Consider the following 51608-nt stretch of genomic DNA (forward strand, 5'->3'; position numbering starts at 1 on the left):
GGTTATAAGCTCATTGCAGCGGTAGACTCCCTGATAGTACATTTTCCAGTCCTGTGCATACATCTGGAGATCGGCGGGCGATTCGCTCTGGTCAAAACGGTCGATGACCTGATAGTTGCGGGCATCGGAGTTGCCTGTGCCTCCGTAGCATTCATCGCCCATGACGGTGGAGGCTACGTAGAAGCCTATGCCGGGAGCGGTTGAAGTCTGACGCCAGCCGTTGTAGCAGCCGATCAGCGCGCGCCATGCATCGGCTTCGGTCTTATAGAAATTGTTGGTGTTGGAATTTGTCATCGAATTTACATCGAGGAAGCTTTCTGAGCATGAGCTCATGCCGAGCAGCCCGACAACACCGAGTGCGAGTATGTTGACTTTAAATTTATTCATTTGTATAGATCTAAACTTTATAAGAAAGTGAATTTAGAACGCGAGGTTCACACCGAAGAGGAATGTGCGCGGACGCGGATAGTAGCCGAGGTCTACGCCTGATACCCATGCCTGGGTGCCATAACCGATTTCCGGGTCCATTCCGTCATATTTGGTGAATGTGTAGAGGTTCTGTACCTGGAAGTAGAGGCGGGCGTTGCTGCACCATTTCTGCTTCATGAGGGGAGCGAAGTTGTAGCCGAAGGTGAGGTTCGAGAGACGGAGGAAATCGCCATCCTGCACATAGAGGTCGGAGAACTGCCAGTTGATGTTCTGGTTGGTCACACGCGGAATTTTATTGGATGTTCCTTCGCCTGTCCAGCGGCCGAGGATACGGGTGGTGTAGTTGGCCTGCTGACTGTCCCAGCTGCGGTAGCTCTGCACGATCTTCTGACCGGCGGCACCTGTGGCGACAAGGCCGAGATCGAAGTTCTTGTAGTAGAGATTGATGTTGAAGCCGTAGGTGAACTTGGGCATGCCATTGCCGAGGTTGACTTTGTCATTGTCATTGATGACACCGTCGCGGTTGATGTCGACAAAGATCACGTCGCCGGGCTGCACATTGTCCTGTAGCACACCGTTGCCGGCCTGAAGCCACTGGTTGATCTGTTCCTGGTTCTGGAAGATGCCTGCGGTCTTGAAGCCCCAGAAGTATCCTATTGGATTGCCGTTTTCAGCACGGTAGAATTCAGGGGTATTGTTGTAGAGTTCATTGACATTGCCGTGAATGATACCGTCCTGGTTGGGGATCGAGCCGACTTTGTTTTTGTTGAACGCGCCGTTGACACCTACACTGTAGGAGAAGTCGCGGCCGATTACGTCGGTCCAGGTGAGATTGAATTCGACACCGGTGTTTTTCACGTTACCACCGTTGATGAATGGAGCGTCAGTACCTGCGGTGGCAAGAATCGGAGCCACAACGAGCCAGTCTTTTGTGTTTTTGAGGTAGAAGTCAAATGCTACGGCAAGACGGCTGTTAAAGAGGCGGGCGTCAAAACCGAAGTCGGTCTGCTCGGAAGTTTCCCAGGTGATGTCGAGGTTGCCGAGACGTTCGGGGTATGCGCCCCAGTTGTCAGCCCAGGTGGAGTTGTATTCACCGTTGTAGACACCGTTTGGTCCCATGTACTGTCCGAAGAAGTAGTTGGCGTAGAGGTTTTTGATCGGTGAGAGATACTGGTAGTTGTCGATATTCTGATTACCTACGCGGCCCCAGCTTGCACGGATTTTGAGGAAGTCGAGCCATGAGCGGGTAGATTCCATGAATTTTTCGTTGGAGATGTTCCAGCCTGCCGAAACAGAGGGGAAGGTGCCGAAGCGGTGGCCACGGGCAAACTTCGAAGAGCCGTCGCGGCGCACGGTGGCGTTGATCATGTATTTTTCTTTCCAGTTCCAGCCAATACGTCCGAAGTAGCTGACCGAACGAGACTCGTCATGAGGATAGCCTGCGGCGTTGAGGCCGTCGGCAGTAGAGGCAGCTGTGCCGTTGCTGATCCATGCGTGGCTCCAGTCATCGAAGCCTTCTTTGAGATGGCTCTGCTTGGCTTCAAGATAAGAACCTGAGTAACGGTAGCTTTCCATACCGATGAGAGCGTTGAAATGGTGGTCTTTGATGTCCCAGTCGTAGGTAGCGGTGTTGGTCCAGGTCATGCCGAGAGAGTTGGTCTTGTTCTGGGCTACTTTGGTGTAGGAGTGGGAGGTGTCAGTCGAGGTGAACTGGAAGACCGGCTCGAAGCTGCGGTATTCGGAAGCACCGTAGACAGCGCCGAACACGGTGCGCACCTTGAGATTCTTGATCGGTTCGATCTGGGCGTAGACATTTCCTGAGAAAGTGGCGCTCTTGTTGTCGTTCTTAAGCAGCATCATGTTGCCATAGGGGTTGCCGTCGCCCTTGTTCCAGTCGGAATTGACGGTTGAGTTGAAATCGCCGTCGGCATTATATATAGGTGCGAGCGGAGATGTGTAGAACGCGCCGCGGAGGGTGTTGTTATACTGGTTGCCCACGCCGATGCCGATTGAGTTGACGTAAACGAAGCTTGCCTGTTCGCCGACAGTGATGATGCCGTCAAAGAGTTTATGGTCTGAATTGATACGGAAGTTGTAGCGGGAGTAGTCCGAAGCATCTTTGCCACCTACGATACCTTCCTGATTGATATAGCCGAGAGACATGGCATAGGTTGAATTTACCGAGCCGCCTGTCACACCGAGAGTGTAGCTCTGAGTCTTGGCGTTGTCCTTGAACATTGCATCCATCCAGTCGGTGTCATAGACCGAAACAGGGTTGCCATCGGCATCACGGCGCCAGATGCTGCTGATCGACGACCAGTCATAGGGAGCGAGACCGCTGTTGATCTGCTGTTCGTCCATGATAGTCATATATTCCTGAGCGTTGAGCATCTTGGCTTTGCGGGGAGCCGACTGCCAGCCGTAGTAGCCGTCGAAAGTGACTTTGGCTTTGCCTTCACGGCCCTGGCGGGTGGTGATGAGCACAACGCCGTTGGCTGCCTGCGCGCCATAGATGGCTGCCGAGGCAGCGTCTTTCAGCACGTCGATGCTTTCGATGTCGGCAGGGTTCAGAGTAGAGATGTCACCGCCGATACCGTCAATGAGGTAAAGAGGCTGAGCATTGCCTGTTGTTCCAAGACCGCGGATTGTCACTTTCATGGCTGCTCCGGGCTGTCCTGACTCACTGGCGATGTTTACGCCTGGGAGCTGGCCCTGCATAGCCTGCAGTGGAGAAGTGGTGTTCATCTTGGCGATGTCATCACCCTTGATCTGTGCGGTAGCTCCGGTGACAAGTTTCTTTTTCTGGACGCCGTAGCCCACGACTACGACTTCGTCAAGTACTTCGGAGTCTTCTACGAGAGCAACATCCATGCGTTCTGACGTCACTTTGATTTCGCGGGTTGTGAAACCTACATAGGAGAATACGAGAGTGGCGCCTTCGTCGGCCTTAAGGGTATAGTTGCCGTCAATGTCCGTCGATGTGCCTTGCGACGAGCCCTTGATGAGGACACTGACTCCGACAAGCGGTTCACCGTCGGAAGCCTGGGTGACTGTACCTGATACAGTCAGAGGAGCGGCCGATGCGGTCATTCCGGCCAGAAGGCAGAATGCCAGCAGGGCAGTCCGGAAGAGACGCAGAGACTTGCATCGTTCCAAATTGTTTTTTCCCATTAGATGAATAGATTTAGTTTTACTGGTTAGTCTTGCTGATTTTGTTATTCTCTCTTTGTGTGCGGCCGCGCTCGGCCTATAAATATATTGTATGTCAGGCAAAGTGCTGTATGCAGGTTTGAAGCAATTGCAGAACTTTGTTTTTAAGGTAAGAAGATAGTGCGATAGTCTAATAAAAGTAAGCAAATGTAAAGATTGCTTTCGTAATCACCAATTTTTTACCCTCATTATATGGGATAAAAACTGTTCTATCCGGGAGTTATTTGTTAACTTTATTAGCTTAAAATGTTTTAACCGATAATATTCACGACTAACATTCAACACTTTACATCATTGACGCAAATGTTACTCCACCACCCGCAATCGCAGTGGATTTGGATATTTCATGAAAATCATTTTACTTTGTGAATGTAAATACTCCTTAAATGTTAACGCCATGCGTTTACCCTTACTCATAAGCCTGACTCTTTGTTTCCTCTTCGGCTCCGCCCAGGAGTTCATGCTGAAACATCTTGACACATCCAACGGTCTTGCAAACAACAAAATAAATGCCTTTTACCGTGACTCAGACGGCTTTCTATGGGTCGGGACATCTTCAGGGCTCTGCCGTTACAACGGCTATGGCTTCAAGATCTACCTTCCTGCCGTCGAAGACTCCGTCATGATTTCCTATGACGAAGACATCACCGACATACAGGAAGACAGAAAAGGACGTCTGTGGGTCCGCTCCGGGAAAACATATCTCATCTATGATCCGGTTTCAGACTGCCTGTCGACCGACCTCTCGCCTATTCTTAAGGAATACAATATGCAGTCTGCACCTTCACAGATCCATTTCGACAGCGGCAAAAATGCATGGATTCACATCAACAATGAAGGACTCTACCGGATCAAATCCGGATCAGGCAAAGCCGAGCTGCTGAAAGACAAAAGCTTTGCCGGAGACGAGATCACAGACATTGTCTCCATCCCTGACGAAGTCATGACCATCGACAACCACGGCGTCATAAAATTCATCTCCCCTCAATCAATGCTTGTAACCCGCACCGACTCTCTCATAGCGGTGAACACCGACCCAAGCACTACTTTTGTCTACACCATCGTGCCTGACAACGATGGCCTGGCCTGGATCTTCAGCAATGAAAAATTGTGGCTCTACGACACCCGCAGCCACACCTGGGCCAATCACCTTCTCCCCGATGACAGAAATCAAAAAGTTGTCAAGACGTTTATGCACGACAGCTCCGGAATCCGCTGGATAGCACGCGACCATAACGGCCTCGAAAAAGTGGTGCGCGAAAACGACCGCTTCCGCTTCATTCCGGTAACCACATCGGTAAGCTCAGGCATACGCAACACCGTCACCGCTCTTTATGACGACAACGCCGGATCACTATGGATCGGAACATATAAAAAAGGTATATATTATCACAATGAAAGCGCAAACAAATTCAAACTGATACCATTCCCTGATGTCAACTGCCTGTATCCATCGCTGATCGACGGCTCGGTATGGATCGGCACCGATGCCGCTGGTATTATAAAATGGAATCCGCAGACCAACAGCCGCACCCCGATCCCCTACCTTACTGACAACGGCTCGCACCCGGCAATCACCACCATGCTAGAACTGCCCGACGGCACACTCTATTTCGGATCCTTTGCACGCGGCCTGCGCCGATGCCGCAACGGAAAAATAGAGACTCTGAGCACAGGAACAACCCTTGACAACGCCTACACCTGGGCGCTGGCCAAAGCCCCTGACGGCAAAATCTGGATCGGAACCCTCGGTCACGGACTCTACAGATTCGATCCGAAATCGCTCGAAGTGAAATCATACAACATGTCCAATTCCGATCTGTTTTCGGACTATATCCTTGATATCGCGCGCGATGGCGAAGGTGAGAGGCGCATCTACATCGCCACCTCCTCAGGTGTCGCCGTATTCGACCCCATAAAAGAAAAATTCTCCAGCATCCCCCTCCTTGACGGACTTAAGATCAACGACCTGCTCCACGACACCCGCGATCTGCTATGGGTAGCCTCAACCCGCGGACTGCACATCTATGACCCTCATAGAGAACGGATAATCCCGCTAAAAACTTCTCCAGACAAGGCCACTCCGGATTTCATTCTCGGCCTGCAGATCGACAACAACGGAAACGTCTGGGCCAGCGAAGGCGGCAATCTCGTAAAATTCAATGTCAGATACAATGACAAAACCGGAGAATTCTCATACACCACACACCGCTATGACTCAGCTGACGGCCTGCAGAACTGCGACTTCAACCAGCGCTCCTTCGGCCGTCTCCCTTCGGGACAGATATTCATAGGCAGCCTTTACGGTCTCAATGAATTCAACCCTGACAGCATCCGTCACAACCGCGCACTTCCAAACGTAATGTTCTCAGACATCAGTGTCGGATCAAAAACCATCAGAGTCGGAGAGAATGTCAAAGGTCATGTATTGCTGAAATCATCGCCGAATCATGGCGGCACACTTGAACTCTGGCCTGACAACTCATCATTTTCAGTAACATTTGCGACTGACAACTACATATTCCCAGAAAAAACCACCTATCAGCACAAGCTTGAAGGCCTTGATGACGAATGGATGACCACACCACCCGGAGTCCACATGGCAAGCTACACCAATCTGGCTCCCGGCACCTACAGGCTGCTTGTAAAAGCCGTCAACAATGACGGTTACGAAAGTGTAAGCGCCGCAGAACTGACCATCATAATGCACCCGCCATTCTGGCTGTCGGTATGGGCCAAACTACTGTATGCCCTTATACTGTGCCTGCTTGTCTACGCATTTATACGCCACATCAAACTGCGCGAACGCCGCCGCTTCAACGAGAAGCGTAAAGAAGACGCTCTCGTCAAGCAAGAGGAAATCAACCAGCTGAAATTCAAGTTCTACACAAACGTCAGCCACGAACTCCGCACTCCGCTGACACTGATAGTCTCCCCTCTCGAAAGCATGATCAAGGAAGCAACAGACGAAAAACAGCTCAAACGTCTGACCCTCATGCGTAACAACGCCATGCGTCTGCTCCTGCTTGTAAACCAGCTTCTTGATTTCAGGAAAAATGAAGTCACAGGCCTGTCGCTACAGCTGTCTGAGGGCGAAATCGTAGGCTTTGTGCGCGGAGTCTGCCATTCTTTCGCCAACCTCTCCGAACGTAAAAACATACGCCTCACATTCACCTCCTCCACTCCCGAACTGAATGCCATGTTTGATGAAGACAAACTCTATAAATCAATCATGAACCTCCTGTCCAACGCATTCAAATTTACCCCGGAAGGAGGAGAGGTAAAAACCGAACTGTCAACCACCCCGACTTCAGTCATCATCAAAGTCTCAGACACAGGCATAGGCATCAGCGACAGCGACAAGCCTCATGTGTTTGACCGTTTCTTCCAGGCTGACAATGCCAAAAACGACAGTTCAATGACCGGAAACGGCATCGGACTAAGCATGGTAAACGAGTATATCAAGCTCCACAACGGCACCATCGAGATCTCTGACAATCCGGGAGGAGGAACAATATTCACAATCAGCATTCCACTCATAAAGCAGACCCCGCTCGCTGAAACAACCCCGCCTGTCAGCGAAACCGTCTCTCTCCCTGACACCGAAATCCTTGAGGCACAGACAGAACAGCCATCTGTTGAAAAACAAGATGATCCGGCAGCATCTGACAAACCGACAGCCTTAGTGGTCGATGACAGCCACGACATGATCGAATTCCTGCGCGATGGCCTCGGCCATGACTTCCACGTCATGACAGCACCTGACGGAGCCACCGCACTCCGGCTACTCGAATCAATCAGACCGGCAATCGTACTGACTGACCTTATGATGCCCGGAATCGACGGCCTCGAACTCTGCCGCAAGCTCAAGTCCAACCAGGATCTAGCCTCAACACCGGTCATCATCCTGACAGCCAAACACGACATCGGCGCCAAAGTCGAAGGTCTGACCACCGGAGCCGACGATTACATAACCAAGCCCTTCAACATCGATCTGCTACTGCTGAAGATGAAAAAACTCATCTCGCTCTCCCATCGCGGAAACGGGCGCTCGCTCATCAACCCCGAACCTGACACCATCAAAATCACACCTCTTGATGAAAAAATGGTGGAAAAAGCCATCAAATATGTCGTGACAAACATCAAACGACCCGATCTGTCGGTTGAAGAACTCAGCAGCCACCTCGGCATGAGCCGCGTGCACCTATATAAAAAGCTAAAGGCCACTACCGGCAAGACTCCGGTTGAATTCATCCGCCTGATCCGCCTGAAACGAGGGGCACAGATGCTGCGCGAGAGCCAGTTGAACGTCTCGGAAATTGCCTTCCAGCTCGGCTATAACAATCCAAAATACTTCAGCAAATATTTCAAGGAAGAATTTGGCGTTCTGCCTTCTGTTTATCAGGATAAAGAGGGCAAAGCAACAAATTATCACGTATAAGTTAACATTTTCACCCCGTCTAAAATCATTCCGACCACAGAGGGTCAACATAGATTTCGGTTTATACCGATTGTTATTTATAATTTTGCATAGTCACGGATCGGAGAACCGTACCTCCATCTGCGGCTATGCTTATTTATTTATTCATTACTCCATCTTCTTCCCTTAAAACTGAAAATATCTAATTCATACATGAAATCAAGAACTATAACCGCTTCATTATTAACGGCCATGCTGCTCGCCTCGTGCGCGGCCGGCAGATATGAAAAATCAGAGCGTGGGATCACAGTCAACATCGCTGCCGAGACAGAAAATTCAGTCCGCAAGGTAAGGCTGCAGGTGATTGACGACAAGATCATCCGCGTATCGGCGACTCCCGACAAAAAATTTTCATCAGACACAAGCCTTGTGGTCATTCCTCCCAGGGCCAATGTCGAATACACCATCGCGGAAACAGACTCGACCGTATCGCTTTCAACCTCTCAGTTGACCGCTACAGTATCTTTTTCAACCGGCGATGTCAAATTCTATAACAAAGACGGCCGCCTGATCGTTGCCGAAGCCGACGGCGGGCGTGAATTCTCCCCAATCGAAGTCGAAGGCACCAAAGGCTACACCGTACGCCAGGTATTCGAATCTCTTGACAAGGAAGAAGGCATCTACGGCCTCGGACAACACCAGAGCGACGAGTTCAACTATAAAGGTAAAAACGAAGAACTTTTCCAGTATAATACCAAAGTCTCAGTGCCATTCATTGTCTCCACTGACAACTACGGCATTCTCTGGGATAGCTATTCGCTCTGCCGCTTCGGAAATCCGGAACCATACAAACAACTCGGCCAGGTTTTCAAACTCTACGATAAAGACGGCAAGGAAGGCGCTCTGACAGGAACCTATGTACCCGCCAAAGCCGAAGAACCGACCATCGTGCAGCGCGAAGACTCAATCTACTTCGAACACCTCATCCGCAAAGAACTCAAACATGTAGTGAATCTGCCTCAGGATTTCAACTATCAGGGCTCTCACGTGACCTATGAAGGAGAAATCGAACCCTCAGAAAGCGGTGAATTCAAATTCATCCTCTACTATTCAGGCTACATGTCAGTATTCATTGACGGCAAAGAAGTTGTCCCCGAACGCTGGCGCACCGCCTGGAACCCCAACTCCTACAAATTCTCCGTCAACCTCGAAGCCGGCAAACGTGTTCCCGTAAAAATCCAGTGGGAACCCAACGGCGCCGTAGCCTATTGCGGCCTCAGAGTCTACTCTCCCGTTGATGACAAAGAACAGATGCAGATGAGCTGGTGGGGCGAAATGCAAAGCCAGATAGACTACTACTTCATCTATGGCGAAGACATGGACGATGTGATCCACGGCTACCGCACCCTCACAGGCAAAGCTCCCATGATGGCCAAATGGGTCATGGGCTACTGGCAGAGCCGCGAGAAATACAACACATCAGATGAAGTGCTCTCGACTTTCGCAGAATTCCGCCGCCGCGGCATTCCCATCGACAACATAGTTATCGACTGGCTCCACTGGAAGCAGGATTCATGGGGTAGCCACGAATTTGATCCCGAACGCTTCCCCGATCCCAAAGGCATGGTCGACTCGATCCACAACATGAACGGACGTGTGATGATCTCCGTATGGCCAAAATTCTATGTAACTACCGAACACTACAAGGAATTCGACAAAAACGGATGGATGTATCAGCTCCCAGTCAAAGACAGCATCCGCGACTGGGTAGGTCCCGGCTATCTCAGCTCATTCTATGATGCCTACAGCCCCGATGCCCGCAAACTCTTCTGGAAGCAGATCGAAGACCACTATGTGCCCGTCGGAATGGATGCCTGGTGGATGGACGCATCCGAACCCAACATACGAGACTGTACCGACCTTCAGTATCGCAAGGACCTTATCACCCCGACCGCACTCGGCCCCTCTACAAAATACTTCAACGCTTACGGTCTGATGAACGCCGACGCCATCTATAACGGACAGCGTGGCATCAACGACAACCGCGTCTTCCTTCTCACCCGCTCCGGTTTCGCCGGACAGCAGCGCTATTCAACAGCAACCTGGAGCGGTGACATCGCCACCCGCTGGGAAGACATGAAAGCCCAGATCTCAGCAGGCCTTAACTTTGCCGCCTCCGGCATACCCTGGTGGAGCATGGACATCGGCGGATTCTGCGTTGAAGACCGCTTTGTGGCCGCCGCTGCCGAATTCGACAAAACCGGCCGTGAAACACCCGACATGAAAGAATGGCGTGAGCTCAACACCCGCTGGTATCAGTTCGGAGCATTCGCACCCATGTTCCGCGCCCACGGCCAGTGGCCCTACCGCGAAATCTTCAACATCGCTCCTGAAAACCATCCCGCCTACAAGTCTGTGGTCTACTACACCAACCTGCGTTACGACCTGATGCCCTACATCTATTCACTCGCAGCCAAGACCCATTTCGATGACTACACCATCATGCGCCCGATGGTAATGGACTTCACCGCCGACAAGGCAACCCGCAACATCGGCGACCAGTACATGTTCGGTCCCTCGCTGCTCGTAGCTCCCGTCTACACCTACGGCGCCACTTCGCGCGAAGTCTACTTCCCCGAAGGAGCTGACTGGTATGACTTCTACACCGGCAAGGAGATCAACGGCGGCCAGACTCTCAAAGTCGCAGCCCCCTACGAACGCATCCCCCTCTTTGTGCGCTCAGGCTCTATCATCCCCTTCGGTCCGGCCATGCAGTGGTCTGCTGAAAAACCGGCTGACATGATCAATCTCTACGTCTATGCCGGAGAAGACGGCAAATTCGTCCTTTATGAAGACGAAAACACCAACTACAACTACGAGAAGGGCCAGTATGCCATGATCCCATTCTCCTGGAACGACGAAACCTCAACCCTCACTATCGGCAAGCGCGCAGGCCAGTATCCCGGCATGCTCCGCAACCGCAAGTTCAACATCATCAAGGTGTCTGAGAAAACACCCGTCGGCTATGGCCGTGACAAGAAAGGTGTGGTTGTGGCCTACAACGGAGAGGCTAAAAATGTAAAACTTTAAAGTACCACTATAAGTGCTCTACAAGCCCAACACACAATAGATCATGTTATCTAAGGTAAATTTGATTGTATTGGCATGCCTCGCCCTCTTCGGCGGGGCGGCCATTTTTTCGGCTTCAGCAGCCGATCCACGGGCTGAAAGCTTCAACGATGGCTGGAAATTCAGTCTCGGCGATGCTCTTGAAATGGCATCGCCGGACTACGATGATTCCAACTGGCGGAATCTCTCGCTCCCGCACGACTGGGCCATCGAAGGCGACTTCAACATTGACAACCCGTCCGGAACCGGCGGTGGCGCTCTGCCCGGCGGCATCGGATGGTATCGCAAATCATTCACCATCTCTCCTGCTCAGCAAGGCAAAAAGACGTTCATCGACTTTGACGGAGCCTACATGAACTCCACCGTCTTCATCAACGGACATGAACTCGGCACACGTCCTTACGGCTACGCATCGTTCAGCTATGATCTCACCCCTTATCTCAAAACTGACGGCGAAAACGTGATAGCTGTGCGTGTCGACAACGCCGAACAACCAAACTCGCGCTGGTATAGCGGTTGCGGCATCTACCGCAACGTCTGGCTCCGCTCGCTCAATGAAATACACATTCCGCTCTGGGGACAGCAGATAAGCGCCGACGTGACAGACAGTATCGCGGCGGTGACAATCCGCACCGACATTGTCAGCAATGCCCGGAAAACCAGAAATATCAGCATCTATACCGCTCTGATTGATGCCGCCGGAAAAATGATCGGCAAAACCGAGCCGCGGACTGTGCGTCTCAGCCGGAAAAACGCATCTGCGGAGGTCACAGCAAAACTCGATCTGAGAACCCCCCATCTCTGGTCAACAGAAGATCCATATCTCTACACCCTCGCCACTTTCATCTCCGATGCCAAGACCGGCGAACTGCTTGACACATATCTTCAGACCACCGGGTTCAGATATTTTAACTTCGACCCCAAGACAGGCTTCTCTCTCAACGGAAAAGCTATGAAGATCAATGGAGTCTGTATGCACCACGACCTCGGAGCTCTCGGAGCGGCCGTCAATACCCGCGCCATAGAGCGCCAGTTCGAAATTCTTAAAGAGATGGGAGTCAACGCCTACAGAGCCTCACACAATCCTCCCGCCCCGGAAGTGCTTGATCTGTGCGACCGCATGGGTATCCTTGTCATGGACGAGACCTTTGACATGTGGCGCAAGAAAAAGACATCTCATGACTATGCGCGTTACTTCCCTGACTGGCATGAGAGAGATCTGACCGATCTTATAGTCCGCGACAGAAACCACCCGTCTGTCATAATCTACAGCATCGGAAACGAAGTGCTCGAACAGTGGAGTTCCGCCAAAGCCGACACCCTCACTCTCGAACAGGCCAACCTCATCCTCAACTTCGGCCACGGAAAAGAAAACCTCGCCAAAGAGGGTGAAAACCTCAGCGTCAACTCACTTCTCACAAAGAAACTTGCCGGAATGGTCAAGGATCTCGATCCGTCACGTCCGGTCACCGCCGGCTGCAACGAACCTGATCCCGGCAACCACCTGTTCCGCTCAGGTGCGCTTGACATCATCGGCTACAACTACCATGACAACTGGTTTGACTCCGTCCCCGGCTGGTTCCCTGACAAACCATTCATCATCAGCGAAAGCGTCTCCGCACTGATGACTCGCGGCTACTACCGAATGCCCTCAGACAGTATGTACATCTGGCCCAAGCGGTGGGATATCGAATTCCGCGACAGCACATTCTCCTGTTCTTCATATGACAACTGCCACGCGCCCTGGGGCAATACCCATGAAGGCACACTCGGCCATGTGGACTCAAAAGACTTCATCGCCGGTCAGTTCATCTGGACCGGATTCGACTACCTCGGAGAGCCGACACCCTTCGGCTGGCCGGCCCGCAGTTCCTACTTCGGCATTGTAGACCTTGCCGGCATCCCGAAGGACATATATTATATGTATCAGTCGCAGTGGCGCCCAGACAAGACTGTGCTTCACCTCTTCCCTCACTGGAACTGGCAGCCGGGACAGGAAATTGACATGTGGGCCTACTACAACAATGCCGATGAAGTCGAACTCTTCATCAACGGTGAGTCGCAAGGCATCCGCAAACCCGAACCGGGGAAATATCACGCCTCATGGCGTGTCAGCTTCCAGCCCGGCTCAGTAAAGGCTGTCAGCCGCAAAGACGGCCGCACCGTGGCCACCCGTGAAATCCGTACCGCCGGTTCTCCTTACCGCATCCGCCTTACACCTGACCGGCAATCAATCAAAGCCGACGGCAAAGACCTCAGCTATGTCCTCGTGGAAATCCTCGACAAAGACGGCAACCTCTGCCCCTGGGCCGAAAACCAGGTGACATTCGACGTCAAAGGTGCCGGCTTCAATGCCGGAGTCGATAACGGCTCTCCCATCTCGCTCGAGCACTTCAAGGACAACAAGCGCAAGGCCTTCTATGGCAAAGCCATGCTCATAGTGCAGAACAATGGCTCCGAAGGCCCGGTAAGCGTCACCGCCACATCACCTGATCTGAAACCTTTCACCACTACCATAAATTCATTCTGAAAAACAAATGATTCTGAGAAATTCACTGTTCACTTTCGCAGTAGCCGCCTCTTTTGTCAATGCAGGGGCAGCTATTCCTGTCTATCAAGATGAAACCAGGCCTCTGGACGAACGTGTGGAAGACGCTCTTTCACGCATGACTCTTCAGGAAAAAGTAAATATGATCCACGCCCAGGGCAAATTCTCCTCTGCCGGTGTGCCGCGCCTCGGCATACCAGACCTCTGGATGAGCGACGGACCTCACGGTGTGCGCGCCGAAATAAACTGGAACGACTGGGGCTACTCAAACCGCACCAACGACTCCATAACAGCCTTCCCGGCACTCACTGCCCTGGCCGCCACATGGAATCCGGATCTTTCATTCGCCTATGGCAACGCGCTCGGCGAAGAAGCCCTGTATCGCGAAAAAGACGTGATGCTCGGCCCCGGTGTCAACATCTACCGCACTCCGCTCAACGGCCGTAACTTTGAATACATGGGAGAAGACCCCTATCTCGCTTCCGTGCTCGTGGTCCCCTACATCAAAGGCATGCAGCAGAACGGCGTTGCGGCAAGCGTCAAGCACTTCGCCCTCAACAATCAGGAACTATGGCGCGGCCACATTGATGTCAACCTCTCAGACCGTGCACTCCACGAAATCTATCTTCCGGCGTTCAAAAGCGCCGTCATCGACGGTGACAGCTGGACCATCATGGGCTCCTACAACAAAATCCGCGGCCAGCACGCCTGCCACAACGAAATGCTCCTCAACAAGATTCTCAAAGACGACTGGGGCTACAAAGGTGTGGTTGTCACAGACTGGGGCGGCGCACATGACACCCGTGAAGCAGCTCTCTACGGTCTCGACCTTGAGATGGGATCCTACACAAACGGCCTGACTTCAGAGTCAGAGTTCACAACCGATGACTACTATCTTGCCAACCCCTACATCGAGATGCTCCAGAAAGGAGAAGTGCCGATGGAGACAATCGATGACAAGGCGCGCCGTATGCTCCGCCTTAACTTCCTGACTGCCATGAAGCGTGACAAGCCCTTCGGCTCTGTAGCTACCGACGAGCACTATGCCGTAGCAGAGCAGATCGGCAACGAAGGCATCGTCCTGCTGAAAAACGCTCCTGTCGGCAAGAAAGGCCCGAAACTCCTCCCGCTCAACCCCGATGTGAAATCAATCCTTGTGGTAGGCGACAATGCCACCCGCGACCTCATGAAAGGCGGAGGCTCCAGCGAACTCAAAGTCAAAGACAACTTTACTCCGCTTGACGGCCTCCGTGCTATCTACGGCGATAAAGTCAGATATGCACAGGGCTATCGCGCAGGCCGCCCGATGTATGCTCATGTCGAAGACATTCCCCAGGCCGTGCAAGACTCTCTGCGTGCCCAGGCTGTAGCTATGGCCAAAGATGCAGATGTGGTCATATTTATCGGCGGACTCAACAAGAACCACCAGCAGGACTGCGAAGCCGGCGACCGCCAGGAATACGGTCTGCCATTCGGACAGCCTCAGCTCATAAAGGAACTCAGCGCCGCCAATCCCGACCTCGTGGTAGTGCTCCTCTCAGGCAACGCCGTTGAAATGCCGTGGGAAAAAGAAGTGCCCGCAATCATCCAGGGCTGGTATCTCGGCTCAATGGCCGGACGCTCGCTTGCCAACGTCATCAGCGGCAAGGTAAGCCCCTCAGGCAAACTCCCATTCTCATTCCCTGCACGTCTTGAAGACAACGGCGCCCACAGCTTCGGAGCCATCGCCTATCCCGGCGACTCTATCCGCGAGGAATACCTTGAAGACATCCTTGTAGGCTACCGCTGGCACGACACCAAGAAAATCCCCGCCTTCTACCCCTTCGGCCACGGTCTGAGCTACACTGATTTCAAATACGGCAAAGCATCGGCTTCAGCCAAGACAATCAGCGGCGACCAGAGCCTGACCATAACAGTTCCGGTCAGCAACACCGGCTCTGTTGAAGGCAAAGAAGTGGTCCAGCTCTACATCGGCGATGAATCAGCCTCTGTGCTCCGTCCGCTCAAGGAACTCAAAGGATTCGAAAAGATTTCTCTGAAACCGGGCGAAGAAAAAGCCGTCACCTTCACCGTCAAACCCGATGATCTGAAATTCTACGACGACAAAACCGGAAGCTGGCGCGCCGAACCCGGCAAATTCAAAGCCTATATCGGATCTTCGTCTGCTGACATCCGTGCAACAGTTCCCTTCGAACTGAAATGACCTCAGCAAAGTCAGCCATTACGCAATCACTCTTGGAAAATAGATTTAATCTAATGCTTCCTGCACCGCCGCAGGGTTAAACACTCAAGAGCTTTCCCGACACAGTTTTCAGACCGCAATCCACACCGGCGGCATCTGAAAACTGTGTCTATTTTTTGCGCCTAAACCTTGACTGCGTGAATAGCGTTTAAAACATATAGATAAGAGGTTGTTTAAAAATAAACTCTAAATATCCGGGAGGCTCTGTGAATCACAGGCCTTTCATTCACGTCAATCAACTGTTCAACAAAATGTTAGCTCTTATACCCTCAAACCAGGTGGCCGGATGGCTGCTCATCCATATCCACAGGCTGCTGGATCTCATCGGTCTGGAAAAAGACAAAACCGCTGAAGAAGTGATCTACATCATCATCGTGGCCGGAATAGCCATCTGTCTCGGCTGGATCATACGTACTCTGATACTCCTTGCCGTAAGAAAATTCGTAATGCTGCGTCACAACACACTCGGCAAGGAACTCGTGCAGCACAAAGTGCTGATACACTGCAGCCACATAATCCCTCCGCTGGTAATGCTCCCGCTGCTGCCATTCGCATTTACCGAAGACTCGCTGCTGCGCACCGTCGTGTTCAGAATTCTGCTTGTCTACACCACCATTGTGGTCTGCCGGGCCATCTGCTCGGTAACATCTTTCGTCTGGCTGCGTTTCGATGAAACCCGCAACAGCAAAAACCTGCCCATCAAAGGCATCCTCGACACCATTATCGGCATCCTATGGTTCATAGCCCTGATAATCAGTGTGGCCATAATTGTCAACAAATCGCCGGCCAACCTCCTCACTGGCCTCGGAGCTTTCGCGGCGGTACTGATGCTTGTGTTCAAAGACAGCATTCTCGGACTCGTGGCCGGACTGCAACTCTCGCAGAACGACATGCTGCGTGTAGGCGACTGGATCGTAGTGCCGTCCACAATCGCCAACGGCATTGTGACAGACGTCTCTCTGACCGCCGTCAAAGTGCAGAATTTCGACAACACCATTGTGACCCTCCCGCCCTACACACTCATATCTACCTCCTTCCAGAACTGGCGCGGAATGGCTGACAGCGGCTGCCGGCGCATAGCCCGCTCTGTGATCATCGACTCCGACACCATCACGGCCACTACACCTGAAATGGTCGATGCCATCTCGGCCAGATACCCTATCATCAAAGCCTACATCAGCCACCTCCGTGACCTCGGCCATCCCGACTACAATCCGGGCATAGCCGTTGTCAACGGCACCGACTCTACAAACCTCGGACTTTTCCGGGCCTATCTGTGCCAGTGGCTGCTCAACAACCCCGCAATTGTCAGCGACCAGCAGATACTCGTCCGCGTGATGGACCCTACAGGCGAAGGCATCCCGCTTCAGATCTACTGCTTCACCGCCACCACCAAATGGACCGCCTATGAAGCCATACAGAGCGCCGTGATCGAACACGTTGCCGTCACAGCCCAGAACTTCGGACTGCGTCTATTCAACGATCCCTCAGGCACAGACGTCACAACCGTCAATCTCGTCCGTCAGCAGCAGTCAGCAGATCCGGCACCGGCATCACAGAAGTGATCCACAGCCCATGCCACAAACAACATCGGAAGCACCTCCGTCATGGAGGTGCTTCCGATGTTGTTTTGTCACAATCCGTCACTCTTCAGCGACGGCACTGCGGTCTGTCAGACAGCCTTGCCGTCTTTGAGCACAACCGGTAGAGCCTTGGGATTGACTGCTCCGGCCGCATCGGTAGGCAGAGCTTTAAGCAGCACGAAGAATTCCGGAATCATATATGACGGCAGATATTGTGCCATACGGTTTTTCACCCATGACAGGCGGAACGAACGGCTCTTCGGAACCACATAAGCCACAAGATAGGCCGCACCCTGCTCATCTACATAGTGGACCACCACGCAGTCATCCACTTCATCGCTCTTCTTCATGGCACGTTCCACCTCGCCGGTGACAACCCTCTTTCCGAGTATGTTGACCTCACTGTCCTTGTGGCGCAGATAAGCGTAATTTCCATCGGGAAGCTGACGGCCTATATCGCCGGTGCGAAACACTCGCCTGCCATCGCTGATCACGGCAAACGGTTGAAGATCGCCGCGATGGTCACCGGTATAATAGTCGGCCAGACCGTCACCTATGAGACAGATCTCACCTTCAGCCCCCGGAGCTACCTCCCGCAGGTCATCATCGAGAATCATCACATCTGTGCCGTTCATCGGCTTGCCGATAGGGAAAGATCCGTCAGGAAGCACACTGTCCGGTGTGCAACAACAGCAAGTGACACTCACTGTGGCCTCAGCCGGCCCATAGGTATTGTAGACCGTCACCTGTTCGAGCAGATGACTGACAGAGGCGGCGTGGAGCACATCGCCTCCGCTGATGAGCAGACGCACTGTCATCGGCAAAGCCTCCAGATTGTCAAGCTCCATCATCAGATAAGGGAATCCGCTGATGACGGTGACATACTGACTGTCTATAAACCTCACAAGAGCTTCAAGATTATTGCGTGTAGAGGCCGACGGTATGGCAAGAGCGGCACCGTTGAGGAGCGCACCGAACACCTCCTGAATAAAGATGTTCATGATGCAGGCCGAGAACTGTAGCAGAATATCGTCACCGCTTATATTATATGTGCGCCTGAAAGCCTCGGCGAAATGAATGACCTGACTGTTGCCCACGGCCACTCCGAGCGGAAAACCGTCAGGTGTGGAAGTGTACATTATATATGCCGGGCGGTTGGCCTGCGAACGGTCAGGCAGCGGGTGGAGCGCCGGATCAATGAAGACCTCGCTGGTAATGATCAGACGGGTGAAGTCTCTGACAAGCCCGGCATACTTTTCCTGCGTGATCACAAAGTCCACGCCGTTCTCAATGAGAAATGTGGTCAGACGTTCGGGCGGAAAATCCGGTTCGACAGCCACAAAAGCGGCGCCTGATTTTATGACGGCAAGGATGGACCCTATCATCTCCACACTGTGATCCATCACAATCCCGACTCGCGCCGGAATGAAAGAGGGAAAACGTGAAATCAGGCTGTCGACCAAACGGTCAAGACCTGCATAATTGACACAGGAGCGTTCGTCGATGACTGCAGGATGATCCGGGTCATTTTTGACGAGCTCTTTGAAGCGTGAGTAAATCGTCGATTCCATAATATTACATCCTTTTGTTATACATATAAAAAACTGTAACCACCTTATAATATGACGGTTGATACATGAATAACGGTCTGATCCCGCAATAAGTTTATGCCGGATCTGTTAAAAGGATGTGATTATATGCAAAGGAAATCCTAAAGCGTCATTCTATCCCGAAAACGCCTCTTATGGCCTCACGGATAGTCGAAGCCGGATCTCGATTTTCTTTCAGGATCGAGAGTATGGCCCTGATATATGTGTCTTTGTCATCGCGGCGCAGACCGCATGCCCGCGCCACATGGCTCTCCGAAATCATGGTCTTGCGGTTGTAGACCTTGAGCACTGCCGCATAATCGCCCTGCGCCACATAGCGGCGGAAATCACGGCAGTATTCCTCGTAGATGCCACGCGGATTGATTGACTGGCAGAGGTCATTGATATGCTCTTCAAGCTTGCCGATGTTGGCGAAGCGCCCGTCGATACGGTGCTCCACGGTCTTTTTGACCTGATGGCGTGTGTGCATCAGCGCCTGCTGCCGCAGATCTGTTTCAAACAGGCGCATGATCGACTTTTTGACCTTCGCGAAAGCCTCGTTCTGATCACGGTGGAAATGTCTTGCCACAGCCTTGATCACGGCTTCAAGCATAAAGATATTCTCTATCTCGGCAACTTCCGGCACAAGGATTTTCTTCCCGCGCAGATAGTTGACTTCCGCCTCGTTGCGGCGATCGCGGTCCACAATGCCGAATGCGTCGAGATTATGAAAGGCCCGCAGACTGTTGAATGTTCTGGTCGACTCGATCACCCGGTCGCATCCGCCGAGCGATTTCACGGTATATTCCTCGAAAATGAGCGGATACAGCTTGGCATCTATCGAATTAACGCCATCACCTTCAATGAAAAGCACCGGCTTGCGCGCTCCAAGAATGGCAAGATACACCTCATCGTTAAGTCCGTCAGCCGATGTCATGATATCATAGTCCCACTGCTCCAGCGAGGGAGCGCAGCTCTTGACCCATACGGTCACACCGTCACCACGGGTAGAGGCAAAGGACAGATCATGGGTGATGTAGACAAACGAGCAGTCACGCCTCATCTCCTCGATGCGGTCCCACAACGAACGGATCGACGACGGATGCAGCAGCATGTCAGGCGATTCGACGAATATCGTGGCTCCCTGTGGCGCGAACATCGCGGCACCTATATAATATAGCACGGCTCTTTCGCCTGCCGAAAGTTTGGACGATGAGTAGGTGTCATCCGACCTCTCGCTGCCGAAAATCATTCTGCCGCTTTCTATCAGCACTTTGTTGCCGGGGAAAACCCGCTGCCAGAGCCTCACCATACGGTCAAGCCGCGTGACGGGCATTTTGCTCTCCCTGCCACCTTTTCCACCCTTATGCTCCGAGACTTCATTACGTCTGTAATTACTGTATTTGAACGCCACAAGATTCAGCATCTCCTCGTTGAGCATCAGAGCGAGCATGCGGTCGAACTCGCCCTTTATGTCATTGCGTATGAAAGTCGATCCGCCACCTGTAGCCTCGCGGTAGAGCGAGTCAATAGATCCGGGTGTCAGATCTTCCTCATCCTTGCCATAAAGCGCTTTGAGGGCTGACATTCTGAACGCTGCCGCACCGAGATCTGCCATCATCCGGTTGGCAAAGCGGGTTTTTCCGGATCCGTTGGCTCCGATGATGATCAACTGGCGGTTTTCTGACGTATCGACTTCAAGTGGCCGACCGGAAATGCGGGGAGGAAGAGTAAGTTTCATAACCTATGTCATAGCACGGCTTTTATGCACGCCGCTATATCAATAACAAATATACGCATTGTTTAGGTAATAATCAAAACTCCAGACTAAATATCACACCCGGAGCCACGGCAATGGCATCGCGACCCTGACCCGCACAGCCCGCAGGGACCTGCAGAGCCGCCGGACTGACGCTGAGCCGATACTTCTCACTCAGTCCGCGCCCGCCATAGATGCGGTCTGCGAGAAAATAGCCCAGCTCGGTCATAGCCACCCCTGTAAGTGCTCCTGCGGCCACATCCAACGCCGAGTGGCGTCTTACTGCTATACGTTCTATGGCTATCCCAGCCGCAAAGGCATAAGCCCCGACAGGATACCATGCCGAACGCCAGCCGAACTCCCTGGCAATTACCGTAGCCCCAGCAAAGGCCCAGGCGGAATGGCCTGACGGGAAGGAGCGGCAGTCGGAACGGTCGGGACGCCGCTTCCCTGCCATATGCTTCAGAGAGTAGACAGTTCCGGCCATCAGTATCACCGAGAAGCCTTGCGAAACCGCGAGGCGGCCCCAGCTGGAACGCGAGGGCTGTCCGCAGAGTTTCATAGCCTCCGGGAAAACCATCGGAAGATATTGCAGACAATCAATCTCTGTGTCTTTCGCTTTGCTGACCAGACGCGAACCACGGTCTGCGGCCACGGCATTGCACACGGCCAGCCACACGGATATTATGACCAATCCGATTTTCTTCAATTTATACACTATTTTTTATTATTCCACTAATTAGAAGTTGCTTGATAACAACCTCATTATCCAGCGAGATCCGAAAATGACTGCCTGACATTTCAGACCGAACGCTGGTATTCCGACGGAGAAAATCCGGTCAGATGCTTGAAATACTTCCCGAAAGAAGACTGGTTCGGAAAGTTTAGCTCATAGCTTACCTGCTGGATATTCTTCCCTGAGAAACGCAGCAGATTCTTGGCTTCAAGTATCACGTAGTCATCAATGATTTCAGCAGCCGAACGCCCAAGAGTCTCCTTGATGATCAGCGAAAGGTATTTCGGAGATATAAAAAGTTTGTCGGCATAGAAAGCTACCGTCCGCTCGCTGCGGTGATACTCATGCACCAGCTGTATGAACTCGTGCACATAAGTCATTCTCCTCGACTTAGGCCGGTCACCGGAGTCTGCCGGAATCCTGCGGCTGACAATCTGTATCAGCTGATAAGTCAGCGCCGCTATCACACACCTGGCTATTGACTTGCCGTAGGTGCTGTCTGTATCATGAATACTATGCGTGTTATGGTTCAGTATCTCGAAATAGGCTCTCAGCAGAGTGGCTTCCTCAGGCAGAATCGTTATGACCGGATTCTCCTTAAGCCCTCTCTCGCCCATAGGCGCCAAAGATCCGAGGATGTTCAGATCAAAGTTGATGTCACGGATAAAATCACTTGACACAAAGAGCATATAGCAATCCAGGCCGGACCAGTCGATATTCTTGACCTCGATAAAAGACCCCGGCCGCGTCACTCCTACTGAATTTGGGGTCAGGGAAGCCGGCGTCAGATTCACTTCAAAGTCAAGGCATCCGCCAAAACAGAGAAACCACGACATGCCGTCAAATCTGACCGGCCCGGTATCCGATATCAGCAACGGTGTGCGGTTCGACTCGGTCAGACGTGTGAACACATAGTCATCACTGAGATTCGAAAATTCAGTGACGAATTTTTCAAGCGATTTCAGCTGTGTCAGATTTACAGTCTTGCCCATATTAAATTTTCAAAAACGAGTAAACGGTGTTCTCACCGCAATTATCGGCAAAATTATCACTTTTAATCCAAATCAACCACCAAAGCACATCAAATTTGTCCGTTTAGAGCAAAAACATAGACCTTTTTACCAATAAGACATTTGCAATTTGGATAATTAAGCGAATGTTAGTACTTTTGCACAAATTTTCACATCTTACGCAACCATGATGGATCAGGATTTAAAAAAACAGTTGTCACAGGACCAGGACGGTCTCCTGACATATGAGTATATCGCCAACCACATAGGCCACTGCGATGAAATCATGGACGAGTTGGTCGACAATATGATTCTCGTCGATTCTACCGGCCAGTTTGTTGTATCAGCCGCCCGCTATCTCTATGCCATTGACGGGAAGCACTACTCCGATGTGATCTCCCGCCTCATAGCCACCGCGATAGAGAAAGACCGCGAACGCCGCTATCTGCCTGACCTGATAACCTCTATCTGGGGAGCCGACTATCAGTCACGCGCTGAAGAGCTGAACGCGACTGATGACAACTTCCGGCGCATCTACAAGCGCATCACCCCGACAGAAAATATCTGAAAGCACTCCTCAAAACAGACCTGAGGCCGCGATCTTTGAACCAGGCCGCAGGAGCAAAACCGCAGTGACAGGCGGCAATAATTCATGAAATACATTCTACCGATAGTCATAGCTCTCGTCCTGGGCATAGGCCTGAGAGCGCATAATCCGAACACTGAAATGAACGATCTCCAGACCAATCCGGGCGATGTCAAAGTACTGCTCCACACAACGATGGGCGACATCACCCTTCTGCTCTACGGCGACACGCCTCTCCACACCGCAAACTTCGTCAAACTCGTCAACGAAGGCTTCTATGACGGCCTCCTGTTCCACCGCGTCATTGACAGTTTCATGATCCAGGGGGGCGACCCGACCTCAAAAGATGCACCGAAAGGCAAACATCTCGGAGCCGGCGACCCATCATACAGAATTGACGCAGAGATCGACTTCCCCAAGCACTTCCACCACCGCGGAGCGCTTGCCGCTGCCCGCGAAGGCGATGCCACAAACCCTGAGCGCAAATCATCAGGCTCACAATTCTACATTGTCACCGGCAAGAAATTCTCGCCCGCCCAGCTTGACCAGATGGAACACAAAGCCGTGATGCGCCACAAACAGGAAGTGTTTGACAGCCTCTCGATGCAGCACCGCGACAGCATCATGGCCATGCGCCGCAACCGCGACCAGGCCGGACTGGAAGCTCTGCGCGAGCAGCTGGCAGTGGAGACCGAACGGCTCACCGCCAATGACTCGACCTACTTCACCCCCGAACAGCGCGACCTTTATATGCGTGAAGGCGGCACACCGCATCTCGACGGCGCCTACACAGTGTTCGGCCGCGTCATTTCGGGCATGGACACCGTCGACAAAATCCAAAAGGTTGAGACTGACGGCTATGACCGCCCGCTGGAAGATGTGAAGGTAATTTCTGCCAAGATACTCCCTTGACATTTTTTTACCTTTCAGACAGAACTATTCTCGCATTTAAACCCTACCTTTGCATCAGGAAGCAGCTTTCGGAAAAATAACTTTCTTAATAAAAGTTTGTTTAAATTTCAAAAACTTCGCTTCAGAATACTTCTAAGGTAAATTAATTTTAATACGGATTCAACTGTTATGGCAGAAATCAAATGTGTAGGCATTCTCACCTCCGGAGGTGACGCCCCAGGTATGAACGCCGCAATCCGCGCCGTAACCCGCTCGGCCATCTACGGAGGTCTCAAGGTCAAAGGTATATACCGTGGCTACCGCGGACTCATCACCGATGAGATCCAGGAGTTCCACACTCAGAACGTCTCAAATATCATCCAGGCAGGCGGCACCATTCTCAAAACCGCCCGCTGCAAGGAATTCACCACCCCGGAAGGCCGTCAGCTGGCCTACGACAACCTCAAGCGCCACGAAATCGACGCTCTCGTAGTGATCGGCGGTGACGGATCGCTCACCGGCGCCAGAATTTTCGCCAACGAATTCAACTTCCCCATCATCGGCCTCCCCGGAACCATCGACAACGATCTCTACGGCACAGACTCGACAATCGGTTATGACACAGCCCTGAACACCATCATGGAGTGTGTCGACAAGATCCGAGACACGGCCACAAGCCACGAACGCCTCTTCTTCATCGAAGTAATGGGCCGCGACGCCGGCTTCCTCGCCCTAAACGGCGCGATAGCCTCCGGAGCCGAAGCCGCCATCATTCCGGAAATATCCACTGAGGTCGACCAGCTTGCCGAACTCATACAGAACGGCTTCCGCAAGAGCAAAAACTCCTCGATAGTCCTCGTGGCCGAAAGCCCGGTGACAGGCGGAGCGATGGGCCTGGCCGAACGTGTGAAAAACGAATATCCGGGCTATGACGTGCGAGTCTCCATCCTCGGCCACCTCCAGCGCGGCGGATCGCCAACCGCCTGTGACCGCATCCTTGCATCGCGCATGGGCGCTGCCGCCATCGACGCTCTTCTTGAAGAACAGCGCAATGTCATGATCGGCATCCGCAACGACGAGATTGTCTATGTGCCTTTCTCCAAGGCCATCAAAAACGACAAGCCCATCAATCGCGAACTTCTCGACACTCTGCGCCGTCTCTCCATCTGATTTTCAGAGATTATTCCACACCGCATCAGCGCCCGACCCCCACACAGATGATCCAGGTCAACGACATATGCAAAAGTTTCGATAAACTGCAGGTGCTCAAAAGCGTCTCGCTGTCGATTGCCGACGGCGAGATGCTGACCATAGTGGGGCCGAGCGGAGCCGGAAAGACAACCCTGCTGCAGATAATCGGCAGTCTCGAACGCCCGGACAGCGGATCGGTCATTTTTGACGGAGAAGACATAACCCGCCTCAAAGACTCGCGTCTGGCCGCCTTCCGCAACCGCAACATGGGCTTCGTGTTCCAGTTCCATCAGCTTCTTCCTGAATTCACACTTGAAGAAAACGTCGCGCTCCCGGCACTCATAGGCGGCACAGCCCGTGGCGAGGCCATAGCCCATGCCCGCAAGCTGCTGAATGACTTCGGACTGGGCTCACGCCTGGACCACCGTCCGGCCCAGCTTTCAGGCGGCGAACGCCAGCGCGCCGCAGTGGCCCGCGCGCTCATCAACGACCCTAAAGTAATTCTTGCCGACGAACCTACCGGCAGTCTCGACAGCCATAACCGTGCCGAACTCTACCGGCTTTTCTTTGACCTGAGGCAGGCCACCGGCAAAACATTCATCATAGTCACCCATGATGACACTCTGGCTCTGAGCTCAGACCGTGTCATCAGAATGAACGACGGAAACATCATTGAGGACAGTGCCCGATAACAACAGACCCATATACAGCCTTCTCGCCTTAGCGCTCATTATGCTTGCGCTAACTTGCTCATGCTCTGACGAAACAGGATTCAAAGGCCCGGTAGAGATGCAGCTGTGGGATCTCGTCACCTATGAAGGCTGTACCGATGGAGGCGATGGCAGCCGCTTCACTTTCAGGCAGGTGGATGACAGTCCGCTGATCACGCTCATCTCCCCCACTCTGCTCCCCGCAGAAACCACGGCCGGAACCCGCATGATCATCCGCTATATTCCCGAAAGCGGCGAAGCCTACACGTCAGGCAACATCACGCTGCTCAGCGCCGCCCGCATCAACCAAAGCCCGGTGGCCACTGAGTGGAAAGAGGAGTTTGACAATTGGAACCGCGACAAAGTGTATCTCTACAGCGTATGGCGCACCGGCAACTATCTTAATTTCCACGTGCGGCTCACCTATGATCCTGAACCGCGACTATTTCAGCTCGCGGCTGATCCCGCCACCATCGGCACCGAATATCCAGACATCTATCTGGTCCACATAATGGCCTCGCCCACAGACTATCATGACCGTGCTTATTTCGCGTCTTTCGACATTGCCGGAGTCTGGAACTCGCCTCAGACCAAAGGAATCAGACTGCATGTGGCCAACACCAACCTCGACCAACAGGAATTTACATTTGTTAAAGATATTTAACTCTGCGGCTTATGATAATTCTTTATTATAAGCCGTTTTAATTCATTTGCGCAACATTTTCGCAGGTGTGCAATAGGTTAAAGTTTAATTAAAATGGATCCTATAAAAAGAATTATATGTAAATTTGTGTTGAATAAGTATGTCAACGATGAGGGTCCATTCTATACCGCACCTCACCGCCCAACTAACCGCTAAAACATCATGGCTAAAGTTATAGGAGCTGTAGAAATCAACCGCGAACGCTGCAAGGGATGCGACCTCTGTGTTGTGGCATGTCCATGTCAGGTGCTCTCGCTGCAGCAGAATGAAGTCAACGACAAAGGCTATCATTTCGCAGCCGACGTCGCACCGGAAAAATGTATAGGCTGCGCGGCCTGTGCCACCGTCTGTCCTGACGGCTGCATAACCGTCTACCGCGTGGTAGAGAAATAAGAGGTTGTTTAAAACTCACCCCATCCATTCAAAACAAAACAAAAAAACGGCACTGAAAAAAATAGTGCTCCGCAATATGGAAGATGAAGTCAGACTAATGAAAGGCAATGAGGCAGTGGCCCATGCAGCCATCCGCTACGGAGTGGACGGCTATTTCGGCTACCCTATCACCCCTCAGAGCGAAATACTTGAGACTCTCGAAGAGCTGATGCCCTGGGAAACCACCGGCATGGTGGTGCTTCAGGCTGAAAGCGAAGTAGCCGCCATCAATATGGTCTACGGAGGCGCCGCCACAGGCAAGGCCTGCATGACCTCCTCGTCGAGCCCCGGTGTCAGCCTCAAGCAGGAAGGCATTTCCTACATAGCCGCCGGCGAACTTCCGGCCCTCATCATCAACTGTATGCGCGGAGGCCCCGGCCTCGGCACAATCCAGCCCTCGCAGGCCGACTATTTCCAGGCCACAAAAGGAGGCGGCCACGGCGACTACCATCTGATAGTCCTCGCCCCGGCTTCAGTGCAGGAGATGGCTGATTTCGTAGCTCTCGGTTTCGACCTGGCTTTCAAATACAGAAATCCCGTCATGATGCTTGCCGACGGAGTAGTCGGTCAGATGATGGAGAAAGTAGTTCTTCCCCCGCAACGCCCGCGCCGCACCGATGAAGAGATAGCCTGCCAGTGTCCCTGGGCCGTGACAGGCCGAAGCGGAATGCGCAAGCCCAACGTCATGACCACCCTCGAACTCGATCCGGTGGCTATGGAGAAAAACAATCTCCGCCTGCAGGACACCTACCGCAGAATAGCACAAAATGAGGTCCGCTTCGAGGAACACGACACTGAAGACTGCGACTATCTGATAGTGGCATTCGGCTCTGTGGCCCGCATCTGCCAGAAAGCTATGGAAGACGCCCGCGCCGAAGGACTGAAAGTCGGAATCCTCCGCCCAATCACTCTCTGGCCTTTCCCCTACGACGAGGTGAAACGCCTCAGCAAAAAAGTAAAATCAATCCTTGTGGTCGAACTCAACGCCGGACAGATGATCGAAGACGTGCGTCTGAGCCTCGAAGACCGTGTCCCGGTCCACCATTTCGGCCGCATGGGCGGCATAGTCATGGACCCCTCCGAAGTTCTTGGGGCCCTTAAGAACATCATTGAAAAGTAAGAGACAGTCATGACTCCCGAAGAAATCAAACAAAGCGCCAACATAGTCGAGACCAAGCCCCGTCTGCTCAACGACAACACCATGCACTACTGCCCCGGATGCTCCCACGGAGTTGTCCACAAGCTCATCGCAGAGGTGATTGAAGAGATGGGTGCCGAAGAGATAGCCATAGGCGTTGCCCCCGTCGGCTGTGCCGTAATGGCCTACAACTATATTGATGTGGACTGGATAGAAGCGGCCCACGGACGCGCACCGGCAATCGCCACCGCCGCCAAACGCCTGAATCCGTCCAGACTGGTGTTCACCTATCAGGGCGACGGCGACCTCGCGGCCATCGGCACAGCCGAGACAATCCACGCAGCAAACCGTGGCGAGAACATAGCCATAATTTTTATCAACAACGGCATCTACGGCATGACCGGAGGCCAGATGGCACCCACCACCCTCGAAGGTCAGGTGACATCGACTACCCCCTACGGCCGTCGTGTAGAACTCAACGGCTATCCGCTGAAAATCTCCGAGATTCTCGCCATGCTTGACGGGACATGCTACGTCACCCGCCAGAGCGTCCACTCGGCTGCCGCTGTGCGCAAGGCCAAGAAAGCCATCCGCAAAGCTTTCGAGAACACCATGTCAGGCTTCGGGACATCAGTGGTTGAAATCGTATCCACCTGCAGTTCCGGATGGAAAATGTCGCCCGTCAAATCCAATCAATGGATGGAGGAACACATGTTTGCCAAATACCCCGTAGGCGATCTCAAAGACAGCACTGTCAAACCATAAGAGAGCGTTAAAGAAACGAAATAACAGACGAGATGAAAGAAGAAATAATCATAGCAGGTTTTGGCGGACAAGGAGTCCTGTCAATGGGCAAAATCCTCGCCTATGCAGGGCTGATGGACAATCTTGAGGTCACATGGATGCCAGCCTACGGACCTGAGCAGCGCGGAGGCACAGCCAATGTGACTGTAATTCTTTCCGATCAGCCGATCAGCAGCCCTGTGCTCAACACCTATGACACAGCCGTTATTCTCAACCAGCAGAGCCTCGACAAGTTCGAGTCGAAAGTAAAACCCGGCGGCACTCTGATCTATGATCCCTACAGCATACACCATGCGCCTACCCGCACAGACATCAACATCTATCCGGTCGAAGCTATGGAAGCGACATTCGAGCTTTCATCAAGCAAGGCCTACAACATGGTGCTGCTCGGCTCGCTCCTGAAAGTGCGCGGACTGCTTCCGGTAGAAGCCGTCATGAAAGGCCTCAAGAAGACTCTGCCCGAACGACACCACCACCTGCTCCCCATCAACAAGCAGGCCATACTCAAGGGCATGGAACTTGTCTGAGAGTAGAGAGATTCGTCTTCGCTCTTTCCCTCTGCCTGACAACTCAGCTCCTTCAGACCGAAAAAACATTATAAGAGAAAAAAGTCAACCTCCACATGCCGCGGATCACGGCTGTGGAGGTTGACTTTTTGGGTGATTCTTTAACGGAAAGGTCCGCTTGCTTATCTTCTTCTGCGGCTTCTTTTCTTGGCCGTTGCTTTCTTGGCCGGAATTTTCAGGCTCTGTCCGGCGCGGATGTTAGTACTTTTTCCAAGTCCGTTGGCCGACTGAATGGCTGCGACTGTAGTTCCGTGTTTGCGGGCAATTTTCTCCAGTGTGTCACCGTTGCGCACCTTATATCTGGTGGCCTTCGGAGTCGCGGCGGCTTTGGGTGCAGGCTTTGAAGCCGCAGCTTTTGAAGCAGATGCAGATTTGGCGGGAGCGGCATTCTTTGCAGCAGAAGCCGACGTGGCGGCCGGTGCTGCGGCATTGGACGAAGCGGCAGATTCCCGCAGGGTCTCGGCACTGACCTGAGCCACTTCAGGGGCGGCTACAACCTTGACGCTTTCCGGGGACACACGCTCGAACACTTCGATCTTGAGCTTATCGCCCTCCTTGACTTTGCCACGGCGCAACTGATTCCAGCGCTTGATGTCTGTAGCCGAGACGCCATACTGACGCGCGATGTCACGGATGCTTTCTCCGCGTGTCACCACATGGGTCTTCACCACCATCTTTTCCGACATCTGGGTCTGGGCAATCTCATTGTTGGTTTGGGCATTGGCTGTCTGGCGGCTTGCCTGGGCAAGATTGGCCACACCGTTGTCTCCGGCCACGATCTCCGGCTCGGAATTCTCGCCCGGCTCCACATAGCTGCGACGCGCATAGCGGTCTGCGTCATAGTCGACGATTCGCTTCTCGCTCATAACGTAGCTCAGACACTGCTGAGTGGGGAGCGTCAGAAGATAGGGGCGATAGTCTCCGGGGATGATATCCTTGCGATACTGCGGGTTTAGCATACGGATCTCGTCGACCGGTATATTAAGCACTGCAGCAATCTGGTTGAAATGAATATATTTGTTTACCTGGACGGTGTCAGTGGTCAGATGACGCTTGATGACAGTCGGAGAGATGCCATGCTTGTTGTAGTAATTCATCACATAGTTGGCGGCGATGAAGGCAGGCACATATCCACGGGTTTCGGCAGGAAGATAGCTGTAGATCTCCCAATAGTCTTTCTTGCCTTCGCCTCCGGCACGGCGCAGAGCCTTGTTGACGTTACCCGGACCGCAGTTGTAGGCCGCTATGGCAAGCGACCAGTCATTGTAGATCTCATAAAGCTGTTTAAGATAACGGGCGGCGTTACGAGAAGACAGACGGGCATCGCGGCGCTCGTCGATCAGCGAGTTGACTTCCATTCCGAGCCCTTTGGCCGTTGCGGGCATGAACTGCCACAGGCCTGCTGCTCCTGCGCGCGAAACGGCGTTGGGGTTAATGGCCGATTCAATTACCGGAAGATACTGCAGTTCGGTAGGCATACCCTCTTTCAGCAGTTCTTCCACGAAAATCGGACCGTAGTAACTGTGGAGGGCAAGCATATCAGCCACCAGCGAGCGGCGCTTGGTGAGATACATATTGATATAGTTCCCTACAATCGAGTTGTAGGGCAGCTCGATCTCGGTCGGGAGTCTCTTGAGCCTCTCCTCATATTCAGCGGGAGTGGCGGTCTGCGACGCTCCGAGGTCAATGCCCGGAACCACATAATTCTTCAGATAAAAATTCTCCTCAAGCAGACGGGTCTGCGTCTCGAAGCTTTCAGGAGCTATTATATTGTCATCGGTAATCGAGTTCTTTATCTCAAGTATGGATTGAGCGCCCATGACACTCATGGCGTTGAGTCCGACGGCAAATACTGCGACAAGGATTGACTTATTCATTATTTTTCTTTACAGATATATCTATGGGAGAGTTTTGGACTATTTTACATAAATGATCGACCGGCTGACAGCGTCAGAAATTGACCGCCCAGCAGACTCCGAGACCGGGCAGACCGTTCTTGCGAGTCTCGGTGGGGAGCAGTGCCGGAGCGATATCGACACTGAGGTCCGGACTGATGTCGAAATGGGCAAGCTGCGCATCGACATAGGCATCGACCATCGCAACAAGATATACGCCTATCATGCAGATGACACAGAGGTCACGCTGACGGCGATACATGTTCTTGCGCTGGCGCAGTATATTGGTCAGCCATTCTTTATTTAGATCAGACTCCTGCACGGTCGGCGCGAAGAAGTCCATGTAGCTCTTGGTCGAGGGGTCATTGTCCATGATATCGGAATAGGCGCGGGTGTAGTCGCGCAGCATTGTATTGTTCCAGTTCATGGCATAGCCAAGCCCCATGAATCCGCCTACTACTATGGGGAGTTTCCAGTAACGGCGGTTGTAAAGCTGCCCAAGGCCAGGAAACAGGGCTGACATCCAGACGGCTTTGGTGGGGTCAGGGACAAAGGTAAATTTCTTTTCCTCCGGAGCGCGGGCTATCGAGTCGGTCACCGCTATCAGCGGTGAGGCAACAACCGGGACAGAGTCAAGCGGAACTATGCTGACGGAATCACCTTGGGCCGAAAGGCTGTCAAGAACCACCATGACCGGAGGTGTCTGCGGATTCCCTACCGGAAAACTGTCAGGCAGATTTGAGATCGGTGATGTATGACGCCGCTCCGGCCTTACAGGCTTCCGCGAGGGAGCCGTGACAACCGGAGCTACCGAGTCGGCATCAGCCACACAGCTTTCGGACGGCATATTTTCAGAAAAAATGTTAAACGGGCATGTCAGCACGATCAACATCATGCCGACAGCAACCCTCCATATGGTTCCAGCTGTTCGTTGTTCTTTTTCCGCTTCGAATTGCATTTTGGATTTATCGTCCTGAGTTCCAGGCAAATATCAAGGTCTACCCGGTAATTTCCAGGCAATAGCTTCTGACGGCTACTGCTTTGCAGTGTCAAAGATAGCAATTAATCTTTCAAGTTCAGCCTCATCGCGGAAAGAAAATGAGATTTTTCCTTTGCCGGAAGCGTCGCAGGTGAGCTTTACAGGGGTGCTGAAGCGCTGCGAGAGGTGGTCTTTTAAAATATCATAATCATTGTTAGAAAATCTTCTGTTGTCATTCTCAGGCTTCTTGCCTTCGAGAGCCGCCTGCTGATATTTCTTTGCAAGTTCCTCCACACGGCGCACCGAAAGGCCCTGTTTTACGATCTCATTGTAGAGACGCAACTGAAATTTCGGATCATCGATGCTAAGCAGAGCGCGGGCATGACCCATGTCAATCCGGCGGTCGCGCAGACCGAGCTGCACTTCAGCCGGGAGGCGGAGCAGACGCAGGAAGTTGGCTATCGTGGTACGCTTCTTGCCTATGCGCTCGCTCAGACGCTCCTGGGTGAGATTATACTGATCGATCAGCTTTTTAAATGTAAGGGCTATTTCTATGGCGTTGAGATCTTCGCGCTGTATATTCTCTATGAGCGCCATTTCGGTCAGCTCTGTGTCATTCGCAGTGCGTATATAGGCAGGGACGGTAGTCAGTCCGGCCATCATCGCCGCGCGGTAACGTCGCTCACCGGCAATGATCTGATAAGTGTCAGGTCCGGTTTTGCGCAGCGACAGGGGCTGTATGATGCCAAGTTCGCGGATGGAGCGCGAGAGTTCCTCAAGGGCCTCTTCGTCGAAAAGGCGTCGCGGCTGATCGGGATTGGGAGAGATGCGTGAGATCTCTATGTCATTTATGGCCGAGGTGCCGCGGGCGGGCGCATCATCCATTGCGATGAGCGAGTCGAGACCGCGGCCGAGGGCAGGGCGTTTGGGCTGCATAGAATTCTGTGATTATTTAGAGGTTGTTTTTTGCTATCAGTTCGCGGGCAAGGGCCACGTGAGAGGTAGCTCCGCGTGAAATCGGATCGTAGAGCAAAGCCGGCAGACCGTGGCTCGGCGCCTCGCTCAGACGGATGTTGCGTGGAATCACCGTATCAAAGACCATAGGGCCGAAGTGGCCTTTCAGTTCTTCATAGATCTGATTGGCCAGGCGCAGACGTGCGTCATACATGGTCAGCAGAAAGCCTTCGATCTCGATCTGCGGATTGAGTTTCGATTTGATGATACGGATGGTGTTGAGAAGCTTGGTGATTCCCTCCAGTGCGAAATATTCAGCCTGCACGGGAATGATCACGGAGTCTGCCGCGGTCAGTGCGTTGACCGTTATAAGTCCGAGCGACGGAGAGCAGTCGATCAGTATGTAGTCATACTTGTCCTTGACGGGAGCGACTGCCTTTTTCAGTACATTTTCACGCGCAGGCTTGTTGATAAGCTCAATTTCAGCGCCTGCCAGGTCGATGCGCGACCCGACAAGATCAAGCCCCTCGCAGCAGGTGGCCACTTGGGATCCCTCCACCGGATAGTCATCGACCAGACATTCGTAGATCGAAGAGGTCATAGTCTTAGGGTCTATCCCGTAGCCCGATGTTGCGTTGGCCTGCGGATCGGCGTCAATTATCAGTGTCTTCTTACCCTCAGCCGCAAGTGACGCGGCCAGATTGATGGTAGTGGTGGTTTTTCCGACGCCGCCTTTCTGATTGGCGATTGCTATTATTTTACCCATAAGGCGTTTATTGGTTTTTCTGATGCAAAGTAACAAAAATTCCTCTGTCCGTTAGACCTTTCTACTATCAAATCGTGTTAAAATGTTGAAAACTGCCTCTGATTGTTAATAACCTCCCCCCTAAACCATAGGCATGGCTCATTCGTTTATCTGATAAGTAACTCTGAGAAATTAATTTATACTATTATATGAGCTACTTATGCACACATTCTATCGGTTAATTTCGAAGAGTTGCTTAAACACAATCACGCAAACTATTTATATATTATGAAACGACTGTTTACTCTGGTCATAGCTCTGACCGCCGCGGCTTTCGGGATGTGGGCCGACAGCCAGACCGAGCTCAACCGACAGCTGAAGGCTTACAACTCACAGATGGCCGCACACCAGTATCTGCCCGCCGCACGCTCGGCAGCTGCCGCGGCTGCGATATGCGCCGATGCCAAGAACTACGACGGCGCTTTCCGTCTTCTCGCCAACAACGACAAGACTCTTGCCGAACGCCATATCTCGCCCGACTCTCTGCCTGCGGTTTTCTACACGACCGAACGCGCCCGCTTCCTCATCTACCGCAATCTCTCAAACAACTCCGACGCAGGCCGCTCGCTCGCCAAAATGGCCGGCTATGCAAAAAAAGCAGGAAACAAGGAACTCACAAGCGACATGCTCTTCAACGAAGCCCAGTATTACTATGCCATCAACCAGACAGCCAAAGGCGACCTCTGCATAGCCCGCCTGATCAAGCAGTATGACCAGGCCAATGACTACAAAGCCGCCGACAAGGCCTATCAGGACCTCATCGAAAGAGCCGTAAGCGCCAACGATGCCCGCCTCGTGGAACACACCTATGAAAACTACATGCGCTGGTCAGACTCGATCGAGGCCATAACAGCCCATACCGAACTCGGCAAGGTTAAGCAGGAGTATGCCGAAAGCCAGGAGACTATCGCAGAGAAAGACCACACCATAAAGGCCCGCACGGGCTGGGTGGTAACCTTCATCACTCTCTTCGTCATCGCTCTTGCCGCCCTCGGTGTCGGTGCCATGTTCTACTGGCGCGTGGTGGCGAAAAACAGACGCATGAAAAAATCCGTTGACACCGCCAACGCCGAAAGCGCCGCCAAGAGCGCCATACTCCACAACATGTCCTCGCAGATGGAGCCTACTCTCGAACAGCTTGACCAGACAGACCCGGCTGTGCGCAACCTCCGCGGCTATGTCAGACGTGTCGGCGAACTCTCCGATGTGGAAAGTGCCGGACAGCTTGACGAGGAAGCCCTCGAAGAAGTGAATCTCCAGACATTCTGCGATGCCATTGCTGATAAAATCCGCCCGATGCTCAATCCGCGCGTGGTGCTGCATCTCGACGGCTGCAAAGGCTATGCCCGCATCGATGCTCCCGAAGTCGACAAAATCCTCACCCATCTTCTCGGAAATGCTGCAAAACACACAGCCGAGGGCGGTAAGATCACACTCGCCTACCGCAAACGCGGAGCAAAAAGCCACCAGTTCATCGTGACCGACACCAGCCCAGGCATCCCCGAAAACGAGCGCGAAAATCTGTTCAAGCCCTTCGCCACACCAACCGATCTCAGCAAAGGCGCCCGCCTGGGCCTCCCCATCTGCGCCCTCCGCGCCGAAAAGATTAACGGCTCTCTGACCCTCGATCCCTCAGTCACCACCGGAGCCTCATTCATACTTACCCTCCACAGCTGACGCACCATCCATACACACAACCATGAACCGGTCAAAGTCTGGTTCTACAACAACACAATCCTCCCCTGGTCATAAAACCTCTTACTCCGAAACGGTCTCTCGGCATCTTGCCGCGGACCGTTTTTTTAACAAAGCCGGGGCAAAATCTGTGAGGTTACGAAAATTCTCATTATCTTTGCAGCGATAATGCCTGTGTTGGCTCATACCGTCTTTGAGATTGATGCCCCGGCTCTTTGTATAACTTATCTAAATCGTCTTGGACACTGACCCTTTACCTGCCACTGAACAGGTGGCAAACACTCTTCTTGACATTACCAACACTCCGTTGCTTGACGTTGCGCCATTTTCCACCGACAGCATTGTGGCGCTCCTGTGTGCTTTGGCAGCGCTTCTGATCTCCGCATTTGTTTCCGGAAGCGAAATTTCATTTTTCTCGCTGACACCCGTGCAGTGCGACGAACTGGAAGAAAGTTCGTCGGGCGAACGTGTGTTAAGACTGCTCCGGATGCCCGAACGCCTCCTGGCCACAATCCTCATCATCAACAATCTGGTCAACGTGACCATCGTTGTGCTCTGTAACTTCGCCCTCGGCCCGATCTTCTCGACACTCAGCCCTGTGTGGAGTTTCATCCTGCAGACCGTACTTCTTACCTTCCTGATACTCCTCTTCGGAGAAATCCTGCCGAAACTCTATGCCAACTCCAACAATCTGGCATGGGCCAAAACGGCTGCCCCGATGCTTGAAGCCGGGCTCAGTCTGTTCTATCCGCTCTCGTCAGTCCTCGTCAAGAGCAGTGGCATTGTAAAGAAAGTGGTGACCAAAAAGACCACCTCTGTCACCGCCGATGACCTCTCGCAGGCTCTGGAGATAGCCCATGTAAGCGATGACGAAAACAAAGACATGCTCGAAGGCATTCTGAAATTCGGCGACACAACAGCCTCTGAAGTCATGACCCCGCGCGTCGACATCACAGGCATCGAAACCTCCGACTCCTTCGCCCAGGTGATGAAAATAGTGATCGAAAGCGGATTCGCCCGCCTGCCGGTCTATGAAAACACTATGGACAACATAAAAGGAGTGCTCTATTCGCGCGACCTTCTGCCCTACGTAGGGCAGACCGGAGAAAACTTCGAATGGCAGAAACTGATGCGCGAACCCTACTATGTGCCTGAATCGCGCATGATCGACGACCTCCTCGAAGATTTCCGTTCGCGGAGAGTCCATCTGGCCATCGTGGTCGACGAATTCGGCGGCACCCAAGGCATCGTGACCCTTGAAGACGTGCTTGAAGAGATAGTGGGCGATATCGACGACGAATATGACGTTGAAGAAAAAACCTACCGCCGCCTACCTGACGACACCTATATCTTCGAAGGCAAAACCTTGCTCAACGACTTCTTCCGCGTAACCGATCTCGATGAAGAAGCCTATGCACCCGTCATCGAAGACTGCGAGACACTCGCCGGAATGCTCCTGGCCATCAAGGGAGACTTCCCGAAAGAAAAAGAATCAATTGTCTACGGCCGCTGCCGCTTCCTGGTGCTCTCCATCCATCAGCACCGCATTGTCAACGTACGCGTCAAAGTAATGCCCGAAGACCAGCTTGATTCAATGACCTCTCCAACTCCCGCCCTGTAAAACCGATGAAAAAAGCCTTAGGCCATATTTCATGCCTTATAATAAGCATCACGGCGGCTATAGCCGCAGATTCATGCTCCGGGGCCGGAAATGACAGCGCCGTTCCCAAACCGGAGGGATGGCCCCGCATCGAACTGCCAGGCCGAAACCACAGCATCCACACCGCAGGTCCGGCCACACTGATGTTCAATTCAGACGCCGACGTCAGCATGCAGCAGAAAGCCGACGCCTCATGGTGGATCACCGTGACCTACCCGCAGTTCAGCAATGCAACCCTCTACCTGACCCTTTCTCCCGTCAGCCGCCGGGAGACATCAGCAATCATGGACAACCGCCGTGAACGCATGGAACTCAACTCCGGAGGCGCCACAACTGTCATCACCGAACTCACATCAGCCGGCAACTGGCACTGCGAACTGGCCGAAACCCGCACCTCGCTCACCACCCCCGTGCAGCTTCTTGCCACAGATTCCGCCTCCGTGCTCTCCGGCGCCTTCTACCTTGATCTGCCCGCAGGCTCCTCACCCGACTCAATAGCCCCAATAGTAAGAACCGTCAGAGATGACATGCTTTATCTCCTCAAAAACCTCTGACCATGACCGAACTGACCGCCGGCTGCTGCCGCCTTTACCTCTGCCCCGTCCCGGACACCGCAGGCTCAAGACGCGACTGCGAGAAAGCCGCCGTCGAATCGCTTATAGCCCAAGCCCTTGGCGAGGGGATGGAATTAACCCACAGTCCGGAGGGAGCTCCGTCCGTGAGCGGACATCCCGAACTGCGCATCTCGATATCTCATTCCGCCAGCCACTGCCTGCTCGCCGTAGGCAATAGCCCGCATATTAATATAGGTGTAGATATTGAGTCTCCACGCCCGCAGCTGCTTCGTGTGGCCCAACGCTTTCTCACCCCTGCCGAAGAAGACTCTGCAAACCTCTGCTGTGACGAGCCGTCGAGACTCGGCATACTCCTGAAATACTGGACAGCCAAAGAAGCCGCCTACAAAGCCGCGCTCACCCCCGGACTCGCCCTCCAGGAAATCCACATAGCTCCTGATTTCACATCCGCGCAAGCCCGCGGAAGCAAATTTTCACTCTTCTGGCACTCCCTGCCCGCCGGCGAGACCATCGCACTGGCCTGCCTTGAACCCTGAATCTGCCTATCTGTAAGGCAATTCCCGATCAAAAGCCACCCGATTTAGAGTTTAAACAGACTCTAACGCAAAAATCAGTCCTCCGGCGAGGGCATTTAAAAGAATTTTTGTATATTTGCAGACTGAAAATTGGCACTTTACCGATTTTCTCCATGAAAATCAATCAGAATTTTAATTTTAACTAACTATTTAAATACATCACTTTAACACAATGCAAAGCAAAGGATCTTTGGGAAGTGTTGTTGCAGGTGTGATCGCCATTTTCATGGTGCTCATCTGCTTGTTCTACCTTTCATTCACGTTAGTTACCAACCACTACGAGAAGAAAGCGGAAGAATATGCCGCCGTCGAGGCTGCCAAGGACAACAACAGCCCTGAAACTAAACGTAAGGCCTACAGCGAGTACATCAAGAACATCGCAAACGAAAAGGTTTATTTAGGCTATACATTCAATGAAGTACAGAAACTCGGAGTAGGTCTCGGCCTCGACCTCAAAGGTGGTATGAACGTCACCCTGCAGGTATCGGTACCCGACATCCTCCGCTCGATGGCCAACGCAGAAGGCAACCCCTACTTCGAACGTGCCGTCATGAGCGCCGACTCAATCACCCGTGCCAACAAGAGCAATGACTTCATCGACGTCTTTTGCGCAGAATACCGTAAGCTCGACCCCCAGGGCGATCTTTCGGTAGTGTTCAAGGATCAGGTGAAGCGCGGTGACAGCATGGACGCCATCAAGAACTCACTCCGTCAGGAAGTGAAAGACCGCGTCAGCAGCTCCACCAACGTGCTCCGCACCCGTATCGACCAATTCGGAGTCGTTGCCCCCAACATCCAGGAACTTGAAAAGGACGGCCAGATCCTCCTTGAGCTTCCCGGCGTTAAGGAACACGACCGTGTACGCGAGCTTCTCAAATCAAGCGCCAACCTCGAATTCTACGAGACCACCCAGTTCAACGAAATAGCCCCGATGCTCCAGGCGCTTGACAACGCCCTGCGCACCGACACCACCGGCAACGGCAAAGGTCTCTTCGACTACTTCCTCCAGGTCGGCAACCCCTACCGCCCAATCAGCGTAGGTTCAGCCACCGAAACTGCCCGTGACACCATTGATGCCATCCTTGCATCAAACGTAGCCAAAGGCATCCTTCCCTCCAACCTCAAACTTGCATGGGAATTCAAGCCTGAGATAGTACAGGTCGACGACTCCGTACGCGGCAAGCGCAACCTCAGCATCTATCAGCTCGTAGCCCTCAAGACCTCAAACGGCAAACCCGCACTCAGCGGCGACGTCATCACTTCAGCTACCAGCGACTACGAAGCCATGAACGGCAACTACGTTTCAATGAACATGAAACCCGAAGCAGCCCGCCAGTGGGCCCGCATCACTGCCGCCAACCTCAACAAGCCCGTGGCTATCGTGCTTGACAATCAGGTCTACTCTTCGCCCAACGTCAACTCAGTGATCGAAGGCGGACGCTCGCAGATCACCGGCAACTTCACCACCGATGAAGCAAAAGACCTTGCCAACGTGCTCAAGAGCGGCAAGATGGCAGCCAAGGTCGACATCATCTCCGACACCGTGATCGGTCCGTCGCTCGGCGAACAGGCCATCCACGACGGTCTCTGGTCGTTCATCATCGCCATCGTGCTCCTGATGATCTTCATGTGTCTCTTCTACGGCCTTGTCCCCGGCATCATCGCCAACATCGCCCTCATCTTCAACATCTTCTTCACCTTCGGCATCCTCGCGTCATTCCAGGCCGTGCTGACACTCTCCGGCATCGCCGGTATCGTGCTCGCGCTCGGTATGGCAGTTGACGCCAACGTGCTCATCTACGAACGTGCCAAAGAAGAACTCCGCGCCGGCAAGAGCGTACGCACCGCCATCGCCGATGGTTACAGCAACGCATTCTCAGCCATCTTTGACTCGAACCTCACTTCGATCATCACAGGTGTGATCCTCCTTCTCTTCGGAACAGGTCCTATCAAAGGCTTCGCCACCACCCTCATCATCGGTATTGTCTGCTCATTCTTCACCGCCGTCTACCTGACACGCCTTATATATATAATGTGTGCCAAGACCAAGCCCTTCGAAAAGCTGACATTCACCACTCCCCTTTCGGCCAAGATGTTCTCTGACACCCACTTCAATTTCCTCGGCGCCCGCAAGGTCAGCTTCGGAATTGTCGGCGCGGTTGTAGCCATAGTGATCATCTCGTTCTTTGCCCGCGGCCTCAACCAGGGCATCGACTTCTCAGGCGGCCGCAACTATGTGGTTCAGTTCGATCATCCTGTGAAGACCCACGAACTCCAGGCTCAGCTCGCACCCCTCTTTGACGGTGCACAGCTCAGTGTCATCACCATTGACGACGACACCAAGGTCCGCATCTCGACCAACTACAAGATCGACTCTGACGAAGAAGGCATCGACAACGAAATCACCGGCATCCTCTACAAGGGCCTTGAGAACCAGCTCAACGGAATGAGCATCGAAGACTTCTCGACCACTAACGAGAACATCGGCATCATGTCATCGCAGAAAGTAGGTCCGACCGTGGCCAACGACATGCGCACCGACGCTTACATCGCCGTGATCCTCGCCCTTCTGGCCATGTTCTTCTACATCCTGCTCCGTTTCCGCAACATCGCCTTCTCGCTCGGCGCACTTGCAGCTGTAGCCTTCACAGCCTTCACCATCATCGGTTTCTACTCGCTCTTCTGGGGCCTCTTCCCCTTCGCTATGGAAATCGACCAGTCATTCATCGCCGCCATCCTTACGGTTATCGGTTATCAGATCAATGACACCGTGGTAGTCTTCGACCGTGTGCGTGAAAACGTTCAGCTCTATCCGAAACAGAACTTCTTCGACACCATCAACAGCTCGATGAACTCTACTCTCGGCCGTACAGTGATGACCTCATGCTCAACGCTCCTCGTGCTCCTGTGCATCTTCATCCTCGGCGGTGACGCGATCCGCTCATTCGTATTCGCAATGATCTTCGGTGTGATCATCGGCACTCTCGCCACAATCTACGTGGCAGCTCCCGTGGCTTACCTCACCGATGCCCGCCGCAACGCCAAGAAAGCAGCCAAGGCATAACCGCCCGGAACCATATCCACTTCTTATAATCCTCCGGCCCGTAAAAAATTACGAGCCGGAGTTTTTTATGCAGGAAATCCAACCACAGGCATCAGACATCTCCATCTTCCTACTTTAAACCCTAAATTACTCCCACATATAGCATGTGACTGAATATGCTATATAACAGCTATACTTTTTTTCTCGCTGCGAAAAATTTATATAAATTTGCCTCACTGTCATCACTTTTGACATTCAGAGATTGTTATAACAGCATATGGACAGAACTCAGACAAAATCACAGGCTCACCTCCGCTCTCGGCTCTCAGCCTTCGGAACCGTGACCCACCGCATATACCGCTTCTATGCCGATGGATTCCGCTCGATGACTGTAGGCCGGAAGCTATGGTTGCTGATAATCATCAAACTGTTCATTCTGTTTTTCATTTTCAAACTCTTCTTCTTCCCAGACATCCTGTCACGCGACTATGACACCGATGCCCAAAGGGCCGAGGCAGTGAGGGAGTCTCTTCTCAACCGTTAAGCTCCGGAAATATTCTGCCATTTACAAACACACACTCAACAGACTTTCTATCTCTTTCAACTATAAAAAACAACTTATAAAAAACACGAGAGTATGGACGATTTGATGACCGTAGTCGACTGGTCGCGATGGCAGTTTGCCCTCACAGCCATGTATCACTGGCTCTTTGTGCCGCTGACACTCGGCCTGAGCGTGATAGTCGGAATCATGGAGACCATCTATTTCCGCACCCGAAGCGAAAAATGGCTCCAAATTACCAAGTTCTGGATGACACTCTTTGGCATAAACTTCGCTATGGGAGTGGCCACCGGAATTATCCTTGAATTCGAATTCGGCACAAACTGGTCGAACTACAGCTGGTTTGTGGGCGACATTTTCGGAGCGCCGCTTGCCATCGAGGGCCTGCTCGCCTTCTTCATGGAAGCAACCTTCATTGCCGTCATGTTCTTCGGATGGAAAAAAGTCAGCCCCGGATTCCACCTCGCTTCCACATGGCTGACAGCCCTCGGAGCCTCGATCTCGGCCCTGTGGATACTGATTGCCAACGCATGGATGCAATATCCCGTCGGCATGGAATTCGACCCGGCACAGATGCGCAACGTCATGGACAACTTCTGGGACGTGGTGCTTTCGCCCGTGGCCATCAACAAGTTCTTCCATGCCGTGTTTGACGGCTGGGTGGTAGGCGCAGTGTTTGTCTGCGGCGTCAGCGCCTGGTTTCTGATGAAAAACAAGCGCCGTGAATTCGCTCTCGACTCGATCCGCATAGCCGGATGGACAGGCCTCGCAGGCATCGTGCTGACACTCTGGACCGGCGACGGCTCGGCAGTCCAGGTAGCGAGGGTGCAGCCCATGAAACTCGCTGCGATGGAGGGACTATATAACGGCAAAGTAGGCCAGGAGATAGTGGGCTTCGGTCTGCTCGACCCGTCAAAGACTCTCAATGACGGCAAAGATCCCTTCCTTTTCGACATCTCGATCCCCTACGGTCTCTCGATCCTCGCCAACCACGATGCCAACACCTTCGTGCCCGGCATCAATGATCTTATCGAAGGCATAAGCCTCACGCCGGAAGGCGACACCATCAGGACTGAATCATATGCCGAACGCATAGCCATAGGCAAACGCGCCCATGAGGCCCTCCGTGACTTCGACCGGGCCATGACCGACGGCGATACCGCGGCTATGGCCGAAGCACGCGCCCGTCTCAAGGAAGACTACCGCTATTTCGGCTACGGATATCTCGACAGCCCTGAGGAGGCGATTCCGCCTGTGGGCATGACATTCTATTCGTTCCACATCATGGTGCTTGCCGGAGGCTATCTCCTGCTTTTCTTCATACTCGCCGTCATCAGCTCGGCCCGTGGCGGACGCCTTTGGGAACGCAAGTGGTGGCAGTGGGTGGCCATACTGACCATCCCTGTGGTGTGGATCTGCTCAGAAGCCGGGTGGGTGACTGCAGAAGTCGGACGCCAGCCCTGGATCATCGAAGGCCTGATGCCCGCCCGCGCCGCTATCTCGGCCATCTCGGCCTCTACCGTACAGCTGACATTCTGGATGTTTGCCGCCGTATTCACAGCCCTGCTCGTGGCCGAGGTCACAATCATGATCAACCAGATCAGACGCGGACCTGAAAACCACTAACCCGATTTCTCACCCTCAAACAGACATAAATCATGGAACTTGAATCCTTACAGATATATTGGTGGCTGCTCATTTCTGTGCTCGGCGCACTGCTGGTGTTCCTGCTTTTCGTGCAGGGAGGACAGACGTTTCTGCTTTCCGTCAGCGACTCTTCCGAGGCCTCGCGCCGTATGATCAGTTCTTTCGGCCACAAATGGGAACTCACGTTCACCACTCTGGTGGTTTTCGGAGGTGCCTTCTTCGCATCGTTCCCGCTTTTCTACTCCACAAGTTTCGGAGGCGCCTACTGGCTGTGGATGCTCATACTGATCAGCTTCGTGCTCCAGGCTGTCAGCTATGAATTCCGCACAAAGCCGGGCAACATCTTCGGCACCCGCACCTACGACACCTTTCTCTTCATCAACGGCTGCGTGGGCTGCATTCTGCTCGGCGTGGCTGTCTCGATGTTCTTCTTCGGGGCTGAGTTTTCAGTCAGCAAAGGCAACATTCTCGACGGTTCTTCTCCGGTGATCTCAGTCTGGGCTCCCTCCCACGGTTTCGAGGCCATATTCAACTGGAAGAACCTGCTGCTCGGCTTCACCGTTCTCTTCCTTGCCCGCACGCAGGGAGCACTCTATCTGCTCAACAACAATTCCAACCCTGACAGCTTTTTCAAGGCCAACCGCCGCCGAGTCATGGTCAACGGTGCCATATTCGTGGTGCTCTTCCTCATCTTCGCCGGGGTTCTCCTCACGTCAACCGGACTGGAGACCACTTTCAACGGCGGGATCGACGGCCTGCGGAGCACTTTCGCTCCGCGCGAGTTCAAATACTTCCACAATCTGGTGGAAATGCCCTGGACTCTGGCCATCTTCCTGATCGGAGTAGTGATGGTGCTCTACGCAATCATTCGCTCCACTCTTGCCGACCACTGGACCGACGGCATCTGGTGGTGCGGAACAGGCACCATACTGGTGGTGCTCTGCCTCTTCTGGATAGCAGGCTACAACAACACCCCCTACTACCCCTCGCTCACCGACCCATCGTCATCGCTTACCATCTTCAACAGCTCATCGAGCCACTTTACTCTCACCTGCATGAGCTGGGTTTCCATAATCGTTCCTGCAGTGGCTGCCTACATAGCCTATGCCTGGTATGCTATGGACCGCAAGCACGAATAAGACGCCTATCATCTTGTAAATCCCACCGATCCAACACAATCAAAAGTTCCGGAAGTCTTGTCACCGACTTCCGGAACTTTTGTCATACAGTTTACCTCTGCAACTGACTTTTACCGAGCGGACAAAAGACGCTGACAGGCTCTTCCAAGAGGTCGTTTAAAAACGGCCTTAAAGCACTGCAACCTGAATTTCAGGCAATTTCTTAAATAAAAGAGCATGACTGCGCTATAAAAGCCAGAGCGGAATATCACATAAAAGATTTTTGAAATCGCAGGCGCGGCTTCCGCCGGATCATAATTCCGATAAGCCCGTTTAAGCGTTTCCAATGCTTCGCGGCGGTCATGAGCCGATAATTTCGAATAATTTTCAACATATTTATAATCGGCAAAACGAAAAGTGCAATTTTGAAAAACGAAAAGTACATTTTTTGGTGTTTTCCGGCCATTTCGGGCGCGTCTGTTTGACCGCCGTTCAATCATCGCTCAAACGCTGTTTAATCGGTTGAAAAATAGTTATTTTTACAGCAAAATAATCCCTCAAACTTTTTGCAGTTTGAGGGATTTTTCTTAACTTTGTATTGTTATCTTGGCCGCGTTCACACCGAATCTGCGGCCATTTTCGTAAGTATTCCGACGCATCTTTCTATCATTTTCGAGCGGTCGCGCTTCCATTCGGTCGCTTCCATCCCTTTGTCGTATGCTGGATAAGGTTGCTGCGGCTTTACGCACCGAAAACGCTTGTCGAGCGCGTAAATGTATCGGTAGGTCTTGACGTGGAACACTTCAAAATCGCCTATCAGCATCCCGACATTGGCGCGTAGAAAGCCCGACGGCGATGTTGAGTTGGTGAATATCTGCTCGTGTACCATCTCGCCGCTGCGTCTATTGCGCAGAAACTTTGTGAGGTGAAAGCCGTAATACTGAAAGTTGGCGGCTTTGTAGATAGTTCCGCAGCCGAGGCGACCGTCGGCGAAACTCTGCACGGCCACGAGGTCGGGGTCAAGGCGGCGCAGCAGCTTGATCGAGGCTGCTATCAGAATACTTTCGGCATTGTGACCGAGTTCATCATCTATCCACATACGGTTGAGTTCGCACATCCACGCTTTCGGGTTGGGGTGCGTGAATATCCGGGCTTTGGGGTTCTTCATGTAGCCGTAGACGGCCACTCCGAGGCAACGGTCGGGTTCGTCGGCGCGGAAGATTCCGAAGTTGTAGACACCGAAACCTCCGTCATTCCATTTGTGGGAGTAGTGGTTCTTGACAATCATTTCCTTTGCGGTGGCCTTATCAACAGGCTTTATCAGAAGCCGTCCGAGCGAGGAGGTCTCCTTGTAAATCTCCGTGGGGAGACTGTTGCTGTCAGTCATTCAGCATAAAATGGGGTTTGATAGTTAGTGAAACGGTTGGTTATCTCGCCCCTTTTGCGTAATTTTGCAGTGCCAATCACATACTAAAAGCAGCGACACACGGCGGTCAAAAGGCTATAACAGCCCTCGACTGCGCGGTGTGCCGCTGCTTTGTGATTGTATGTGATTGGCGTCCTACAATCAAGTCGGGGGCTGTTTTTTATTGCCCACCGACGTATGTTTTCGTTTATTCTGTTTTTTTCATCGGCTATTTCATTGGGGTTAAGATTTTAACATATATCTTTGCGCCATGCATTACACCCTCGACAGTTTTGCGATTTCGATTTCAAGATAGTGTATGGTGTGTGCGGCATGTGCGATTCCCTCTCACACTAAGTTATCGCGGCAATGGCCGCGTCCGACAGCAGGGATTGAGCGTCTTATAGACCCCGTTGAGATGATTTTGAACGAAGCACCGACTGGATTAGTCAGCGACAACCTACAAGATTTCACAACAGAGCATATATTGAGTTACGACCGCCGGGGTTTTTAGAGGAGCAGTTTTTCAACCGCCCCTCTTTTTTTGTCCCTAATCGGCAGAGAACCCACGGCGCACCACGGTCTTGTTGGTCTTCTTGTCGAGATGAAACCAAAGGCGGTATTTCATACGCGCCATCTCGCCGCCCGCGCTCTTGAACGTCTTCCCGGCTGCGGCAAACTGCAACGCGATCCGCGCATAGCAGCAAGCCTGTGTCTTGGGCTTTGTGCCTTTCCTGGAAGCTTTGACGCGAGTTCCGACCACTTTGTAGAGGCCGTTCCCGGCGGCGATTTCTGACAGACTCCCGCTTGCCACAATCATATCCGAGCAGACAGATCCGAGTTCCTTTCCGATAAGGGCATTGTCCTCCTTGTCGGTTACGCCTATGCACTTAGGCACATACCAGTTGTTGGGTGAGGAGGTGGAGAGTATCACGCCCTTGTAATGCACGTATTGGTTCTTCGGTTGCCGGAGCATACTCTTGCCTTTCCACGCGGCGTTTGTGCCTGTCGTGCCGCCGGAACGACGCTTTCGGCTGCGCTTCTTCTTGCGGAGCAGCACAAGCTGAACCCCCTCCGGGATAAAGCCGTGGCGCACATAGACGGTCGAGCCTTTTACCACCTTAACGTCGATATGCAGGTTTTCCGTTACCGGGTAGAAACCTCCCCACGTCTTTGCCGCGCTGTTCCAATAGCGGACGTAGCGGCGCAGGTCGGGCAGGATCTGTTCCTGTGTGATGTTGTTCGCGCTGTGGCGGTAGACGTTAATCGTGTATTCCTCCGCGCCGTTCAGAGCGAAACACCCCTTGCGGCAGTTAAGACGCACGTTGTCCTTTTGCGCGTCCAACTGAACGCGGGTGAGGCTGTCGGTAGACAATACGGTGAGTTTCTTGGCGAGGTCGCTGTTGACGGCGGTGTAGTCGAGCAGTTTCTTTGCCAACTGGTCGTTGGTTTCTATCATCGAGAACCCGGAGGCCGGATATAATCCCGGCACGTTCTTTGTATATGTCGGCACATATTCGGCGTAACGGTAAATCCGCGCCTCGCGGTAGGTCGTGCCGTCGGCCACGATGTTCTCGGTTGTCTCCCGGATCTGAATGCCGTTGCCCGGCTTGGCTGCGGCCTTGAAGCGCAGCACCTCGCCGTCTATCACCACAACGCCGTCGGCGGTGGCCGTAGGTGCGAGCAGGATGTAACGTTTACCGCCTATCCTTGCGAATGCCTGTAAAAAGGTAATCTGGTCTTGTATGAACGACAGCCCCTGCGTCGATAATGGATACAGGCCATTGCCACCACTTGCGACCGCCGTTGATAAATATTCCGCTCTGTTCATTGCTTGAGTTTGTTGGGGTGTAAATCGGAGTTTTTGAAAGGATTCTGTATTGCTCCACAATGGCCTTCACCTTGTCGAGCTGCGTTGTGTAGATGTTGTTGGGGACGCGCACGATGAACGAGTTCTGCGGCGCGTTGAGCCGCGCTTCGTCGGCGAGCAGCGGTGTCGGATGTTCCGGCGGCTCACCCTCTACGGGCTTGCGGTTCTTCTTCTCGTCCACGGCGAGCAACTGGTTCGGCATCGTCGGGTCTTTTGCATAGACCCACTCCCCCTCGTATGCCCCCGCGTCCTCGATCTCAAACCCTTTTTTCAGATTGAAAGCGTCGTTGAGAGCGGCGCGGAGATAGCACACCTGCCCGTTGTGGCTCAACCTGTATATGTGGTCGCCACGCGCCCGCAGGAAGCGCGGGTACAGCCCTGTGTCGTCGCCGAGGTAGAGCGGCGAGCATAAGGCGCGGCAGAAAGCGAACACCCGGCGCAGACGCAGGAACGTCGGCAGCATGGTCGCTATCCACTTGTCGAAATCTATGTCAAAAATCATCATTCGGCCACTTGATAGGCACGGCCTCTGACCGTGAGGTTCTGCAATGCGTAATAACCCGAATAGGGACGGCGGTAGCCGACGACACGCGAGTAAGCCTCCGAGCCTCCGGCTGCGGCCTCCACTTTCACGATGTCGGCCACGCGCACTCCCTCAATGGACTGCAAAGCGGCCATAAGGTCGGAGTTTCGGTATTCGCCGTTGAAAGGCAGCTTGGATATGACACCGCTCACGGCCTCGGTTATCACGTCCTTGCCGTCGCGCAGCAGTCTTATGGCCGTGTAGCCGTCCGCATCCGGGCGACCGTTGCCTGTGGGCTGCGCCGTGAGTATGGCCGGATCATAAAGCACCACGAGTTCCACGCGCATATTGTCGGCGGGTTCGTTCAGCACCTTTATGGCCACTCCCGCGTCCTTTATCTGCGAGAGGTAGCCTTTCAGTCCGGCGAGGTCATCGGGCTGCAGAGGCGTGGGCTGGCCGTTGTTGCCCCTCGCGGCAACCTTGATGAACACCTGCGTGTTGTCCTCGGTGGCGACCGCGTATTTCACCACACGCGCCTTTTCGATGTCGGCCTCCGTCATTCCCGACGTGTCGTAGTAGTCAGCCACGACCACGCCGTCGGTCATTATGAGATCCTTGCCACGCATATAGGCGAGGGTCTTTGTAACGTACCAACGGAGCGTGTGCGGGCGCAGGGCATCTATCCTCGCGTCCACCTCCTCGCGGTGGCGGTCAAAAAGTTTTTCGAGCAGCCATATACAGGAGGCGACGACGTAGAACATCAGGCTCTCCAGCGACACCGGGGAGAAAGCCTTGTCAAAGGATTGGTTCTCTTTCAGTCCGTACCCTGTGCGGATAGCGTCCTGTGAGATAAAGGTCTCGCATATCTGAGCCTTTATCTCGGCGATTGACCGTGCCATCGCCTCACGCTTTGTTGAGCGCGGCTATGGCCGAGCGGTAAGCGTCGAAATCAATCTCCGGGCGCGGTGTGTCGCCGTAACGCAGGTCGAGGTCATACTGAATGTCGGCCACAACTCGCTCCGGGTCGGGAATGCCTAAGTAGCGCATTTCAGAATAGGCCACAAGGCCGCTGTCAACCTCCTTGCCCTGCTGCGGTTCCTCGGCGGGAGGGGGTGTGCCGTTTTTGGCGGCGCGGCTCAACGCCTTGCGCTTGCGGAACGCGGCGCGTTTGTCAACTTCGGGGATTGTTGTCTTGACAGGCTCGTAGTCCCAACGAACAATGCAACCCCTTTTGCGACCGGTGTTGAACTGCTCAACGGCAGGGAGCGTCTCCCCGCTGAAAACTCGTGCTGTCATTCGCTTTGCTTTTGGTATTCTGTTTCTTGATGCTTGTTTACGCTTGCGGCGGAGCATACGCTTCACGCGCTCGCGGTGTTTGTATTTCTGTTTTAGTATTATCTTGGTGAAGTCCCATTCCACCACAATGTATTTCATCCACGCCTCGGAGATCCTACCGCAGAAAGCCCGGCGCATACCATATTCCTGTCCTTGCCGCATGAGGCCGAGATAGGAGTTGATGCAGCTCACGAAATGCTCCGCGTTGGCTTTGCACCATGCCGCGCCGCGCTCCTCGGCCTGTCGGTTGAATCCGTGCAGACGGCACATCGCTTTTCCGAGGGTGCGGTTGGCGATGGAAAACCCAGGCTCGGATGACCCCTTAGACCAAGGTTGAATTGACCCCTGAAAATATTTTGAATTGACCCCTGAAAACGTTCTGGCCGACGGGGTCAATTTTATTTTGTCTTATCGGCTTTTTATAGCTTTAAGCTTACGGACGCTTTCGCCGGTAAGCGTGATTCGATGAGCAGTGTGGACAATGCGATCGAGTATTGCATCTGCCACTGTGGAGTCACCGATTGCTTCGTACCAGTCCAGTTCGGGGAGCTGTGATGTCACGATGATTGATTTGCGACCATGGCGGTCTTCGATGATTTCCGTAAGGTGTGCGCGTTCCTTGGCGTCGAGAGGCACCAGAAAGAGATCGTCGAGGATCAGGAGCTGCGTTTTTTCGAGTTTCTTGAGCTCCGTTTCGATTGTTCCTTTGTTTTTGGCGATTTTCAGGGTTCCCATCAGTTTGGATGCGTTCGCGTACAGCACGCGCATACCGGCCTTGCATGCCTCGTATCCCAGTGCTGTTGCCAGATAGCTTTTGCCCGTACCAGAACAGCCTGTGATGAACAGGTTTTCACCTTTACGGATAAAGTCCAGCGATGCGAGACGCTCCATCTGATTACGATCCAGGCCACGCGGAAGGTTATAGTCAATCTGCGCCACCGACGCGTCGTCGTATCTGAAGTTTGCGTTTTTCACCAGGCGCTCAATATTGCGTGCGGCCCTGTAGTCCCATTCTCTGGATAACAGCCAGTTCAGAAAGCTGTCAGGTGTCATTGTCTCGGCGAATGTGGCCTGAAGACTTTCGGAGAACGCTGCCGACATGCCGTGTAAGCGCATACGGTGCATCAGATCCAGAGAGATGGAGTTGCGGTCTTTCTCCGCTGTTATTGGCGTGGTTTTATTGTTCGTTTCCATGTTGTTCGTTGTTGTTGGCTGATAGTTTTATGCTCGCGGCAAAATATTCTTTACCGCGTATGTTCCGGTGGGATGGTGTCTGACGGTCATTGCCGTC

At 53.0% G+C, this 51608-nt stretch carries 37 protein-coding genes (1 of these 37 only partly in view); 22 read left to right on the forward strand and 15 right to left on the reverse strand.

What is annotated here, in order from left to right; genetic code table 11:
- On the reverse strand, positions 1–387 hold the 5' end (the start) of the coding sequence (locus tag C5O23_RS03850; protein ID WP_107031648.1) for a RagB/SusD family nutrient uptake outer membrane protein. It extends 1323 nt beyond the left edge of the window; the window shows 387 of its 1710 coding nt (coding positions 1–387); the start codon lies at positions 385–387; its stop codon lies off the left edge, out of view.
- 33 nt (positions 388–420) lie between these two features.
- Positions 421–3600 (reverse strand): SusC/RagA family TonB-linked outer membrane protein, encoded by a 3180-nt coding sequence (locus C5O23_RS03855; protein ID WP_107031649.1) that lies wholly within the window; start codon positions 3598–3600, stop codon positions 421–423.
- Positions 3601–4036: 436 nt separating this feature from the next.
- Between C5O23_RS03855 and C5O23_RS03860 the strand changes: the two genes are divergently transcribed.
- The 5 genes from C5O23_RS03860 (at position 4037) to C5O23_RS03880 (ending at position 17543) form a co-directional block, all read left to right on the forward strand.
- The gene (locus C5O23_RS03860; protein WP_161553548.1) at positions 4037–8080 is read left to right on the forward strand and encodes a hybrid sensor histidine kinase/response regulator transcription factor; all 4044 of its coding nucleotides are present in this window, start codon (positions 4037–4039) and stop codon (positions 8078–8080) included.
- Positions 8081–8272: 192 nt separating this feature from the next.
- Positions 8273–11149 (forward strand): TIM-barrel domain-containing protein, encoded by a 2877-nt coding sequence (locus C5O23_RS03865; RefSeq protein ID WP_107031651.1) that lies wholly within the window; start codon positions 8273–8275, stop codon positions 11147–11149.
- Positions 11150–11192: 43 nt separating this feature from the next.
- Positions 11193–13718 carry a glycoside hydrolase family 2 TIM barrel-domain containing protein gene (locus C5O23_RS03870; RefSeq protein WP_107031652.1) on the forward strand — a complete coding sequence of 842 codons (2526 nt, stop codon included), beginning with the start codon at positions 11193–11195 and terminating at the stop codon, positions 13716–13718.
- A gap of 7 nt (positions 13719–13725) precedes the next feature.
- Positions 13726–15939 carry a glycoside hydrolase family 3 C-terminal domain-containing protein gene (locus C5O23_RS03875; RefSeq protein WP_107031653.1) on the forward strand — a complete coding sequence of 738 codons (2214 nt, stop codon included), beginning with the start codon at positions 13726–13728 and terminating at the stop codon, positions 15937–15939.
- A gap of 290 nt (positions 15940–16229) precedes the next feature.
- The gene (locus C5O23_RS03880) at positions 16230–17543 is read left to right on the forward strand and encodes a mechanosensitive ion channel domain-containing protein (protein ID WP_107031654.1); all 1314 of its coding nucleotides are present in this window, start codon (positions 16230–16232) and stop codon (positions 17541–17543) included.
- A 107-nt stretch (positions 17544–17650) separates the two neighbouring features.
- Here the strand turns inward: C5O23_RS03880 and C5O23_RS03885 are convergent, their stop codons facing one another.
- The 4 genes from C5O23_RS03885 to C5O23_RS03900 form a co-directional block, all read right to left on the reverse strand.
- Positions 17651–19132 carry an AMP-binding protein gene (locus C5O23_RS03885; RefSeq protein WP_107031655.1) on the reverse strand — a complete coding sequence of 494 codons (1482 nt, stop codon included), beginning with the start codon at positions 19130–19132 and terminating at the stop codon, positions 17651–17653.
- 148 nt (positions 19133–19280) lie between these two features.
- A complete protein-coding gene (locus C5O23_RS03890; RefSeq protein ID WP_107031656.1) occupies positions 19281–20891 on the reverse strand; it encodes a DUF4435 domain-containing protein in 1611 nt (536 codons plus the stop codon).
- Between the two features lie 73 nt (positions 20892–20964).
- Positions 20965–21618 (reverse strand): phosphatase PAP2 family protein, encoded by a 654-nt coding sequence (locus tag C5O23_RS03895; RefSeq protein WP_107031657.1) that lies wholly within the window; start codon positions 21616–21618, stop codon positions 20965–20967.
- Positions 21619–21710: 92 nt separating this feature from the next.
- Positions 21711–22637, reverse strand: a complete 927-nt coding sequence (locus C5O23_RS03900; RefSeq protein ID WP_107031658.1) for a helix-turn-helix domain-containing protein — start codon at positions 22635–22637, stop codon at positions 21711–21713.
- A 232-nt stretch (positions 22638–22869) separates the two neighbouring features.
- Between C5O23_RS03900 and C5O23_RS03905 the strand changes: the two genes are divergently transcribed.
- The 9 genes from C5O23_RS03905 to C5O23_RS03945 all read left to right on the forward strand — a co-directional run bounded on the left by C5O23_RS03905 (position 22870) and on the right by C5O23_RS03945 (position 29637).
- Positions 22870–23223 carry a hypothetical protein gene (locus tag C5O23_RS03905; protein ID WP_124075683.1) on the forward strand — a complete coding sequence of 118 codons (354 nt, stop codon included), beginning with the start codon at positions 22870–22872 and terminating at the stop codon, positions 23221–23223.
- 84 nt (positions 23224–23307) lie between these two features.
- A complete protein-coding gene (locus C5O23_RS03910) occupies positions 23308–24153 on the forward strand; it encodes a peptidylprolyl isomerase (protein WP_107031660.1) in 846 nt (281 codons plus the stop codon).
- Positions 24154–24321: 168 nt separating this feature from the next.
- Complete coding sequence (gene pfkA / locus C5O23_RS03915) at positions 24322–25302, forward strand: 6-phosphofructokinase (protein ID WP_107031661.1); 981 nt, start codon at positions 24322–24324, stop codon at positions 25300–25302.
- 47 nt (positions 25303–25349) lie between these two features.
- On the forward strand, positions 25350–26015 hold the full coding sequence (locus C5O23_RS03920) for an ABC transporter ATP-binding protein (protein ID WP_107031662.1): 666 nt from the start codon (positions 25350–25352) through the stop codon (positions 26013–26015).
- A gap of 40 nt (positions 26016–26055) precedes the next feature.
- A complete protein-coding gene (locus C5O23_RS03925; RefSeq protein ID WP_133166502.1) occupies positions 26056–26697 on the forward strand; it encodes a hypothetical protein in 642 nt (213 codons plus the stop codon).
- Between the two features lie 201 nt (positions 26698–26898).
- Positions 26899–27129, forward strand: coding sequence for a 4Fe-4S binding protein (locus C5O23_RS03930; RefSeq protein WP_107031664.1), 231 nt, complete (start codon positions 26899–26901; stop codon positions 27127–27129).
- Positions 27130–27205: 76 nt separating this feature from the next.
- The gene (locus C5O23_RS03935) at positions 27206–28288 is read left to right on the forward strand and encodes a 3-methyl-2-oxobutanoate dehydrogenase subunit VorB (RefSeq protein ID WP_107031665.1); all 1083 of its coding nucleotides are present in this window, start codon (positions 27206–27208) and stop codon (positions 28286–28288) included.
- A 9-nt stretch (positions 28289–28297) separates the two neighbouring features.
- Positions 28298–29071 (forward strand): thiamine pyrophosphate-dependent enzyme, encoded by a 774-nt coding sequence (locus C5O23_RS03940; RefSeq protein ID WP_107031666.1) that lies wholly within the window; start codon positions 28298–28300, stop codon positions 29069–29071.
- Between the two features lie 32 nt (positions 29072–29103).
- The gene (locus C5O23_RS03945; protein ID WP_107031667.1) at positions 29104–29637 is read left to right on the forward strand and encodes a 2-oxoacid:acceptor oxidoreductase family protein; all 534 of its coding nucleotides are present in this window, start codon (positions 29104–29106) and stop codon (positions 29635–29637) included.
- 161 nt (positions 29638–29798) lie between these two features.
- On the opposite strand, the gene C5O23_RS03950 is transcribed toward C5O23_RS03945, so the two are convergent.
- The 4 genes from C5O23_RS03950 to C5O23_RS03965 all read right to left on the reverse strand — a co-directional run bounded on the left by C5O23_RS03950 (position 29799) and on the right by C5O23_RS03965 (position 34270).
- The gene (locus C5O23_RS03950) at positions 29799–31553 is read right to left on the reverse strand and encodes a LysM peptidoglycan-binding domain-containing protein (RefSeq protein ID WP_107031668.1); all 1755 of its coding nucleotides are present in this window, start codon (positions 31551–31553) and stop codon (positions 29799–29801) included.
- A gap of 73 nt (positions 31554–31626) precedes the next feature.
- Entirely contained in the window at positions 31627–32529 is a 903-nt protein-coding gene (locus C5O23_RS03955; RefSeq protein WP_161553549.1) for a DUF5683 domain-containing protein, read from the reverse strand.
- Positions 32530–32604: 75 nt separating this feature from the next.
- The gene (locus tag C5O23_RS03960; RefSeq protein WP_107031670.1) at positions 32605–33486 is read right to left on the reverse strand and encodes a ParB/RepB/Spo0J family partition protein; all 882 of its coding nucleotides are present in this window, start codon (positions 33484–33486) and stop codon (positions 32605–32607) included.
- A 16-nt stretch (positions 33487–33502) separates the two neighbouring features.
- The gene (locus tag C5O23_RS03965) at positions 33503–34270 is read right to left on the reverse strand and encodes a ParA family protein (RefSeq protein ID WP_107031671.1); all 768 of its coding nucleotides are present in this window, start codon (positions 34268–34270) and stop codon (positions 33503–33505) included.
- 267 nt (positions 34271–34537) lie between these two features.
- On the opposite strand from C5O23_RS03965, the gene C5O23_RS03970 reads away from it, so the two are divergent.
- The 8 genes from C5O23_RS03970 to C5O23_RS04005 all read left to right on the forward strand — a co-directional run bounded on the left by C5O23_RS03970 (position 34538) and on the right by C5O23_RS04005 (position 45205).
- Entirely contained in the window at positions 34538–35986 is a 1449-nt protein-coding gene (locus C5O23_RS03970; protein WP_107031672.1) for a sensor histidine kinase, read from the forward strand.
- A 289-nt stretch (positions 35987–36275) separates the two neighbouring features.
- Positions 36276–37625 (forward strand): gliding motility-associated protein GldE, encoded by a 1350-nt coding sequence (gldE, locus tag C5O23_RS03975; protein WP_107031673.1) that lies wholly within the window; start codon positions 36276–36278, stop codon positions 37623–37625.
- Between the two features lie 5 nt (positions 37626–37630).
- Positions 37631–38218 carry a hypothetical protein gene (locus C5O23_RS03980; RefSeq protein ID WP_107031674.1) on the forward strand — a complete coding sequence of 196 codons (588 nt, stop codon included), beginning with the start codon at positions 37631–37633 and terminating at the stop codon, positions 38216–38218.
- Positions 38219–38220: 2 nt separating this feature from the next.
- Entirely contained in the window at positions 38221–38775 is a 555-nt protein-coding gene (locus C5O23_RS03985) for a 4'-phosphopantetheinyl transferase family protein (protein ID WP_107031675.1), read from the forward strand.
- Between the two features lie 211 nt (positions 38776–38986).
- Positions 38987–41878: a protein translocase subunit SecD gene (gene secD / locus C5O23_RS03990; RefSeq protein WP_107031676.1), complete on the forward strand. Its 2892-nt coding sequence runs from the start codon at positions 38987–38989 to the stop codon at positions 41876–41878.
- Between the two features lie 256 nt (positions 41879–42134).
- Positions 42135–42401 carry a DUF4492 domain-containing protein gene (locus tag C5O23_RS03995; RefSeq protein WP_107031677.1) on the forward strand — a complete coding sequence of 89 codons (267 nt, stop codon included), beginning with the start codon at positions 42135–42137 and terminating at the stop codon, positions 42399–42401.
- A gap of 93 nt (positions 42402–42494) precedes the next feature.
- Positions 42495–44045 (forward strand): cytochrome ubiquinol oxidase subunit I, encoded by a 1551-nt coding sequence (locus C5O23_RS04000; protein ID WP_107031678.1) that lies wholly within the window; start codon positions 42495–42497, stop codon positions 44043–44045.
- A gap of 32 nt (positions 44046–44077) precedes the next feature.
- Positions 44078–45205: a cytochrome d ubiquinol oxidase subunit II gene (locus C5O23_RS04005; protein WP_107031679.1), complete on the forward strand. Its 1128-nt coding sequence runs from the start codon at positions 44078–44080 to the stop codon at positions 45203–45205.
- Between the two features lie 595 nt (positions 45206–45800).
- Here C5O23_RS04005 and C5O23_RS04015 read toward each other — a convergent pair.
- The 5 genes from C5O23_RS04015 to istB all read right to left on the reverse strand — a co-directional run bounded on the left by C5O23_RS04015 (position 45801) and on the right by istB (position 51511).
- On the reverse strand, positions 45801–46571 hold the full coding sequence (locus tag C5O23_RS04015) for a Mom family adenine methylcarbamoylation protein (RefSeq protein WP_104403798.1): 771 nt from the start codon (positions 46569–46571) through the stop codon (positions 45801–45803).
- 568 nt (positions 46572–47139) lie between these two features.
- Positions 47140–48420, reverse strand: a complete 1281-nt coding sequence (locus C5O23_RS04020) for a hypothetical protein (RefSeq protein ID WP_133159458.1) — start codon at positions 48418–48420, stop codon at positions 47140–47142.
- 540 nt (positions 48421–48960) lie between these two features.
- Positions 48961–49881, reverse strand: coding sequence for a hypothetical protein (locus C5O23_RS04030; RefSeq protein ID WP_107031683.1), 921 nt, complete (start codon positions 49879–49881; stop codon positions 48961–48963).
- 4 nt (positions 49882–49885) lie between these two features.
- Positions 49886–50587, reverse strand: coding sequence for a hypothetical protein (locus tag C5O23_RS04035; protein ID WP_107031684.1), 702 nt, complete (start codon positions 50585–50587; stop codon positions 49886–49888).
- 138 nt (positions 50588–50725) lie between these two features.
- Positions 50726–51511: an IS21-like element helper ATPase IstB gene (gene istB, locus C5O23_RS04040; protein ID WP_107031685.1), complete on the reverse strand. Its 786-nt coding sequence runs from the start codon at positions 51509–51511 to the stop codon at positions 50726–50728.
- Positions 51512–51608 lie beyond the last annotated feature (97 nt).

It is taken from the genome of Duncaniella muris (assembly GCF_003024805.1).
In the GTDB taxonomy this organism is placed as follows: Bacteria; Bacteroidota; Bacteroidia; order Bacteroidales; family Muribaculaceae; genus Duncaniella; species Duncaniella muris.

Excerpts from the sequence above, each read along its gene's own strand:
- C5O23_RS03930 (WP_107031664.1), top strand. The coding sequence starts at position 26,899 with ATGGCTAAAGTTATAGGAGCTGTAGAAATCAACCGCGAACGCTGCAAG.
- C5O23_RS03910 (WP_107031660.1), top strand. The coding sequence starts at position 23,308 with ATGAAATACATTCTACCGATAGTCATAGCTCTCGTCCTGGGCATAGGC.
- C5O23_RS03870 (WP_107031652.1), top strand. The coding sequence starts at position 11,193 with ATGTTATCTAAGGTAAATTTGATTGTATTGGCATGCCTCGCCCTCTTC.
- C5O23_RS03865 (WP_107031651.1), top strand. The coding sequence starts at position 8,273 with ATGAAATCAAGAACTATAACCGCTTCATTATTAACGGCCATGCTGCTC.
- C5O23_RS04000 (WP_107031678.1), top strand. The coding sequence starts at position 42,495 with ATGGACGATTTGATGACCGTAGTCGACTGGTCGCGATGGCAGTTTGCC.
- C5O23_RS03860 (WP_161553548.1), top strand. The coding sequence starts at position 4,037 with ATGCGTTTACCCTTACTCATAAGCCTGACTCTTTGTTTCCTCTTCGGC.
- C5O23_RS03960 (WP_107031670.1), bottom strand. The coding sequence starts at position 33,486 with ATGCAGCCCAAACGCCCTGCCCTCGGCCGCGGTCTCGACTCGCTCATC.
- C5O23_RS03995 (WP_107031677.1), top strand. The coding sequence starts at position 42,135 with ATGGACAGAACTCAGACAAAATCACAGGCTCACCTCCGCTCTCGGCTC.
- C5O23_RS03890 (WP_107031656.1), bottom strand. The coding sequence starts at position 20,891 with ATGAAACTTACTCTTCCTCCCCGCATTTCCGGTCGGCCACTTGAAGTC.
- C5O23_RS03985 (WP_107031675.1), top strand. The coding sequence starts at position 38,221 with ATGACCGAACTGACCGCCGGCTGCTGCCGCCTTTACCTCTGCCCCGTC.
- C5O23_RS03925 (WP_133166502.1), top strand. The coding sequence starts at position 26,056 with ATGCTTGCGCTAACTTGCTCATGCTCTGACGAAACAGGATTCAAAGGC.
- C5O23_RS03940 (WP_107031666.1), top strand. The coding sequence starts at position 28,298 with ATGACTCCCGAAGAAATCAAACAAAGCGCCAACATAGTCGAGACCAAG.
- C5O23_RS03965 (WP_107031671.1), bottom strand. The coding sequence starts at position 34,270 with ATGGGTAAAATAATAGCAATCGCCAATCAGAAAGGCGGCGTCGGAAAA.
- C5O23_RS04015 (WP_104403798.1), bottom strand. The coding sequence starts at position 46,571 with ATGACTGACAGCAACAGTCTCCCCACGGAGATTTACAAGGAGACCTCC.
- C5O23_RS03920 (WP_107031662.1), top strand. The coding sequence starts at position 25,350 with ATGATCCAGGTCAACGACATATGCAAAAGTTTCGATAAACTGCAGGTG.
- C5O23_RS03855 (WP_107031649.1), bottom strand. The coding sequence starts at position 3,600 with ATGGGAAAAAACAATTTGGAACGATGCAAGTCTCTGCGTCTCTTCCGG.
- C5O23_RS03880 (WP_107031654.1), top strand. The coding sequence starts at position 16,230 with ATGTTAGCTCTTATACCCTCAAACCAGGTGGCCGGATGGCTGCTCATC.
- C5O23_RS04005 (WP_107031679.1), top strand. The coding sequence starts at position 44,078 with ATGGAACTTGAATCCTTACAGATATATTGGTGGCTGCTCATTTCTGTG.
- C5O23_RS03945 (WP_107031667.1), top strand. The coding sequence starts at position 29,104 with ATGAAAGAAGAAATAATCATAGCAGGTTTTGGCGGACAAGGAGTCCTG.
- C5O23_RS03885 (WP_107031655.1), bottom strand. The coding sequence starts at position 19,132 with ATGGAATCGACGATTTACTCACGCTTCAAAGAGCTCGTCAAAAATGAC.
- C5O23_RS03935 (WP_107031665.1), top strand. The coding sequence starts at position 27,206 with ATGGAAGATGAAGTCAGACTAATGAAAGGCAATGAGGCAGTGGCCCAT.
- istB (WP_107031685.1), bottom strand. The coding sequence starts at position 51,511 with ATGGAAACGAACAATAAAACCACGCCAATAACAGCGGAGAAAGACCGC.
- C5O23_RS04035 (WP_107031684.1), bottom strand. The coding sequence starts at position 50,587 with ATGTGCCGTCTGCACGGATTCAACCGACAGGCCGAGGAGCGCGGCGCG.
- C5O23_RS03955 (WP_161553549.1), bottom strand. The coding sequence starts at position 32,529 with ATGCAATTCGAAGCGGAAAAAGAACAACGAACAGCTGGAACCATATGG.
- C5O23_RS03950 (WP_107031668.1), bottom strand. The coding sequence starts at position 31,553 with ATGAATAAGTCAATCCTTGTCGCAGTATTTGCCGTCGGACTCAACGCC.
- secD (WP_107031676.1), top strand. The coding sequence starts at position 38,987 with ATGCAAAGCAAAGGATCTTTGGGAAGTGTTGTTGCAGGTGTGATCGCC.
- C5O23_RS04030 (WP_107031683.1), bottom strand. The coding sequence starts at position 49,881 with ATGGCACGGTCAATCGCCGAGATAAAGGCTCAGATATGCGAGACCTTT.
- C5O23_RS03900 (WP_107031658.1), bottom strand. The coding sequence starts at position 22,637 with ATGGGCAAGACTGTAAATCTGACACAGCTGAAATCGCTTGAAAAATTC.
- C5O23_RS03970 (WP_107031672.1), top strand. The coding sequence starts at position 34,538 with ATGAAACGACTGTTTACTCTGGTCATAGCTCTGACCGCCGCGGCTTTC.
- pfkA (WP_107031661.1), top strand. The coding sequence starts at position 24,322 with ATGGCAGAAATCAAATGTGTAGGCATTCTCACCTCCGGAGGTGACGCC.
- C5O23_RS04020 (WP_133159458.1), bottom strand. The coding sequence starts at position 48,420 with ATGAACAGAGCGGAATATTTATCAACGGCGGTCGCAAGTGGTGGCAAT.
- C5O23_RS03875 (WP_107031653.1), top strand. The coding sequence starts at position 13,726 with ATGATTCTGAGAAATTCACTGTTCACTTTCGCAGTAGCCGCCTCTTTT.
- C5O23_RS03980 (WP_107031674.1), top strand. The coding sequence starts at position 37,631 with ATGAAAAAAGCCTTAGGCCATATTTCATGCCTTATAATAAGCATCACG.